Consider the following 55,302-nt stretch of genomic DNA (forward strand, 5'->3'; position numbering starts at 1 on the left):
ACCCGTCGACCATCGCCACCGCGATCCGCATCGGCAACCCCGCGTCCTGGCAGTACGCGCTGGCCGCCCGGGACGAGTCGGGCGGCTTCATCGACGAGGTGACGGACCGTGAGATCCTGCGCGCCTACCGGCTGTTGGCGGCTCAGGAGGGCGTGTTCGTCGAGCCCGCGTCCGCCGCGTCCGTCGCCGGTCTGCTGAAGGCGGCCGAGCAGGGCAAGGTCGATCCGGGCCAGCGGATCGTGTGCACCGTCACCGGCAACGGCCTCAAGGACCCCGACTGGGCCGTGGCCGGCGCCCCGCAGCCGGTGACCGTCCCGGTCGACGCGGCGACGGCGGCCGAGCGACTGGGCCTCGCCTGAGCCGTGCGACGGCCTCCGGGAACGGGTAAGACCTACGGGTAAGACCTAGAGGAAAGCCCGAGAAGGGGTGCACAAGGGGCTTACGACACGCATCGTGCGCCTCCTGTGCGCCCTATGTCGCCACAGAACCTTCCTTCGATAGGCTGTACCGAACCCGCCCGCCGCATATGCCTTCGCATCCGGCCGGGTGCCGCGCCGTCTCCGCGGCCCGGAAGCGGTCCCACGGTCCTCACGGAGTCCTCGGAGGCACCTGGGGTCACAGGGATCCCAGGGTCCTCAGATTTGTATCGAATGTCTTCGACAGTCACGCAGCTCAAGGAGAGTCATCGAGCGATGGCCGGTCCAGCCTTCCGCGCCGCCGCCGTCCGGGTGCGCGTCCCCGCCACCAGCGCCAACCTCGGCCCGGGCTTCGACGCCCTCGGCCTGTCGCTGGGGCTCTACGACGACGTGGTCGTCCGGGTGGCCGACTCCGGGCTGCACATCGACATCGCGGGCGAGGGGAGCGAGACACTCCCGCGTGACGAAAACCACCTTCTCGTACGGTCCCTGCGCACCGCCTTCGATCTGCTGGGCGGACAACCGCGCGGCCTGGAAATCGTCTGCGCCAACCGCATTCCGCACGGCCGGGGCCTGGGCTCCTCCTCTGCCGCCATCTGCGCCGGCATCGTCGCCGCTCGCGCCGTGACCATAGGCGGCGACTCCCGCCTCGACGACGCCGCGCTGCTGGAACTCGCCACTGAGATCGAGGGGCATCCCGACAACGTGGCCGCCTGTCTGCTCGGCGGGTTCACGCTCTCCTGGATGGAGGCCGGGGCCGCCCGGGCCATCAGGATGGAGCCCGCCGATTCCATCGTTCCGGTGGTTTTCGTGCCCGGTAAGCCGGTCCTGACGGAGACCGCGCGCGGACTGCTCCCGCGCACCGTGCCGCACGTCGACGCCGCCACCAACGCGGGCCGCGCCGCTCTGCTCGTGGAGGCCCTCACCCGGCGCCCCGAGCTGCTGCTGCCCGCCACCGAGGACCGGCTCCACCAGGAGTACCGGGCGCCGGCCATGCCGGAGAGCGCCGCGCTGGTGGAGCGGCTGCGGGCCGACTCAGTCCCCGCAGTGATCTCCGGCGCGGGACCGACAGTGCTGGCCCTCGCCGACGAGGACAGCGCGGACAAGGTCGCCCGTCTGGCGGGTGAGGGCTGGGCCGCGAACAGGCTGGACCTCGACGCCCAGGGAGCGGTCGTACTGCCGCTCGCGACGACCACCAGCGACATCTGACAGTGACATGTGAAAACCGGCGGAGCTCGCCGGATTTCGAGAGGGGGGAATGTTTGTTGGATCCGGTAGTGTTAATCTCAAGTCTGCACCCGACCCCACCATGGCGAGGTGCTTCACGTCCCCGTCCGGGACAGACATTCTTCCGGGAGCCTCCCAAGCCGCACTGTGTTTCGTACGACGTACGTGGGAAGTACGCCGTACGCGGGCACTGAGCGACCTGCCGGGCACGCTCCGGAACCGGTGCGACCAAGCCACGTGACACGGACACTCAGTGCCACGGCTTTCGGAAGCGCCGTCATCACATTCCTCCGCCGCCTTAGGCGGACCACCGCCCCGGCACGGTCCACACAGCAAGGACCGAAGCCGGACAGCACAACCGGTCGCCGAGCCAGACAGGCCGACGTCCGCTCCAGGGAAGGACCCTTCGTGAGCGACACCACCGATCTGATGGGCGCACGTGTCGAGGAGACCGCTGCCGCGCCCGCCACGGACGCCTCCGCGCCTGCCACCGGTGCCGGCTCCCGGCGGCGCCGCGGTACCGGCCTCGAGGGCATGGTGCTGGCCGAGTTGCAGCAGGTCGCATCCGGCCTCGGCATCAGGGGCACCGCGCGGATGCGCAAGAGCCAGCTGATCGAGGTCATCAAGGAGGCGCAGGCAGGAGGGGGCGCCCCGGCCGCGAAGGCCGCGAACGCCGCTGTCGAGGCCACCGAGACCAAGCCGAGGCGCCGGGCCACCTCCAAGGCCCGTACCGGCGACGACGCCGCTCCCGCCGCCGAGAAGAAGGCGGTAGCCGTCAAGGCAGAGGCGCCCGCCGAGAAGGCCGCGGCGCAGCAGCAGATCGAGATCCCCGGCCAGCCGGCGGGCGGCCCCACCCACGCGGCCGAGCGCGGGGGAGACGACGCTCCCGCGGAGCGCCGCCGTCGCCGTGCCACCGCCGAGGCGGGCAGCCCCGAGACGGTCACCGCCGAGGCGAAGAGCGAGCCGAAGGCCGAGACGCCCGTACAGACGCAGCCGCAGGGCGACGCCAAGGGTGGCGACGCCGGTGACGGCGAGGGCCGTCGTCGCGACCGCCGTGAGCGCGGCCGGGACCGTGACCGCCGTGGCGGCAAGGGCGACGAGCAGCAGGGCGGCCAGGGCGGCGGCCAGCAGCGTCAGGACCGCCCGGACCGCTCGGACCGGCAGGACCGTCAGCAGCAGGGCGGCGGACGGCAGGACCGCCAGGACCGCCAGCGCGACAACGTCCCGCAGGACGACGACGACTTCGAGGGCGGCCGCCGTGGCCGTCGGGGCCGTTACCGGGACCGCCGTGGCCGTCGTGGCCGCGACGAGATGACCCCCGAGCCGCAGATCAACGAGGACGATGTCCTGATCCCGGTCGCGGGCATCCTCGACATCCTCGACAACTACGCCTTCATCCGTACGTCGGGCTACCTGCCCGGTCCCAACGACGTGTACGTCTCCCTCGCCCAGGTCCGCAAGAACGGCCTGCGCAAGGGCGACCACATCACCGGTGCCGTGCGTCAGCCCAAGGAAGGCGAGCGGCGCGAGAAGTTCAACGCGCTGGTGCGGCTCGACTCCGTCAACGGCATGGCGCCCGAACACGGCCGTGGCCGCCCGGAGTTCAACAAGCTGACGCCGCTGTACCCGCAGGACCGCCTCCGTCTGGAGACGGACCCGGGCGTCCTCACCACCCGCATCATCGACCTCGTCGCGCCGATCGGTAAGGGCCAGCGCGGTCTGATCGTGGCCCCGCCGAAGACCGGCAAGACCATGATCATGCAGGCGATCGCCAACGCGATCACGCACAACAACCCCGAGTGCCACCTGATGGTCGTCCTGGTCGACGAGCGTCCGGAAGAGGTCACCGACATGCAGCGGTCGGTCAAGGGCGAGGTCATCTCCTCGACCTTCGACCGTCCGGCCGAGGACCACACCACGGTCGCCGAGCTCGCCATCGAGCGCGCCAAGCGGCTGGTGGAGCTGGGCCACGACGTCGTCGTCCTGCTCGACTCGATCACGCGTCTGGGCCGTGCGTACAACCTCGCCGCGCCCGCCTCCGGCCGCATCCTGTCCGGTGGTGTCGACTCGACCGCCCTGTACCCGCCGAAGCGCTTCTTCGGTGCGGCCCGCAACATCGAGGACGGCGGCTCGCTGACCATCCTCGCCACCGCGCTGGTGGACACCGGGTCCCGCATGGACGAGGTCATCTTCGAGGAGTTCAAGGGCACCGGCAACGCCGAGCTCAAGCTCGACCGGAAGCTCGCCGACAAGCGCATCTTCCCGGCGGTGGACGTCGACGCGTCCGGTACCCGTAAGGAAGAGATCCTTCTCGCTCCCGACGAGCTCGGGATCGTCTGGAAGCTGCGCCGGGTGCTGCACGCCCTCGACCAGCAGCAGGCGGTCGAACTGCTCCTCGACAAGATGAAGCAGACGAAGTCGAACGCCGAGTTCCTGATGCAGATCCAGAAGACGACGCCGACGCCGGGCAACGGCGACTAGTACCAGTCGTCCGTGAGTGCCACACGAGGGCCGTCCCTGTAGGGGCGGCCCTTTGTGCTGGTCGTCGGCGTATGGTCGTCGGGATCCGGCCGCCGCGTCCGGCCTTCAGCATCCGACCGTCGGCATCTGGCCGCCGACACCGTCGCCCGAGAGATCTTTGCCACAAGAAGGCACAGCGAAGGCTATTTCACGCCGTACCGCATTCTTGGCCGAAACCGCAGGTGGGCGAGGTTTGTCCCGAAGAGGGTGCTGCGCGATGTGGCTGTCGACGCACAGGACGGTCACAGTGCGTTGTGCAACCCTTTCCCGAGTTTCGCCGTCTGACAGGCGGAGCGACCATGGTGCGGTACCTGGTTCCGCGTGACCGCGCCTGACCCTGAAAGCAGGGGGTAACCGACCGGACGAGATTCGAGGAGCACATGTCCGCCGAGAGCACGCCGGAGTCCGGCATACCGGGCGAGGACGGCAGCACCGGGCGCCACCGCGCCAAGGGCAGCCGACGCAAGCCCCGCAGAAAGCGCAAGGGCGTCCTGGTCATGGCCTGGACCGCGGCGGGGATCGTCGTGCTGGGCGGCACCGGAGCCGGATACCTGTACTTCAAGCTCAACGGCAACATCAAGAGCGTGGACATCGACTCCGCCCTCGGCACCGACCGGCCCACCAAGGTCGACAACGGCTCCGAGAACATCCTCGTCCTCGGCTCGGACACCCGTTCCGGCAGCAACAAGAAGCTCGGCGGGGGCACCGACGACGGCAGCGCCCGCTCCGACACCGCGATGGTCGTACACGTCTACGAGGGCCACCGGACGGCCTCCGTGGTCTCCATCCCGCGCGACACCCTCATCGACCGCCCCGAGTGCACCGACACCAAGGGCGTCAAGCACGACGCGGCGTCCGGCGTGATGTTCAACTCCGCGTACTCCACCGGCGGTGCCGCCTGCGCGGTGAAGACCGTCGAGTCCCTCAGCGGGGTCCGTATGGACCACTACCTGGAGGTCGACTTCAGCGGCTTCCAGAAGCTCATCGACGAGCTCGGCGGGGTCCGGGTGACCACCACCAAGGCCATCAACGACCCCGACAGCCACCTCCGCCTGAAGGCCGGCACGCACCAGCTCGACGGCGAGCAGGCCCTCGGCCTGGTCCGCACCCGGCACGGCGTCGGCGACGGCTCCGACCTCGGCCGCATCCAGCTCCAGCAGGCCTTCATGAAGGCGCTGATCAACCAGGTCAAGCACATCGACCTGTTCGGCAACCCCAAGAAGCTCTACGACCTCGCCGACACCGGGACCAAGACGGTGACCGCCGACTCCGACCTCGGCTCGGTCAACAAGCTCATGTCGTTCGCCAACGGCCTCAAGGGCATCAGTTCCTCGAACATGAAGATGGTCACGATGCCGGTCCAGTACGACCCGGCGAACCGCAACCGCGTGATCGTCGAGAAGGCCAAGGCCAAGCAGGTGTGGACGGCCCTGAAGAACGACCGGGCGATCCCGAAGTCGGCCACCGAGGGCAACGCCACCGGCGACGCCGACGGCGTCGTGAGCTCGTCCTGAGCCCGCGGGAATAGATCACAGCGGCCCCCGGTTTGGGGGGATGGCGCCAGTCCTGGCAGACTGGTACGTCGGCTCCGGTTCACGCTTCCGCATCCCGCGGCTGCGACCCGGCGCCCTCCCGAAACTAGGAGACACCTTGAAGCGCGACATCCACCCCGAGTACGTCGAGACGCAGGTCAGCTGCACCTGTGGCGCGTCGTTCACCACCCGTAGCACGATCCAGAGCGGCACCATCCGTGCCGAGGTCTGCTCCGAGTGCCACCCGTTCTACACGGGCAAGCAGAAGATCCTCGACACCGGTGGCCGTGTGGCCCGCTTCGAGGCCCGCTTCGGCAAGGCTGCTGCCAAGAAGTAGCGAGCCACCAGCGCCGGTCCACGCCGCACTCCTCGGAGTGCGCCGGGACCGGCGTTTTTGGTCGCCCGCCTTCCCCTTCATCCGCAGTATCAGGAGCCCCAAGATGTTCGAGGCCGTCGAGGAACTCGTCGCCGAGCACGCCGATCTGGAGACGAAGCTCGCCGACCCGTCGGTCCACTCCGACCAGGCCAACGCGCGCAAGCTGAACAAGCGGTACGCCGAGCTCACCCCGATCGTCGCCACGTACCGCTCCTGGAAGCAGACCGGCGACGACATCGAGACCGGGCGCGAGTACGCCGCCGCCGACCCCGACTTCGCCGCCGAGGTCAAGGAGCTGGAGAAGCAGCGCGAGGAGCTGACGGAGAAGCTGCGGCTGCTCCTCGTTCCGCGCGACCCCAGCGACGACAAGGACGTCATCCTCGAGATCAAGGCGGGCGCGGGCGGCGACGAGTCGGCCCTGTTCGCCGGCGACCTGCTGCGGATGTACCTGCGGTACGCCGAGCGGGTCGGCTGGAAGACCGAGATCATCGACGCCACCGAGTCCGAGCTGGGCGGATACAAGGACGTCCAGGTCGCCGTGAAGACCAAGGGCGGCCAGGGCGCCACCGAGCCCGGGCAGGGCGTGTGGGCCCGCCTCAAGTACGAGGGCGGCGTGCACCGCGTCCAGCGGGTGCCGGCGACCGAGTCGCAGGGCCGTATCCACACCTCGGCCGCCGGCGTGCTCGTCACGCCCGAGGCCGAGGAGGTCGAGGTCGAGGTCAACCCCAACGACCTCCGTATCGACGTCTACCGCTCCTCCGGCCCCGGCGGACAGTCCGTCAACACCACCGACTCCGCGGTGCGCATCACGCACATTCCGACCGGAGTCGTCGCCTCCTGCCAGAACGAGAAGAGCCAGCTGCAGAACAAGGAGCAGGCGATGCGTATCCTGCGCTCCAGGCTGCTCGCAGCGGCGCAGGAGGAGGCGGAGAGGGAGGCCGCCGACGCCCGCCGCAGCCAGGTCCGCACCGTCGACCGCTCCGAGAAGATCCGCACGTACAACTTCCCGGAGAACCGCATCTCGGACCACCGCGTCGGCTTCAAGTCGTACAACCTGGACCAGGTCCTGGACGGCGACCTCGACGCGGTGATCCAGGCCTGCGTCGACGCGGACTCGGCCGCCAAGCTCGCAGCCGCGTAAGAGGCGTACCCACGCACGAGTACGACACGGAGGACTTGCGTGCAGCAATCATTTGGGGGGCGACCCCCAAGCCCCCGCAGCCTGCTGCTCGCTGAGGTAGCTCAGGCCACCCAGCGGCTGGCCGACGCCGGCGTGCCCTCGCCGCGCAACGACGCGGAGGAACTCGCCGCGTTCGTGCACGGCGTGAAGCGGGGCGAGCTGCACACCGTGAAGGACTCGGACTTCGACGCCCGCTACTGGGAGGTCATCGCCCGGCGCGAACAGCGCGAGCCGCTGCAGCACATCACCGGGCGGGCCTTCTTCCGCTACCTGGAACTCCAGGTCGGGCCCGGGGTGTTCGTGCCCCGTCCCGAGACCGAGTCGGTCGTCGGGTGGGCCATAGACGCCGTGCGCGCGATGGACGTCGTCGAGCCGTGCATCGTCGACCTGTGCACCGGCTCCGGCGCCATCGCGCTCGCCCTCGCCCAGGAGGTCCCGCGCTCCCGTGTGCACGCCGTGGAGCTGTCCGAGGACGCCCTCAGGTGGACCCGCAAGAACATGGAGGGATCCAGGGTGGACCTGCGGCAGGGCAACGCCCTGGACGCCTTCCCCGACCTCGACGGCCACGTCGACCTGGTGATCTCCAACCCGCCGTACATCCCGCTCACCGAATGGGAGTACGTCGCTCCCGAAGCGCGGGACTACGATCCCGAACTCTCCCTGTTCTCCGGCGAGGACGGCCTCGACCTCATCCGCGGCATCGAACGCACGGCACACCGGCTGCTGCGGCCCGGCGGCGTCGTCGTCATTGAGCACGCCGACACCCAGGGCGGCCAGGTGCCGTGGATCTTCACCGAGGAACGGGGCTGGGCCGACGCCGCCGACCACCCCGACCTCAACAACCGCCCCCGCTTCGCCACGGCCCGCAAGGCGATGCCGTGAGCAGCCCGCAGACTCTCGATACGCAGACTCCCGATCCGCAGCAGTTCGTGTACTACGTGTACTTCGTGTACGAGGAGGCCCGCTAGACATGGCACGGCGATACGACACCAACGACGCGACCGACCGCACGACCGGTCTGCGCGAGGCCGCGTCCGCCGTCCGCCGGGGCGAGCTCGTGGTACTGCCCACCGACACGGTCTACGGCATCGGCGCCGACGCGTTCTCCTCCGAAGCGGTGCACGACCTGCTGGAGGCCAAGGGCCGGGGCCGCAACATGCCCACCCCCGTCCTCATCGGCTCCCCGAACACCCTGCACGGCCTCGTCACCGACTTCTCCGAGCTGGCCTGGGAACTCGTCGACGCGTTCTGGCCGGGCGCGCTCACGCTGGTCGCCAAGCACCAGCCGTCTCTCCAGTGGGACCTGGGCGACACCCGCGGCACCGTCGCCGTCCGCATGCCCCTCCACCCCGTCGCCATCGAGCTGCTGACCGAGGTCGGCCCCATGGCGGTCTCCTCCGCCAACCTGACGGGCCACCCCGCGCCGGAGGACTGCGACGCGGCCCAGGAGATGCTCGGCGACTCGGTCTCCGTGTACCTCGACGGCGGTCCGACCCCGGGCAACGTGCCGTCCTCGATCGTCGACGTCACCCGCGAGGTGCCCCTGCTGCTGCGCGCGGGCGCGCTGTCCGCGGACGAGCTCAGGAAGGTCGTACCCGACCTCGAGGTGGCGAATTGACGGCCCCTGACGCGGGGCGTGGCATATGGAACGGTGAAGAGACGCGGACCTTCACAGGTCTCCCGCGCGACAGCTTCCGCATCCTCCACGTCAGCACCGGCAACGTGTGCCGCTCGCCGATCACCGAGCGGCTGACCCGCCATGCCCTGGCGGACCGGCTCGGCGACCCGCTGTGGGGCGGGCTGATCGTGGAGAGCGCGGGCACCTGGGGCCATGAGGGCGCGCCCATGGAGGCCAACGCGGAGACCGTGCTGGCCGACTTCGGCGCGGACGCCTCCGGTTTCACCGGCCGGGAACTGCTCGACGAGCACGTCATCATGGCCGACCTGGTCCTGACGGCGACCCGCGACCACCGCGCCCAGGTCATCTCCATGGGCCACTCGGCGGGCCTGCGCACGTTCACGCTGAAGGAGTTCACCCGCCTGGTGAAGGCGATAGACCCGGCGACCCTCCCGCCCCTGGAGGACGGCATGGTCGCCCGCGCCCGGGCCCTGGTCCGCGCGGCAGCCGCGCTACGCGGGTGGCTCCTGGCCCCCACGGCCGAGGCGGACGAGGTCTACGACCCGTACGGCGCCCCCCTGACGTTCTTCCGCTCGATCGGCGACGAGATAAACCAGGCGCTGGATCCGGTGGTGACGGCGCTGACGGGGGTGCCCGCGCGGACGTGACGGCACCCGGTGCCGCCGGCTGTGTGGAACGTCCGTCCACAGAGGTGGCCGTCGACATCGGGCGCATCTGACGCCTCGGCCCTACATTGGACGTACGTCACCGTCGACGCCCCGGAGTCCACCATGTCGGTCACCCATGCCCCTGAGAGCGCTGTGAGCGCCGACGTCCTGCGGCGGCAGGACCCCGAGCTGGCCGACATCCTGCTCGGGGAAGCCGACCGGCAGGCGACGACGCTGCAACTCGTCGCGGCCGAGAACTTCACCTCGCCGGCCGTGCTCGCCGCCCTCGGCTCGCCCCTCGCCAACAAGTACGCCGAGGGCTACCCGGGCGCCCGGCACCACGGCGGCTGCGAGATCGTGGACGTGGCCGAGCGGATCGCCGTGGAGCGGGCGAAGGCGCTGTTCGGGGCCGACCACGCCAATGTGCAGTCCCACTCCGGGTCGTCGGCCGTCCTCGCCGCGTACGCCGCGCTGCTGCGGCCCGGCGACACCGTCCTCGCCCTCGGCCTGCCCTACGGCGGCCACCTCACGCACGGCTCACCCGCCAACTTCTCCGGCCGCTGGTTCGACTTCGTCGGCTACGGCGTGGACGCGGAGACCGGGCTCATCGACCGCGACCAGGTGCGCACCCTCGCCCGTACGCACCGCCCCAAGGCCATCGTCTGCGGGTCCATCGCCTACCCCCGCCACCTCGACTACGGCTTCTTCCGCGAGGTCGCCGACGAAGTGGGCGCCTATCTCATCGCCGACGCCGCGCACCCCATCGGGCTGGTCGCCGGGGGAGCGGCGCCCAACCCGGTGCCGTACGCCGACATCGTGTGCGCCACCACCCACAAGGTGCTGCGCGGACCGCGAGGCGGCATGATCCTGTGCGGCTCGGACCTGGCGGAGCGGGTGGACCGGGCCGTCTTCCCCTTCACACAGGGCGGCGCCCAGATGCACACCATCGCCGCCAAGGCCGTCGCGTTCGGCGAGGCGGCGACGCCGGCCTTCTCGGCGTACGCCCACCAGGTCGTCGCCAACGCACGGGTGCTCGCGGCCGGACTGGCCGCCGAAGGGTTCGTCGTCACCACGGGCGGGACCGACACCCACCTGGTCACGGCCGACCCGGCGCCGCTCGGCGTCGACGGGCGCACGGCGAGGGGGCTGCTCGCGGCCGCCGGGATGGTGCTGGACTGCTGTGCGCTGCCCCACGCCGACGTCCGCGGCCTGCGCCTGGGCACGGCCGCGGTGACCACGCAGGGCATGGGAGAGGCGGAGATGGCCCGGATCGCGGTGCTGTTCGCGGCGGCACTGCGCCGGGAGCCCGGGATTCTCGACGAGGTCCGGGAACTCGCGCGCAGATTCCCGCCGTACCCCTGGACGGGAACCGTCTCCTGAATCGGAGGCGTCTGTCGAAGGGAAGGGTCCCTTGCATATGAAGGGGCTCAGGAGACGCCTGCGAAACCGTGCCAGTGAGGCCTGCGGGGTTCCTGTGAGGCTTGAACTACGGGAAGGGGCGGAGCGCGCTACCGTCTAAGCTACTGGCTCTGATCGACTCCGGAACGCCAGGGAGCAGCCCGTGCGTGAATACCTGCTGACGCTCTGCATCACGGCCGCGGTGACGTATCTGCTGACAGGGCCGGTACGGAAGTTCGCGATCGTGGCCGGAGCGGTGCCACAGGTGCGGGCCCGTGACGTGCACCGGGAGCCCACACCGCGGCTCGGCGGGATCGCGATGTTCTTCGGCCTGTGCGCGGGCCTCCTGGTCGCCGACCACCTCAGCAACCTCAGCGCGGTCTTCGACAACTCCAACGAACCGCGGGCCCTGCTCAGCGGGGCCGCCCTGATCTGGCTGCTGGGCGTGCTCGACGACAAGTTCGGGGTGGACGCGCTCATCAAGCTCGGCGGGCAGATGATCGCGGCCGGTGTGATGGTGATGCAGGGACTGACCATCCTCTGGCTGCCGGTGCCGGGCGTCGGCTCCGTGTCGATCACCCCGTGGCAGGGCAACCTCCTCACGGTCGCGCTCATCGTCATCACCATCAACGCGGTCAACTTCGTCGACGGGCTCGACGGTCTGGCGGCCGGCATGGTGTGCATCGCGTCGGGGGCGTTCTTCCTGTACGCCTACCGGCTCTGGTACGGCTACGGCATCGAGGCCGCCGCTCCCGCCACGCTGTTCTCGGCCCTGCTCATCGGCATGTGCCTGGGGTTCCTCCCGCACAACATGCATCCCGCCCGCATCTTCATGGGGGACACCGGCTCCATGCTCATCGGGCTGGTGCTGGCCGCCGGCGCGGTCTCGATCACCGGTCAGGTGGACCCGGACCGCATCGCGTTCAGCGCGGGTTCCCTGCGCAGCGCGGTTCACACGATGGTGCCGGTCTACATGCCGATCATCCTGCCGCTGACCATCATCGCGATCCCGCTGGCCGACCTGATCCTGGCGATCGTGCGCCGTACCTGGAAGGGACAGTCGCCGTTCGCCGCCGACCGCGGGCATCTGCACCACCGGCTGCTGGAGATCGGCCACTCGCACAGCCGCGCGGTGCTGATCATGTACTTCTGGTCGGCCCTGATCTCGTTCGGCACGGTGCTGTACTCCGTGCACTCGGCGTCCCAGTGGATCGTGTTCGCGGTGGTCGCGATGAGCGGCATCGGTCTGGTGCTGCTGCTCCTGCCCCGCTTCCAGCCCCGAACCCCGCGCTGGGCCGAGGGCTTCGTGCCGCCGCGCTACCGGCGTCGCCGGCCCGCTGAAGGGCCGGCCGGGGAGCCGGTCGAGGGGCCCGCGGCCGGCAGCGCGCTCAATCCCCGTGCCGACGCCCCGGCCGAGGGCCGCACGCCGGTCGCCGCCGGAGTGGCGGGTGTCAACGGGGCGACCGCCCTCGGCACCCGCTCTCGGCTCCTGGACGGACGCAAGGCCGAGACCTCGCGCTGACCGTCGCAAGGTAAGAATCTGACGAGAGCATTGCCAAGTCGTGGGGAAGCAAAGCTCCCCAATACCAGACAAGTCACCCCAGTTCCTGCACAGACGCGCACGGTCACTCTCATGTGTGACAGCGAGCACACCCACTTGGTAAAGACCACATCAAATAGTTTGTGATACGGTTCACGAGAACCCGGGGTAGAGCCGGAGGGCCGTGGTGCGACGGCCCCTCGGCGTGAGGCTCACACTCGACCCGGGACTACGCTCGTCCATGACGACACCCCTGCCCCCTGCGAAAGCGGAGTTGCCGCCATGCCGTCCAACGACGTCCGGATCCTGGCCCAGGCTGCCGTGCCCACGGTTGCCGTCGGCGCGATTGCCGCCGTCGTCAGCGGTGTGGTGGTCGGCGGCAAGGGGGCGATCGGGTCAGCTGTCGCGACCCTGATCGTGATCCTCTTCATGGGTCTCGGTCTCTACATTCTCCAGCGCACTGCCAAATCGCTTCCGCACCTCTTTCAGGCGATGGGCCTGATGCTGTACGCGGCGCAGATCCTGCTGCTGTTCGTCTTCCTCGCCGCGTTCAAGAACACCACGCTCTTCCACCCCAGGGCCTTCGCGTTCACGCTGGTCGCCGGCACCCTCGCGTGGATCGCCGCGCAGACCCGTGCGCACATGAAGTCCAAGATCCTCTACGTCGAACCCGAAAAAACGGGGCACTCGTCGTGAGGGGTAGGGCCGGGATAAAGACGTCAGAGATCTCCTGCTATCGTCCGGTGCCAACTGCGGCATCGCGGGCGCGGGCATCCGAGCTGACGCCTGCTCAATCGCGAGGCGAGATGCCCAAGAGCCGCCCTCACATCCGAACCACCAGTCCCGTGCCGAACCGCGGCCGTGCGCCGCGCCGACACAACGAGGTTGCCGTACCCATGCGTCACGCTGAAGGAGCCCGCGGTGAGTGCTGACCCGACGCAGGTGCTCGCCTTCGAGACCGATTGCCACATCTTCGACGGTTGTGGCTTCCCGGCACCCGGCCTGCACTCGTTCCTGTTCGAGCCCCTCGTGGGCGACGCGGACAGCAGCGTCTATTTCAACAAGACGATGCTGCTGGCGCTGCTCGGCTCGCTCGTCATCGTCGGCTTCTTCTGGGCTGCGTTCCGCAGGCCGCAAGTCGTCCCTGGCAAGCTCCAGATGGTGGCCGAGGCGGGCTACGACTTCATCCGCCGCGGAGTTGTGTACGAGACCATCGGAAAGAAGGAGGGCGAGAAGTACGTCCCGCTGGTCGTCTCGCTGTTCTTCTTCATCTGGATGATGAATCTCTGGGCGGTCGTCCCCCTCGCCCAGTTCCCCGTGACGTCGATCATCGCCTACCCGGCGGCGCTGGCGGCCATCGTCTACATCCTGTGGGTCTCGCTGACCTTCAAGCGGCACGGCTTCGTCGGCTTCTTCAAGAACGTGACGGGCTACGACAAGTCGCTGGGCGCGGTGCTGCCGCTGGCCATGCTCATCGAGTTCTTCTCGAACCTGCTGGTACGGCCCTTCACACATGCCGTGCGACTCTTCGCGAACATGTTCGCCGGCCACACCCTGCTGCTGCTGTTCACGATCGCCAGCTGGTACCTGCTGAACGGCATCGGCATCGCCTACGCGGGTGTCAGCTTCATCATGACGATCGTCATGACGGCCTTCGAGCTCTTCATCCAGGCACTGCAGGCGTACGTCTTCGTGCTCCTCACGTGCACGTACATCCAGGGCGCGCTCGCAGAGCACCACTGACCGCCCCGCACCAAAACCCCTGGTCGTCCGGTGGCCAACCCCCACCGGTCCGTAAAGAAAAGGAAGAACTGGCATGTCCCAGACCCTTGCCGCTGTTTCCGGCTCGCTCGGCTCCGTCGGTTACGGCCTCGCTGCCATCGGTCCCGGCGTCGGCGTCGGCATCATCTTCGGTAACGGCACCCAGGCCCTGGCCCGTCAGCCCGAGGCCGCCGGCCTGATCCGCGCCAACCAGATCCTGGGCTTCGCGTTCTGTGAGGCGCTGGCCCTGATCGGTCTGGTCATGCCGTTCGTCTACGGCAAGTGATCTGACGGATCCACGACCAGCCGACTAGACGAAAGGCAACGATATGAGCCAGCTGCTCATCGTGGCGGCCGAGGAGATGGAGAATCCCCTCGTCCCGCCGATTCCCGAGCTTGTCATCGGCCTCATCGCCTTCGTCATCGTCTTCGGCTTCCTCGCCAAGAAGCTCCTCCCGAACATCAACAAGGTTCTGGAAGAGCGCCGCGAGGCCATCGAGGGCGGTATCGAGAAGGCCGAGGCCGCGCAGACCGAGGCCCAGAGCGTGCTTGAGCAGTACAAGGCTCAGCTCGCCGAGGCCCGCCACGAGGCCGCGCGGCTGCGCCAGGAGGCGCAGGAGCAGGGCGCCACGCTCATCGCCGAGATGCGCGCGGAAGGCCAGCGGCAGCGCGAGGAGATCGTCGCCGCCGGTCACGCCCAGATCGAGGCCGACCGCAAGGCCGCCTCGTCCGCGCTGCGCCAGGACGTCGGCAAGCTCGCCACCGACCTGGCCGGCAAGCTCGTCGGCGAGTCCCTCGAGGACCACGCCCGGCAGAGCCGCGTCATCGACCGCTTCCTCGACGAGCTCGAGGAGAAGGCCGAGGCCGCGCGATGAACGGAGCGAGCCGCGATGCCCTGGCAGCCGGACGCGAGCGTCTTGACGCGCTGACGGACTCCACGTCCGTGGACGCGGCACAGCTCGCCGACGAGCTGGCCTCCGTCACCGCGCTGCTCGACCGCGAGGTGTCGCTGCGTCGGGTCCTCACCGACCCGTCGCAGGCCGGTGAGGCCAAGGCCGAGCTGGTGCAGCGCCTGCTTGGCAGTCAGGTCGGCGGTCACACCGTCGACCTGGTCTCCGGCCTGGTGCGTTCTCGCTGGTCGCGGTCGCGCGACCTGGTGGACGCGCTGGAGGAGCTGGCGAGCCTCGCCGACCTGACCGCCGCCCAGCAGGCGGGCACGCTCGACAGCGTCGAGGACGAGCTGTTCCGGTTCGGCCGGATCGTCGCCTCGAACACCGAGCTGCGCGCCGCGCTGACCGACCGCAAGGCCAACGCCTCGGCCAAGGGCGAGCTGCTGCGCAGCCTGCTCGGCGGCCGGGCGGCCGCGACGACCGAGCGTCTGGTGACGCGCCTTGTCGCCGCGCCCCGGGGACGTAGCCTGGAAGCGGGACTGGAGTCCCTGACCAAGCTCGCCGCCGACCGCAGGAACCGCATGGTGGCCGTCGTCACCTCGGCGGTTCCGCTGAGCGACCCGCAGAAGCAGCGCCTGGGTGCCGCCCTCGCGAAGCTCTACGGCCGCACCATGCACCTCAACCTCGACGTGGACCCCGCGGTCCTCGGCGGGATCCGGGTGCAGGTCGGTGACGAGGTGATCAACGGCTCCCTCGCGGACCGCATCGAGGACGCCGGCCGCCGCCTGGCGAGCTGACAGCAACTTCATAAGCAGTAAGCAGCAAGCAGTACGTGTACCTACGGCCCGGTTGGGTCGTGCAGAGGATTCACCTCGTTACGGGGGGAGTCCCCATCCCCCCAAAGTGAAACTTCGGGCCCAACAAGGAGAGCAGGGAACCCAGATGGCGGAGCTCACGATCCGGCCGGAGGAGATCCGGGACGCGCTGGAGACCTTCGTCCAGTCGTACAAGCCGGACGCGGCCTCGCGCGAGGAGGTCGGTACGGTCACCGTCGCCGGCGACGGTATCGCCAAGATCGAGGGTCTGCCCTCGGCCATGGCGAACGAACTGCTGAAGTTCGAGGACGGCTCCCTCGGTCTCGCGCTGAACCTGGAAGAGCGCGAGATCGGTGCCGTCGTACTCGGCGAGTTCAGCGGTATCGAGGAGGGGCAGCCGGTCACCCGTACCGGCGAGGTCCTCTCCGTGGCGGTCGGCGAGGGCTACCTCGGCCGCGTCGTCGACCCGCTCGGCAACCCGATCGACGGTCTCGGCGAGATCGAGACCAGCGGTCGTCGCGCCCTTGAGCTGCAGGCTCCCACGGTCATGCAGCGCAAGTCGGTGCACGAGCCGATGGAGACCGGCTACAAGGCCGTCGACGCGATGACCCCGATCGGCCGCGGTCAGCGTCAGCTGATCATCGGTGACCGCCAGACCGGCAAGACCGCCCTGGCCGTCGACACGATCATCAACCAGCGCGACAACTGGCGCACCGGCGACCCGAACAAGCAGGTCCGCTGCATCTACGTCGCCATCGGCCAGAAGGGCTCGACGATCGCGTCGGTCCGCGGCGCGCTGGAGGAGAACGGCGCGCTGGAGTACACGACCATCGTCGCCGCCCCGGCGTCCGACCCGGCCGGCTTCAAGTACCTGGCGCCGTACACCGGTTCGGCCATCGGTCAGCAGTGGATGTACGAGGGCAAGCACGTCCTCATCATCTTCGACGACCTGTCGAAGCAGGCCGACGCCTACCGTGCCGTGTCCCTGCTGCTGCGCCGCCCGCCGGGCCGTGAGGCCTACCCGGGTGACGTCTTCTACTTGCACTCCCGTCTGCTGGAGCGCTGCGCGAAGCTCTCCGACGACATGGGCGCCGGTTCGATGACCGGTCTGCCGATCGTCGAGACCAAGGCCAACGACGTCTCGGCGTTCATCCCGACCAACGTCATCTCCATCACCGACGGCCAGTGCTTCCTCGAGTCCGACCTGTTCAACGCCGGTCAGCGTCCCGCGCTGAACGTCGGTATCTCCGTCTCCCGAGTCGGTGGTTCCGCGCAGCACAGGGCGATGCGCCAGGTGTCGGGCCGGCTCCGCGTGGACCTCGCCCAGTTCCGTGAGCTTGAGGCGTTCGCCGCCTTCGGTTCCGACCTGGACGCCGCGTCGAAGGCGCAGCTGGAACGCGGTCAGCGCATGGTCGAACTGCTGAAGCAGGCGCAGTACCAGCCGATGGCCACCGAGGACCAGGTCGTCTCCATCTGGGCCGGCACCACCGGCAAGATGGACGAGGTGCCCGTCAACGACATCCGCCGCTTCGAGAAGGAGCTGCTGGAGTACCTGCACCGCAAGGAGCAGGGCCTCATGACCTCCATCAAGGAGGGCGGCAAGATGTCGGACGACACCGTGCAGGCCATCGGCGACGCGATCGCGGACTTCAAGAAGCAGTTCGAGACGTCGGACGGCAAGCTGCTCGGCGAGGACACCCCTGCCGCTGCGGGCAAGTGACGACGGAAGGGACCTGACTCATGGGAGCCCAGCTCCGGGTCTACAAGCGTCGCATCAAATCCGTCACCGCGACCAAGAAGATCACCAAGGCGATGGAGATGATCGCCGCCTCGCGCGTCGTCAAGGCGCAGCGCAAGGTGGCGGCCTCCACGCCGTACGCGACCGAGCTCACCCGCGCGGTCACGGCGGTCGGGACCGGTTCGAACACCCAGCACCCGTTGACCACGGAGGCTGAGACGGCGACCCGTTCCGCGGTGCTGCTCCTCACGAGCGACCGCGGTCTGGCCGGCGCCTTCAACTCCAACGCCATCAAGGCGGCGGAGCAGCTGACCGCTCGTCTGGAGGCGGAGGGCAAGGAGGTCGACACGTACATCGTCGGCCGCCGCGGTCTGGCCCACTACAACTTCCGTGAGCGCAAGGTCATGGAGTCGTGGTCGGGCTTCACCGACGAGCCCTCGTACGCGGACGCGAAGAAGGTCGCCGTTCCCCTGATCGAGGCCATCGAGAAGGAGACGGCGGACGGTGGAGTGGACGAACTCCACATCGTCTACACCGAGTTCGTCTCGATGATGACGCAGACGGCGATCGACAGTCGTCTGCTGCCGCTGCGCCTCGAAGAGGTCGCGGAGGAGTCGGCCGGCAAGGACGAGATCCTCCCGCTGTACGACTTCGAGCCCTCGGCGGAGGACGTCCTCGACGCCCTCCTGCCGCGCTACGTCGAGAGCCGTATCTACAACGCGCTGCTCCAGTCGGCCGCCTCCAAGCACGCGGCCACCCGCCGCGCGATGAAGTCGGCGACCGACAACGCGGGAGATCTGATCACTTCGCTCTCCCGACTTGCCAACGCGGCCCGCCAGGCCGAAATCACCCAGGAAATCAGCGAGATCGTCGGTGGCTCCGCAGCCCTGGCCGACGCGTCCGCGGGGAGTGACAGGTAATGACGACGACAGTTGAGACGGCCGTTGCCACGGGCCGCGTCGCCCGGGTCATCGGCCCGGTCGTCGACGTGGAATTCCCCGTCGACGCCATGCCGGAGATCTACAACGCCCTTCACGTCGAGGTGGCCGACCCGGCCAAGGCCGGCGAGAAGAAGACGCTGACCCTGGAGGTCGCCCAGCACCTGGGTGACGGCCTGGTCCGCACCATCTCGATGCAGCCCACCGACGGTCTGGTCCGCCAGGCCACGGTGACCGACACCGGCTCGGGCATCAGCGTCCCGGTCGGCGACTTCACCAAGGGCAAGGTGTTCAACACCCTCGGTGAGGTGCTGAACGTCGACGAGCAGTACGAGGGCGAGCGCTGGTCCATCCACCGCAAGGCCCCGGCGTTCGACCAGCTCGAGTCCAAGACCGAGATGTTCGAGACCGGCCTGAAGGTCGTCGACCTTCTCACCCCGTACGTCAAGGGCGGAAAGATCGGTCTGTTCGGTGGTGCCGGTGTCGGCAAGACCGTGCTGATCCAGGAAATGATCATGCGTGTCGCCAACCTCCACGAGGGCGTCTCCGTCTTCGCGGGCGTCGGTGAGCGCACCCGTGAGGGCAACGACCTCATCGCGGAGATGGAAGAGTCCGGCGTCCTGGACAAGACCGCGCTGGTCTTCGGCCAGATGGACGAGCCCCCGGGCACCCGTCTGCGGGTCGCCCTGGCCGGTCTGACGATGGCGGAGTACTTCCGTGACGTCCAGAAGCAGGACGTGCTGTTCTTCATCGACAACATCTTCCGCTTCACCCAGGCCGGTTCCGAGGTCTCCACGCTGCTCGGCCGTATGCCGTCCGCCGTGGGTTACCAGCCGAACCTGGCGGACGAGATGGGTCAGCTCCAGGAGCGCATCACCTCGACGCGCGGTCACTCGATCACCTCGATGCAGGCGATCTACGTCCCCGCGGACGACCTGACCGACCCGGCCCCGGCCACCACCTTCGCCCACCTCGACGCGACGACGGTGCTCTCCCGTCCGATCTCCGAGAAGGGCATCTACCCGGCCGTGGACCCGCTGGACTCCACGTCCCGCATCCTGGACCCGCGGTACATCGCGCAGGACCACTACGACGCCGCCATGCGCGTCAAGACGATCCTGCAGAAGTACAAGGACCTCCAGGACATCATCGCGATCCTCGGTATCGACGAGCTCGGCGAGGAGGACAAGCTCGTCGTCCACCGTGCCCGTCGCGTGGAGCGCTTCCTGTCCCAGAACACCCACGCCGCCAAGCAGTTCACCGGCGTCGACGGGTCGGACGTCCCGCTGGAGGAGTCGATCGCGGCGTTCAACGCGATCTGCGACGGCGACTACGACCACTTCCCGGAGCAGGCGTTCTTCATGTGCGGTGGTCTCGAGGACCTGAAGAAGAACGCGAAGGAACTGGGCGTCTCCTGACCCCCGTGTTCGTCTGAGGGGGCGGGGCACGTCCCGCCCCCTCTCCCATGCCTACTAGACTTGTAACCAACACCCGGCACACCCGCCGGGTGGTGACCCGAGGAGCCACCTTGGCTGCTGAGCTGCACGTCGCGCTGGTCGCCGCCGACCGAGAGGTCTGGTCCGGCGAGGCCACCCTGGTCGTCGCGCGCACCACGTCCGGCGACATCGGCGTCATGCCCGGTCACCAGCCGCTGCTCGGTGTGCTGGAATCGGGCCCGGTGACCATCCGTACGAGTGACGGTGGAACAGTCGTCGCCGCGGTGCACGGCGGTTTCATCTCGTTCGCCGACAACAAGCTGTCGCTGCTGGCCGAGATCGCCGAGCTGTCGGACGAGATCGACGTCCAGCGCGTGGAGCGCGAACTCGAGCGCGCGAAGGCGGAGGGCGACGCCTCCGCGGAACGTCGTGCGGACGTCCGACTGCGGGCGGCGACGGCAACGCGCTGACCCCGGCGGGCATATGACGTCACTCAGCCGCGGCAGGCACCGGAGCGATCCGGAGCCGGCCGCGGCTGAGGCAGATATAGGTGTTTTTTCCGTTCCGTTACCTATTTTCGGTACCTAGGAGACGAGGAGGTCGGTGTCGATGGTCCTCGCTCTGACTGTGTGCGGAGTCGTGGTCGCCCTTGTGGTGCTGGGGCTGTTCGTCTTCGGCCTGCGCCGCAGGCTCATCCAGCGCTCCGGGGGCACCTTCGACTGCAGCCTGCGCTGGGACGTCCCCGAGAAACCCGACACCAGCGGCAAGGGCTGGGGCTACGGCGTCGCCCGCTACAACGGCGACCGCGTCGAGTGGTACCGCATCTTCTCGTACTCCCCCCGCCCGCGCCGCGTCCTGGAACGCTCCGCGATCGAGGTGGCCGGCCGCCGGGTCCCCGAGGGGGAAGAGGAACTGGCGCTGATCTCCGACCACATCGTCCTGACCTGTCTGCACCGGGGCACGCGCCTGGAACTCGCCATGAGCGAGGACGCGCTGACCGGTTTCCTCGCGTGGCTGGAGGCAGCCCCGCCCGGACAGCGGGTGAACGTGGCGTAGCCGCATTCACCCGCTGTCGCTCAAGGGGCTTACCCCAGCCCGCTGTTGATGGCGCTCACCAGCTCACCGCCCGCGGTGTCGCCGCTGAACTCCCAGAAGAACGCGCCGCCCAGGCCCTGGCTCTTGGCCCAGCTCATCTTCCCGGCGATGGTCGACGGGGTGTCGTACGACCACCAGTTGCTGCCGCAGTACGCGTACGCCGTGCCCGCGATGGTGCCGGTGGCCGGGCACGAGTTCTTCAGGACCTTGTAGTCCTCGATTCCGGCCTCGTAGGTGCCGGGTGCCGGGCCGGTCGCCGTGCCGCCGGGGGCGGACTGGGTGACGCCGGTCCAGCCGCGGCCGTAGAAGCCGATGCCGAGCAGGAGCTTGGCGGACGGGACGCCCTTCGACTTCAGCTTGGCGATGGCGTCGGCGGAGTTGAAGCCGGCGGCCGGGATGCCGGCGTACGACGTGAGCGGCGAGTGCGGGGCGGTCGGGCCGTCCGCGTCGAAGGCGCCGAAGTAGTCGTACGTCATCACGTTGTACCAGTCGACGTAGTTCGACGCGCCGCCGTAGTCGGCCGCGTCGAGCTTGCCGCCGGAGGAGCCGTCGGCGGTGATGGCGGCGGTGACCAGGTACTTCGATCCGAATTCGGTGCGCAGGGCCTGCATCAGGTTCTTGAAGGCCGCGGCGCCGGAGGTGTCGCAGCTCAGGCCGCAGGCGTTCGGGTACTCCCAGTCGATGTCGATACCGTCGAAGACGTCGGCCCAGCGCGGGTCCTCCACGACGGCCTTGCAGGACTTGGCGAACGCGGCCGGGTTGGCGGCTGCCTGAGTGAAGCCGCCGGAGTAGGTCCAGCCGCCGAACGAGTACAGCACCTTGATGTGCGGGTACTTGGCCTTGAGCTCGCGCAGCTGGTTGAAGTTGCCGCGCAGCGGCTGGTCCCAGGTGTCGGCGGCGCCGCTGACGGACTGGTCGGCGGTGTACGCCTTGTCGTAGGCGGCGTAGGCGTCGTCGACCGTGCACTGGCCGTTCTTCACGTTGCCGAACGCGTAGTTGATGTGCGTGATCTTCGCGGCCGATCCCGAGGTCACCAGGTTCTTGACGTGGTAGTTGCGGCCGTAGACGCCCCACTCGGTGAAGTAGCCGAGCTTGACCTTGTCACCGGTCGGCGGGGGATCGGTGGTGCCGCCGGTGGTGCGTACGGCTGTCGCCGCGCCGGCCGGTCCGGTCTGGTCGGCGGTGTCGCGGGCCTGGACGGCGTAGGAGTAGTCGGTGCCGGCCTTCAGGCCGGTGTCCGTGTAGCTCGTGCCGGTGACGGTCGCGACCTTGGTGCCGTCGCGGAGCACGTCGTAGTTCTTGATGCCCTTGTCGTCCGTGGCCGCGCTCCAGGACAGCTTCACCGAGGTGTCGGTGATGTCGGAGGCGGTGGGCTTGCCGGGGGCGGAGGGGGCCGCGTCACCGGGGACCGTGCCGCCGCCGTCGCAGTCGCCGCCGTTGAGCCTGCAGTTGGACGGGGAGCCGGTGCCCGCGCCGTTGAAGCCGAAGGACACGGAGGCGCCGGGGGCGAGGGAGCCGTTCCAGGACTTGTTCCTGGCGGTCCAGTGGGTGCCGGAGGAGGTGACGTCGGCGTCCCAGGCGGAGGTGACGGACGTACCGGAGGGGAAGTCCCATTCGACGGTCCAGGAACTGAGGGCGGTGGTGCCGGTGTTCTTCACCGTCCACTTGCCCTCGAAGCCGGAGCCCCAGTCCTGGGTCTTGGCGTAGGTGGCGGTGGCGGCGGTGGCGGCGCTCGTCGCGGCCTGGGCGGGGCCTGCGAGCCCGGCCAGACCGGCTAGGGGAAGCAGCAGGCTCGCGAACCCTGCCACGGCTCTGTGTCTGAAGCGCATGCTGTGCGCCTCCTTATGGGGGAGTGTCGGGGCGTGATCTGAGCCATCAGGCCCGCAGTGTCGCGAGAATAGAAAGGTCTGGACCACAGGTCAATAGGTCTGGACCACACCCCTGTCGCGATGTCAGATCCCCAACTCCTGTGCCAGCACGGCCGCTTGCACCCGACTGCGCAGCTCCAGCTTCCCCAGCAACCGGCTGACGTGCGTCTTCACCGTCGCCTCGGCCATCTCCAGGCGGGTCGCGATGTCCGCGTTGGACAGCCCCTCGCCGAGGCAGGACAGCACCTCTCTTTCGCGGCGGGTGAGGGAGTCGAGCGCGGCGGGATCGGCCTTCGCCCCGCGCACCGGCTTCGCCGCGAACTCGGCGATCAGGCGCCGGGTGACGGCCGGGGCGATCAGCCCCTCCCCGCGGCCCACCGTGCGCACCGCCTCCACCAGGTCCCTCGCCTCGGTGTTCTTCAGCAGGAACCCGGCGGCACCGGCCCGCAGCGCCCCGAAGACGTACTCGTCCAGATCGAAGGTGGTGAGCACGAGGACGTCGGCGAGGTCCTCGGCGACGACCTGACGGGTCGCCGACACCCCGTCAAGAAGCGGCATCTGAATGTCCATCAGGACGAGATCGGGACGCAGCTCGCGGGCCAGTGCCACCGCCTGCTCGCCGTCCGCCGCCTCGCCGACCACCTCGATGTCGGGGGCGCTGCGCAGGATCAGGACGAGTCCGGCGCGGACGGCGGACTGGTCCTCGGCGACGAGGACGCGGATCATCCGGTCTTCCTTTCCGTCATGCTGTCTTCCCTTGCGTCATGCGATCCTTCTGTCCGTCAGGGGCAGCGCGGCGCGTACGGCCCAGAGCTTGCCGTCGGCCGATTCCTCGGGTCCGGCCCCGAAGGTGCCGCCCAGCAGTTCCGTCCGTTCCCGCATCCCGACGAGTCCGGCGCCCGAGCCGGGGGCACGCGGCCCGTCCCGGTCGCCGTACGGGCTGGTCACCGTGACGGTGAGCGAGTCGTCCTGGTGGGCGAGGGTCACGGTGACGCGGCCGGGCCCTGCGTGCTTGAGGGCGTTGGTGAGGGACTCCTGCACGATCCTGTACGCGGCTAACTCGACCGGCGCGGGCACCGGGCACTGAGGGGCGTCGAGGCCGGTGCCCCGGTCGGGGCCGGTATTCAGGGCGCGGCTGCCATCCATGGCGAGGCTGACGTCGAGGCCGTTGGCGCGGGCACCCTCGACGAGTGCGGGGAGTCCTTCGAGGGTCGGTGTCGCGGCCGGCTCGCTGTCGCCGTCACGCAGGATGCCGATCAGCCGCCGCATCTCGGCGAGGCCAGCCACGCTGTTCTCGCGGATGACGCCGAGCGCCTGGCGGGAGGTCGCCGGCTCGTCCAGGGAGAGCGCGGCGGTGGAGTGGATGGCGATGGCGGACAGGTGGTTGGCGACGATGTCGTGCAACTCCCGTGCCATCCGGGCGCGTTCGGCGGTGATCGCCTGGGTGCGGTCCATCTCGGCGAGCAGCGCGGTCTGTTCGGCGCGCAGCCGGGCGGCCTCGGCGGCGTCACGGTGGTCGCGGACGATCCAGCCGGTGGCCGCCGGCCCGAACGACACGATGCCGATGGCGACCCCGATCAGCAGCGCCTCGGGCACCCGCCACACCGCGAACGGCACCAGCGTCCCCGCCACCGTGAGCAGCCCGGTGATCCAGGGGATGCGGCGGGCCGAGGCGGGCGGACCGTACAGGACGGCGGCGTACACCAGGTCGGTGAACATCAGCACCGTGGCCACGTTGCCCTGGGTCACGAGGTCCGCGGTGATCGCGACCGTGCCGGTCAGCAGGGCCGCGCGCGGGGCGGTCCGGCGCGACAGCTCGCAGCCGGCCGTCACCGCCAGCGGCACCAGGACCGGCCAGGGGCCGTCGAACAGCGTGATCGGATCGCGTGAGGTCCGGACCCCCAGCCCGATGACCACCAGGAGCACCCCGCCGAGGAGCCCGCCGAGCGCGATGTACGCGTCGAAGCGGTGCGGGCGGGGCAGTCGCAGGGCCATGACTCCATCCAACACGCCCCGCCCGCCGGACGCCTGATCCCCGGGAAGGGTCCGCGGCTGCATCCTTCGATGTACCGCAGGTTCGTCACCGCCGACGACGACGCCGCTCGCCCGGCACGGAAGCCTGGAAGGTGACCGGGAGGAGCGAACCGTGGTCGTCGCGTTGATCATCGCCTGCGAGGTCGGGTTCTGGGTGCTGCTGGCCCTCGGCCTGGCTGTCCGCTACCTGCTGAAGTGGCGCCGCACGAGCGTGGCCCTGCTGCTGTGCGAGCCGGTCCTGGAGCTGGTGCTGTTCACGGTGACCGCGATCGACCTGCGAAACGGCGCCGAGCCGGGCTGGCAGCACGGTCTGGCCGCGCTCTACATCGGCTGCACGGTCGGCTACGGCCACTGCACGATCCGCTGGCTCGACGGCCACGCCGCCCACCGCCTGGGCGGGGCGCCGAGGCCGGCGGGACCCCCGCGGTACGGCATGGCGCGGGCCCGGCACGAGGGCCGGCTGTGGCTGCGTACGGTCCTGGCCGCGGCCGTGGCGTGCGCGCTGCTGCAGGGGGCGGTCCGGTACGTCGGCGACCACGGTGACGTCTCGTCCCTGCGGGCCTTCCAGTGGGTGGCGCTGCGGGCCGCCGGCATCCACGGCCTGGTCGCGCTGGGCTACCTGATCTGGCCGAAGCAGGCCCCGCCCCACGCCGCGGGGGAGCCGCGGCTCACGTCACCGAAGGAGAGCACCCGCCGATGAGCCAGGCGTCTCAGAACCTGCTGGAAGGAGCCGGCACCTTCACGGCCGGCCTGTTGCTGTGGCTGTTCACCCAAGGAGTGGAGGTCCCGGTCGTCACGTTGACGAAGGTCGGTGTGGTGATGATGTGGGTCGGCGGCGCGCTCGTCGCCCTCGGCCTGACCCGGGCGGCACGCTCCCGGTCGCGCTGACGCTCCCCGCTTCCGGTCGCCCTACCGTTCCCCGCCCGGCACCCACAGCACGTCCCCGACCTCCTTGTTCGCCGTCCGCGCCAGGATGAACAACAGGTCGGACAGGCGGTTGAGGTAGGTCGCGGTGAGCGGGTTCATCGTCTCGCCGTGGGCCTCAAGCGCTGCCCAGGTGGAGCGCTCGGCCCGCCGTACGACCGTGCAGGCCTGGTGGAGCAGGGCCGCGCCCGGGGTGCCGCCGGGGAGGATGAAGGAGCGGAGTTTCTCCAGCTGCTCGTTGAAGTGGTCGCAGTCCGCCTCCAGCTTGTCGATGTAGAACTGCTCGACCCTCAGCGGCGGGAACTCCGGCTTCTCCACCACCGGCGTCGACAGGTCCGCGCCCACGTCGAACAGGTCGTTCTGGACGCGGGTGAGGACCTTGACGATCGTCTCGTCCAGGTTGCCCAGCGCGATCGCCGTACCGATCACCGCGTTCGCCTCGTTGACGTCGGCGTACGCGGAGATCCGCAGATCGGTCTTGGCGACCCGGCTCATGTCACCGAGGTTGGTGGTGCCCGTGTCGCCGGTCTTCGTGTAGATGCGCGTCAGATTGACCATGAGGTCAGACTAATTACGCTCCGGCCGTCCGGAAGACCCGTGTGCCCACTGTCACGGACAGCGCGGCGAGCCCGACGGCCACCAGGACGCCGTACCGCATGGTGGTCGTGGTGTACGAGCCCACGTACGCGTCCCGCATCGCGTCCACCGGACGGCGGAACGGCATGAAGCGGCAGAGCGGGCCCAGGGCGATCCAGGACCCCCTGGCGGCGACCTCCGCGAGGAGAGCGGTGCCGGTTCCCACGACCGCTGCCACCCTGATGGCCGCTCAGATCTGTTGGACCCGCCAGACCGTGTTCGTCGCCGTCCGTCGTGAGATGGTGGACGGACGCAATCCGGACGAAGTATCACGAGAGGTGCTCGTGCTTCTCGGCGGCATCGAGGAGCCGTTGAGCGAGAAGGTGCTCAACTACGCCGTACGAAGCCTCCCGTGACCCGTGCTGGTGTGATGTCCGTCAGACGAGACGTGACGCGCGTTACTTAGCGGTCACAGCGCCCCTCACGAGCGCTAGGGTCCGCCCGAGAGGCATTCGTAAACAGCGTGTGAGCGCTCGTGTGCAGTCATCAAAGGGGAGTCGCACAGTGGCACGGAAGCTTGCCGTCATCGGCGCCGGCCTGATGGGTTCCGGTATCGCTCAGGTCTCCGCGCAGGCGGGCTGGGACGTCGTCCTGCGCGACGTGACCGACGAGGCGCTGAGGCGGGGCACCGACGGCATCAAGGCCTCGTACGACAAGTTCGTCGGCAAGGGCAAGCTGGAGGCGCACGACGCCGACGCCGCCCTCGCCCGGATCACCGCGACCACCGACCTGGACGCCGCCGCCGACGCGGACATCGTCGTCGAGGCGGTCTTCGAGAAGCTCGAAGTCAAGCACGAGATCTTCCGCGCCCTCGACAAGATCGTCCGTGGCGACGCCGTCCTCGCCTCCAACACCTCCGCGATCCCGATCACCAAGATCGCGGCCGTGACGGAGCGCCCGGAGCGCGTCGTCGGCACGCACTTCTTCTCGCCGGTCCCGATGATGCAGCTGTGCGAACTCGTCCGCGGCTACAAGACGAGCGACGAAACCCTCGCCACCGCGCGGGAGTTCGCCGAATCCGTCGGCAAGACCTGCATCGTCGTCAACCGGGACGTGGCCGGCTTCGTGACCACCCGGCTCATCTCGGCGCTCGTCGTCGAGGCCGCCAAGCTCTACGAGTCCGGCGTGGCCACCGCCGAGGACATCGACCTCGCCTGCAAACTGGGCTTCGGGCACGCGATGGGTCCGCTCGCCACGGCGGACCTGACCGGCGTCGACATCCTGCTGCACGCCACCGGCAACATCTACACCGAGTCGCAGGACGAGAAGTTCGCCCCGCCGGAGCTGATGCGCCGGATGGTGGATGCCGGTGACATCGGACGCAAGAGCGGGCAGGGCTTCTACAAGCACTGAGAAAGCACTGACAAGCACTGACAAGCACTGACACCTCCGGAACCGCACACGCCCCTGGTGCTTCACACGCCCGGGTGAATTCGGTATCGGTTCGCTTACGGACGGCAACCTCTGAGGGTCGAACAGCGTCAGAAGTTGCATCACCTGGCACACAGCAAGGCAACACATTCGCGGAGCACGGCACGCAGGCACAGGGGAGCGCATATGTACATCAGGGGCGACCACGCCGAGCTGGTCGTCGGGGGCCGCCTCGACGTCCGCAGCGCGGCGGACGCCCGTACGGTCCTGCACTCGGCCGTCGACGACGGAGTCGGCGATCTGGTACTGGACCTGTCCGAGCTGGACTCCTGGGACGCCACCGGACTCGGGGTGATCATGGGGGCGCACCGACGGGCCGGCCGCTGCGGCCGGCGCCTGGTCCTGCGCGACGTACCGCCGCAGATGCAGCGCCTGCTCGTCGCCACCAGGCTGCACCGCATCCTGGCGATCGAGGGCGGCATCGGGGTGGAGTCCCTGCCTCGGGTGTGACCCCCGGCACGGGTGGGGGCCGACGGGCGGAGGCTATCCTTCCGGTTGTACGAGGAAACGTACGACGCGCGCAATCCTCATGAGACTGTGATGTCTCGGACGGCGCGGTACCCCGGGCTGTCGTAGATACTGTGCGAAGGTTTAGGGTTCGGTCGCCCGCCGGCAGAAAACCCTCGAGCGGGCCCGGACCAGAAGCGACAGCGCGGTGTGCAACAGGCCGGGAGGGGCCGGAGCTGGCACACGACGCTTTTGGGGGGCTTGAACCTATGGACCCGAACAACCGGGAACCCGAGGAGTACGGCCACGACGCTGACGGTGACGGTGCTGCGCCGCGCCCGCGTCCGCCCAGGGACTCCCTCACACCCGACTTCGCCTCGCACGCGCCGGCACTGGCCCGCACGGTGCAACTCGTCACGGGCGACTACCTGCTCACCGTCAATCCCGTCGATGGCAGCGAGATAGAGCTCTGCCCGCCCGGAGAACGCCCCGGCCGGCTCGAGAAGCTCAGCACCGCCGAACGCGCCGAGGTGGCCCGCGCCGCCAGACCGCCGGTCCCACCCGGCCTGCCCCGGCCCGAACTGCCGCTCCTGGCCCGCCAGGACGAACGCGAACGCCTGGTACGGCTGCTCGCCCGCGGGCGCTCCGTCCGGCTCACCGGCCCGGCCGGTTCCGGCCGCACCAGCCTCCTCGACGTCGTCGCCGAGGACTGCGCGGACCTCGCACCCGACGGCGTCATCCGCCTCAGCGGCTTCCGCCGCACCGCGAGCGACCTGCTGTACGACCTCTTCTACGCCGTCCACAACGCGCCCCTGCACCGCCCGGACCAGGACGAACTGCTCGGCCATGTCCGGGAGATCGGCGCGGTCGTCGTCCTCGACGACATCGAGTTCGGCGGGGCCGCCCTCGACGACCTGCTGGGCGCCACACCCGAGTGCGCCTTCCTCATCGCGGCCACGCCCGACGTGCCGGCCCCGTCCGCCGATTCCGTCCTCGAAGAGGTCTTCCTCAGCGGCCTGGAACGCGCCGACGGAGTGGCAGTCCTGGAACGCGCGGTCGGCCGGACGCTCACCGAGGAGGAGTCCAACTGGGCAGGCGACCTCTGGTTCGAGTCCGAGGGGCTGCCGCTGCGCTTCGTCCAGGCCGGAGCCCTGCTGCGGCAGCGCGACCGGCTCCGCGCGGGCGCCGATGCCGTCGACGAGTTCGGAGTCTTCGCGGACGCCTTCCCGGCCGACGCACCCGACGTACCCGTCGACCCGGACGAGACCGAGAACGTCCCGCTGCCCTCACTCGGCGAGGCCGCCGCGCCCGCCCCGCTGCTCGCCGCCCGGCTCAGCGAATCGGCGCGCGCCACCCTGCGGTTCGCCGTCGCCCTCGGCGGAGAGGTGCCCCACCAGGCGCATCTGCCCGCCCTCGTCGGCGACACCCACGCGGACGCCGCGCTCGGCGAACTGGCCGACTGCGGACTGGTCTCCCCGGTCGGCTCCCGCTACCGGCTCGGCGCCGGCGTCCAGGCCCAGCTGGAGTCCGCCGGATACGGCGACGAGGCCGAGGCCCGCGCCCTCACCGCCGCCCAGCACTACACCTGGTGGGCCGGACACCCCTCGGTCACTCCGGAGCGGGTGTGCGCCGAGGCGGACGCCCTGCTCGCCGCCCTCACCGCCCTCCTCCCGACGACGACTCCGCCCGCCGAGGACGAGGAGAGCCCCGGGGTGCGGCTGGCCCGCACGGCGGCACCGGCGTTCGCCGCGGGCGGTCACTGGAGCGCCTGGGAACGGGCGCTGCGCTCCGGCGCGGAGGCCTCCCGGCTCGCCGGAGAGGTCGCCGAACAGGCCTACTTCCACCACGAACTCGGCATCCTCGCACTGTGCGGCGGACAGCTCGGCCGGGCCCGTTCCGAACTGGAGGCCTCCATCGGCCTGCGCGGCGCCCTCGCCGACAAGCGCGGCACCGTCGCCGGCCGCCGCGCCCTCGCCCTAGTCGCCGACCGCTCCGGCGACACCCCCGGCCTGGCCCTGCTGCCCGACCTCGGCGCCAGAGCGGGGGAGGAGGTGCCCGACGCGCGGTCCGAGGAGTCCCAGTCGCCCCCGGGCGGCGTCCCGGCTGCGTTCCCCGCGGTCCCCGCGCTCCAACCGCCCTCGGACAGCGGCACGCTGGTCACCTACCGCTCGCCGTCCGCCGCGTCCGCCTCCTCCCGGCCCACCGGGCCGACTTCGTCGACGCACAAGGCGCGCGGCGGCCTCAGGGGCCTGGCCCGGCGCAATCTCGTGGCGGCGGGCGCGGGCGCGCTGCTGGCGGCCGTACTGGGCACGGTGGTGACGCTCGGCGCCACTTCCGACAACGACGCCAAACCCCCGTCCAACCAGGTGGGCCCCAACCCGTCCGCCAGCCAAGGCGTGGACGACGGCAGCCTGAGCGCCGACGAACCGAAGAACGACGACGGCAAGAACAATCCCAGCACGGTGACCAGCCGGCCGACCGACCCGGGCCCCGACGGCACGCTCGGTACGTCCGACGACCCGACGCCGACGGACCAGGCGAGGCCGTCCGACGAGCCGAGCGGGACGAAACGGCCGAGCAGCGGCCCGTCGCACGGCCCGTCCAAGCCGCCCGCGTCTTCGAAGCCGCCGTCCTCGTCCAAGCCGCCCACGTCCACGTCGAAGCCGCCGACGGATCCCCCGACCAATCCCACCGACCCGCCGACCGACACCCCCACGGATACTCCGACCGACTCGCCCACGAACCCGACGCCGACCTCCCCGGAGACCTCCAACTCGGCCAGCGGCCCGGCGTCCTCCAGCGCCCCCGTGCAGACCAGCAGCTCGGCGAGCGCCCCGCAGAGCAGCGAGGCGGGCTCACCGAGCGGTTCGGCGCCGGTGATCTGACGTACCGTCCCGTCACGGCACAGCGCACAAGGGCCCGGTCCGAGTGAACGGACCGGGCCCTTCTCGTCGTAGCGGACTGACGTTTTGGTGCGGTGACGGTATGGCGGGTGACCGTCAGAACAACCGCAGCTTGTCGTCCTCGATGCCGCGCAGAGCGTTGTAGTCGAGGACCGTGCAGCCGATGCCGCGGTCGGTGGCGAGGACGCGGGCCTGGGGCTTGATCTCCTGGGCCGCGAAGATGCCGCGGACCGGGGCCAGATGGGGATCGCGGTTCAACAGGTCCAGGTAGCGCGTGAGTTGCTCCACGCCGTCGATCTCGCCGCGCCGCTTGATCTCCACCGCGACGGTCTGCCCGTCCGCGTCCCGGCACAGGATGTCGACCGGTCCGATGGCCGTCATGTACTCGCGGCGGATGAGCGTGTAGCCCTCGCCGAGGGTCTCGATGCGGTCGGCCAGGAGTTCCTGGAGGTGTGCTTCCACGCCGTCCTTGATCAGGCCGGGGTCCACACCGAGTTCGTGCGAGGAGTCGTGGAGCACTTCCTCCATCGTGATGATGAGCTTCTCGCCCGCCTTGTTGATGACGGTCCAGACGCCTTCATCGTCGCCGGAACCCTCCTTCAGCGTGCAGGGCGGCGACATCCAGTTCAGGGGCTTGTAGGCCCGGTCGTCCGCGTGGATCGAGACGCTGCCGTCCGCTTTCACCAGGATCAGACGGGGGGCCGAGGGCAGGTGGGCGGTGAGCCGGCCCGCGTAGTCGACGGAGCATCGGGCAATGACGAGACGCATGGTCGGCAACGCTACTCGACGGGCGCGGGTACACGCGATCCGGCCCGTTATAGACCTGTTCGGTTGTGGCCGATTGTGTGCCCAATGAGGCCTGGCTATGTACGCATTCTCCTGGTGCCGTCACCGCCGGGTGCTTACCGTAGTAAACGGGAGGTCGCGAGTCGTGTACGCAGCGTGTTTGAGTCCCGAACTCCCTTTATCTGTCCGGCAACCCCTGTGACCCGGGGGTGCGAGAGGAGAACCCATGTCGCTCGACGTCTCACCGGCCCTACTGGAACAGGCCGAGCGAGGCGAGGTCGACGAAGCCGCCTTCGTCGACTGCGTCCGGACCTCCCTGCCCTACGCATGGGAGATGATCAGCTCCCTGGTGGCCCAGCTGAAGGTCGACGGCGGACCGTTCGCCGACAACCAGACGCCTCCGCCGGACGAGCAGGCACGCGGTCAGCTGCTGCGTGCGCTTGCGAGTGACGCGATACGCGGCGCGCTGCAACGGCACTTCGGGGTCCGACTGGCCTTCCAGAACTGCCATCGGGTGGCCGTCTTCCCGTTGGACTCCTCCGTCGACGAGACGCTGGCACGCTTCACCTCGGTGCGCAACCAGCTGTTGAACCAGTCCCCGGAGCTCAGGGACTGCTGACGCAGTCAGCCGTCGGCTTGCCGCTCCGTACGCGGGAGGTGCATTCGTACCGGAGCGGCAAGCTCCCTGCCGCACAGGCGAGTCGGCGGAGGGGCCGACCGAACGAGACGGTGCGGCCGCACGAGCCGGTCACACCGCACGAGCCGGTTCAGCCGGAAAAGCCGGTTCAGCCGCACGAGCCGGTTCAGCCGCACGAGCCGGTTCAAGCGAGCTGCGGGATGACTTCGCCGCCGAGCCGCCGTACGTTCTCCTCCGTCGCCGCCAGATCTCCCGAGCCCTCGACGAGCAGGGCGAACCGGGAGACGCCGGTCCGCTCGCTGGTCGCCGCGAGCCGGTCGGCACACAGCCGCGTGGTGCCCACCGGGTGAAGCCCGCAGAGCAGTTCGGTGTACGCCAGTGGGTCCCGCATCCCGCGCTCGCGGCCGTCGACCGTGACATGGGCGCCGAGCCCCTGCTTCAGCCAGCCCGGCATCGCCTTCGTCAGCGTCTCCACCGCGTCCTGGCGCCGGTCCGCGATCTGGCAGACGCCCGCCGAGACATGGGCCGCGCCGAGGACCTGCTCCGGCGGATGCCCGCAGGCGCGCGCGTGCCGGCGCCACAGGGCGACCATCTCGGCCTTCTCCTCGTCCCCCACATGCATGCCGAGCAGCATCGGCAGTCCGCGCTCGGCGGCCAGCCGTACGCTCGCCGGCGAGGTGCACGCGACGATCACCTCGGGCCCCGCGGTGTCGGTCAGCGCCTCCGACGGGCGGGGGACGACGGGCACCTCGCGGAAGGTGAACCGCTCGCCCGAGGCCGCGACCGCCGGTTCCCGCAGCCAGCGCACCAGCAGATCGAGTGATTCCGGGAACCCCGACTCGTAGGCCTCCAGTCCCGCGCCGAACACCTCCAGGTCGACCCACGGACCGCCGCGCCCCACGCCCAGCGAGAAGCGGCCGCCGCTCGTCAGGTGCAGCAGTGCGGCCTGTTCGCCGAGGGACACGGGGTGCGCGGTGGGCAGAACACTGACGGCCGTGCCGACCCTCAGACGGCGGGTGCGGCCCAGCAGGAACGCGGCCAGAGTGACCGCCGACGGGCAGGTGCCGTACGGCACGAAGTGGTGCTCGGCCAGCCATACCGCGTCCAGCCCGGCCTCCTCGGCCACCTCGGCCGAGCGGACCGCGCGATGCAGCGCCTCCCCCTGGCCCTGCCCCGGGAACTGGGCCGCCAACACGAAACTACCTACGTGCATTGCTCTTCCTGCTTCCTTGGCTCCGACACGGAGCTCCCCCACCCGGCATAACCGTCTGACACGTGCCGAGGACACGGCCTGGTGAAGAGATTTGCGGATTGTCTGCAGAATGGGTCCCCGGCACAGGGGACTTGTGCGGGTTGGTTCCCCACGCCTACCCCGGTCGGTGACGCGTAGGCTGGACGCGAGCCCTGCATCCTGTATAGCCCCGTGAGGTGTCCTGTGTCCCCGCGTCGCAACCGACCCAAGGGATCCGGCTCGTCCGGCCCCAGCGCCGAGGACGACCGGTCCGGCCGTTACGGCGGCTGGCAGAACGCGGAGGACTGGCGGGGCGAGCAGTGGAGCGTACGGCACGTGGCCGGGGCGAGCGCGCAGGGCAAGACGTACCGCTGCCCGGGCTGCGAGCAGCTCATCCCGGACGGTGTCCCGCATGTGGTGGCCTGGCCGGAGCACTCGGGCGTCGACGAGCGCCGGCACTGGCACAAGGCGTGCTGGAACGCGAAGGACCGCCGCACCACGCGGGTGCAGCGGTCCCGTAACGCGCCGAGATTCTAGGAACCCCGGGTTCTCCCAAGAGCTACACGTCCCGCTTCTCCAGCAGCGCGTAGGCGCCGGCGAACGCGGCGGCCGTCACTCCGACGGCGATCCACAGCGGGTCCCAGCCGGACGGGCCGGAGTCGGTGAGGGAGTTGGAGTAGAAGACGCTGAGCTGGTTCGGGATGGAGTACTCGAACAGGGCCTGGCGCAGGCCTTCCAGCGACTGCGAGAACATGAACAGCGCGATGACCAGCGGGGCCAGCACCAGACCGATCATGATGGTGATCGCGCCCGCCGAGTGCCGGATGATCGAGCCGATGACCAGCGAGAGCAGCCCGAGCAGCGCGATGTACAGCGAGATGCCGACCGTACCCTTCAGCCACTCCCCACCGGTCGGCTCCCTGGCGCCGTCCAGCAGGGCGACGTCCGCGAGGGCGACCACGACGGCCGAGGCCAGCGTGACCACGAAGGCGACCACGAAGAACACGATCGCCTTCGCCGCGAAGACCCGGCCGCGGGAGGGGCAGGCGACCATCGTGGTGCGGATCATGCCGGTGCCGTACTCGGAGGCCGTGGTCAGCACGCCGAGCGTGATGATGCACATGCTGCCGAGCAGCAGCCCGAAGACCCCGAACGACAGTGGGTTCTCGCCCTCCAGCGCGCCCTCGCCGGAGTTGGCGGCGACCAGCGCGCCGGCCCCCAGTCCGATGCCGACGACGAGCAGGACGAAGACTCCGAGCGTCCACATCGTGGAGCGCACCGACTTGATCTTCGTCCACTCGGAGGCGATCGCGTGCCCGAGGTGCGTGCGCACCACCGGGATCGGCGACGTGTAGCCGGGATACGACGGTTCGGGCGCCTCCTGCCAGGTGGGGGCGGCCTGCGGCATCGGGGGCTGCGGGGTGCTCATCGGGCGTCCTCGGGCTTGGTCAGGTCGGAGGAAGGGGCGGAGGCGGGTGCGGAGGGCTGCGGGGCCGCGGGCGTCGGCTGCGCGTACGGGTTGGGTGACCCGCCCGCGACGGGGGCGGCACCGGGCACGGGTGCCGGAGCGCCGTACGGACCGGCGGCCGGCTGCCCGGGCGCACCGGCGAACTGCTGTCCGCCCGCGAACGGCTGTCCCCCCTGCTGGGGCGGCGGCGGTGCGTACCAGCCCGGCTGGCCCTGCCCCGGCACCGGCATCGGCGGCTGTGCGCCCGGCGGCAGCGGCTGCATGAGCCCCGCCTTCTGGTCGATGGTCGAGCGGTAGTCGACAGCGCCTTGCGTCATCCGCATGTACGCCTCCTCGAGCGAGGCCTGATGCGGCGACAGCTCCCACAGACGTACGTCGGAGTCGTGCGCGATGTCGCTGATGCGGGGGAGGGGCAGTCCCGTCACGCGGAGCGCACCGTCCTGTTCCGGCAGCACGTGGCCGCCCGCCTCGGTGAGCGCGGACGACAGCTTCTCGCGCAGCTGCGGCTCGGTGTCGGGCGTCCGTACGCGCGCGAAGTCCGCCGAGTTCGCCGAGATGAAGTCCTTGATGCTCATGTCGGCGAGCAGCTGCCCGCGCCCGATGACGATCAGGTGGTCCGCGGTCACCGCCATCTCGCTCATCAGGTGGGAGGAGACGAAGACGGTCCGGCCCTCCGCGGCGAGCGCCTTCATCAGGTTGCGCACCCAGAGGATCCCCTCGGGGTCGAGGCCGTTGACCGGCTCGTCGAACAGCAGCACCTGCGGGTCGCCGAGCAGCGCGGCGGCGATGCCGAGCCGCTGCCCCATGCCGAGCGAGAAGCCCTTGGACCGCTTCCTCGCCACGTCCTGCAGGCCGACCACGCCCAGCACCTCGTCGACCCGGCGGGCCGGGATGCCGGAGAGCTGGGCCAGGCACAGCAGGTGGTTGCGGGCGGCCCGGCCGCCGTGCACGGCCTTCGCGTCCAGCAGGGCGCCGACCTGGCGGGGCGCGTTGGGCAGCCTGCGGTACGGGTAGCCGCCGATCGTCACCTGCCCCGAGGTGGGGTTGTCCAGGCCCAGGATCATCCGCATCGTCGTCGACTTGCCGGAGCCGTTGGGCCCCAGGAAGCCGGTGACGGTACCGGGCCGCACCTGGAAGGAAAGGTTGTACACAGCGGTCTTGTCGCCGTAGCGCTTGGTCAGGCCGACTGCCTCGATCATGCTCCGCACCCATCGCAAGGTTCAGGACAGCGGGGCACACGCCCCCGTAAGGGTTAGGAGCTTATCGGGGCGCTGACGGTTCCGCTCAAATGAAAGCAAAGCACGGAGTCGGAGCCCGAGACCGGAATCCGGAGTCCGAAGCCGGAGCCGGAAGCCGGAGCCGGAAGCCCGAGCCGGAAGCCCGAGCCGGAAGCCCGGAGCTCCGGCCCGCAGCGTCAGGCGTCTCTCTTCTTGAGCAGGACGTATCCTCCGACGAGCGCGGCCAGCACCCACAGCGCCATGATCCCGAGGCCGCCCCAGGGGCCGTAGGGAGTGTCGTCGTCGATCGGGGTGACCACCTGCATGATCTTGCTGCCGGCCTGGTCGGGCAGGAAGCGGCCGATCTTCTTCGTCGCCGAGACGTTCCCCAGGATGTTGGAGATCAGGAAGAAGAACGGCATCAGGATGCCCAGTGACAGCATCGGCGAGCGCAGCATCGCGGCGACGCCCATCGAGAACATCGCGATGAGGGTCATGTAGATCCCGCCGCCGATCACCGCCCGCAGCACGCCGGTGTCGCCGATCGACGCCTTGTGCTCGCCGAGCATCGCCTGCCCGAGGAAGAAGGTGACGAAGCTGGTGAAGAGGCCCACCGCGAGGGCGAGACCGGTGGCCACCGCGATCTTGCTGGCCAGGAAGGTCGCGCGCTGCGGTACGGCGGCCAGCGAGGTGCGGATCATGCCGGTGCTGTACTCGTTCGACACGACGAGCACCCCGAACACGATCATCGCGAGCTGACCGAGGCTCATGCCCGCGAAGCTGATGAACGTCGGGTCGAAGGAGAGCCGGTCGTTGCGGCTCATGCGGTCGAAGTCGTTCTTCGACAGTGCCGAGATCAGCATGCCGAGCGCGATGGTGACGACCACGGCCAGCGAGAGCGTCCACACCGTGGACGCCACCGACCGGATCTTGGTCCATTCGGACCGGACGACCTGGATCGCCGCCATGCTCAGTTCCCCTTCCAGCCGTCGCCCCACGCCTGCTGCGGTACCGGGGGCGCGTCGGAGTGTGCGTGGTACTCGACCGACTCCGCGGTCAGCCGCATGAACGCCTCCTCCAGGGAGGCCTGCTGCGGGCTCAGCTCGTGCAGCACGATGTGATGCTGCGCGGCCAGCTCGCCGATGTACTCCGACTTGCTGCCGTCGACCTCCAGCGAACCGTTGCCGCTCTCCACGACGGTGACCCCCACCTCGTGCAGGACGTCGAGCAGCCGCTCGCGCTGCGGGGTGCGGATGCGCACGTACGACCGCGAGTTCTGCGCGATGAAGTCGGCCATGGAGGTGTCCGCGAGCAGCCTTCCCTGCCCGATGACGACGAGGTGGTCGGCGGTCAGCGCCATCTCGCTCATCAGGTGCGAGGACACGAAGACCGTACGGCCCTGCGCGGCCAGCGACTTCATCAGGTTGCGGATCCAGTGGATGCCCTCGGGGTCGAGCCCGTTGACCGGCTCGTCGAACATCAGGATCCGCGGGTCGCCCAGCAGCGCGCCGGCGATGCCGAGCCGCTGCCCCATGCCGAGCGAGAAGCCCTTGGCCTTCTTCTTCGCGACCGCTGTCAGGCCCACGGTGTCCAGCACCTCGTGCACCCGTTTGTCCGGGATGCCGTTGCTCTGTGCGAGGCACAGCAGGTGGTGGTAGGCGCTGCGCCCGCCGTGCATGGCCTTGGCGTCCAGCAGGGCGCCGATGTACGTCAGCGGGTCCTTGAGCTGGTCGTAGTGCTTGCCGTCGATGCGTACGTCCCCGGCGGTGGGACGGTCGAGGCCGAGCATCATGCGCATGGTCGTCGACTTCCCGGCACCGTTCGGTCCGAGGAAGCCCGTCACGATGCCCGGTCTGACGGCGAAGGTCAGGTTGTTGACCGCCACTTTCTCGCCGTACCGCTTGGTCAGCCCCTCGAGCTCGATCATGCCGACCACGCTAGGACGCGTGCCGGACGGATGCCACCCGGACGGGCAAACGGAGACCGACGAAGACGTCAACAACCGCACCGGCATGCCGAAGGCCCACGCCCCAGGAAGGGGGACGCGGGCCCTCGGTCATCACTGCTCAGGACTTCTCACACACGTACCGGACTGCTTACCGGGACTGCTGAGCCGGCACACCACGGGAGATCGGCTCGTCCTCGGCCGGCGAACCGGCCGCGGCCACCGCGGCGCCGGTGAGCGTGGCGAGCATCTCGCGCACGTTCGTCAGCTGGGCGTTGATGGAGTCGCGGCGGTTGGTGAGAGCCGCCAGCTCCCGCTCGGACTCCGAACGGATGCGGTCCGCCTTGGCGTTCGCGTCGGCCACGATGTCCTCGGCCTGGCGCTGCGCCGTCTCCACGGTCTGGCGGGCGCGACGCTCGGCGTCCGTGCGCAGCTTCTCCGCCTCCAGACGCAGCTGCTCCGCGCGGTGCTCGATCTCCGCGAGACGCTTCTCCGCCTTCTGCTGACGGGACGCCAGGTCGCGCTCGGACTGCTCGCGGCGCTTGGCCAGGTTCGTCTCGAAGTCGGCGGCGGCCTGCGCGGCCTTGGCGCGGGTCTCCTCGAAGAGGGCGTCGGCCTCCTCGCGCTTCTGCTGCGCGTCCTTCTGGGCCTCCGAGCGCAGCTGCGAGGCGTCACTCTTGGCCTTCTCGATGACCCGGACGCCCTCGTCCTCGGCCTTAGCCTTGCGCTCCGCGGCGAACGATTCCGCGTCGTTGCGTACCTGCTGGGCCGCCGACTCGGCCAGTTCGCGGTGCTGCTCGGCAGCGCGCCGTGCCTCCTCGCGCAGATCCTTGGCCTCTTCCTCGGCGAGGCGGAGGATCTTCTCGACCCGCGCGCCGAGGCCGGCGTACGACGGCTCGGCGTCGGTCACCTGAGCCTGGGCGTTCTGCGTCTCGAGGTGGAGCTCCTCGATGCGCTTTTCCAGAGCTGTGATACGGGCGAGAGCGCTGTCACGATCGGAGGCGAGCTTGGAGATCCGTTCGTCCACCTGAGCGCGGTCGTACCCACGCCGCACAAGCTCGAAGCCGTAGGGGGAAGTGTCGCTCATGGGGTTCCTGTCGAATGAGACCGGTGAGGTGATAGGGGGAATCCTAGGGGCGAAAGCGGTGTGTCATCGAGCGGATGCACGTTTGATACGGAGATTGAGACCCCTTTTGGGTGGCTGACCGTCGGACGACTTGCCAAAGAGTTGGTCAAAGGCCTCAGAAGGCACCGGATCCGGTCTCGGTTCTAGTCGCCGAAGGGCCCTCGGCGCTACCCGTCCGGCGTCTTGCCACCCGAACGGGGGGCGCCGACCGCGGCACCCGCCTTGACGCCGTCCTTGCCCGCTCCCGGTGTCTCGAAGGACTCCAGCGCCTCCAGGACGTCCTGGACACGGGAGATCTCGGCGTTGATGTCCTCGCGCCGGCGCACCAGGATCTCCAGCTCGCGCTTGCCCTCCTCGACCGTGCGCTTCGCCTCGCGGATCGCCTCGGCCTTGAGCTCCTCGGCCTCCCGGATCAGCGTGGCCTTCTTCTGCTCGGCCTCCTTGAGGAGCCCCTCCGCCTTCTTGACGGCGGCGATCCGCACCTTGCCGGCCTCGGAGTTCGCCTCCGACACCAGCTCCTTGGCCTTCGCCTGGGCCTTCTGCAACTGCTCCTCGGAGGCCTTGATCAGCGCGTCGCAGCGGTCGCCGGTCGACTTCATCGTCTCGGCGGCCTCGCGGCGGGCCCGCTCGTGCAGCTCCTCGATCTCGCCCGTGATGCGCTCGCGCAGCTCCTCCGCCCGCTCCCTGATCGCGGTGGCGTCCCGGCGCGCGCCGACGAGCAGCTCGTCCGCGTCGGTACGGGCCTTCTCCACCCGCGCGTTGCCCTCGACCGTCGCCTCGGACACCAGCCGGTCGGCCTCGGTGCGGGCCGCGCCCACCATGGTGTCGGCCTGCGCCTCCGCGTCCGCGGTGGTCTTCTGCGCCTGCTGCTGCGCCTCGGTGAGCAGCTTGTCGGCCTCGGCGGTGGTCTCCGAGATGAGCGTGTCGACCTGCTCGGCCGCCTCGGAGCGCCGCTTGTTGGCCGCCTTGCGGGCCTCGTCGAGAGTGCGCTCGGCCTCCTCGCGCGCGGAGTTGACGAGCCGTTCGGCCTCCTGGGCCGCCTCCGTCCGGACCTGCTCGGACTCGCCGCGGATGCGCTCGGCGTGCCGCTGGGCCGCCCCGACCGTCTCGGCGGCCTCGGCCCGCAGCCGCTCCGCCTCACCGGTGGCCTCGCCGACCAGCTGCTCGGCCTGGGCGCGTGCCTCGGACCTGACCCGCTCGGCCTCCGCGACCGTCTCGGAGCGCAGCCGCTCCGCCTCGGCGACGGTGTCCTGGCGCAGCCGGTCGGTGTCCTGGAGGGTCTCGGTGGTGAGCCGCTCGGCCTCGTTGCGCGCCTCGGTGATGAGGGTGTCGGCCTGCGTCGCCGCGTCCGAGCGGATGCGGTTGGCGTCCTCGCGGGCGTCCGCCCGGGTGCGCGCGGCGGCCTGGTCGGCCTCGGCGATGGTGTCCGACGCCTGCGTCCGTACCCGCTGGGCGTGCTCGGCCGCGTCGGAGCGCAGCCGCTCCGACTCCGCGATCGCCTCCGACACCGTGCGCTCCGCGAGCGCCTTGGCGGCCTCGGTCTCCTCGCTCGCCTCCCGCCGTACGCGGGAGGCGTCCTCACTGGCCCGCTCGCGCTCGGCGTAGGCGTCGGCGCGGACCCGGTCCGCCTCCTCCTGGGCCTCCCGGCGCATCCGGTCCGCCACGTGCTCGGCGGCGCTGCGCAGCCCGGCGATCTCCTCCTGGGCCTGCTCGTGCAGCCCGGCGACCGAGTCCCGTACCTGCTGGGCGTGCTGTTCGGCGGCCGACACCATCTCGGTGGCCCGCCGGTCCGCCTCCTCGACCAGGCGTACCGCCTCGGCCTGCGCGTCCTCCACGCGCCTGCGCGCCGACGCCAGCAGTTCCTCGCTCTGCTCGCGGGCCCGCTCACGCTCCTGGTCGGCCTCCTGGCGGGCCGCGCCAAGGTACTCCTCGGCCTCGCGGCGGCGCCGGTTGGCCTCCTCCTGGGCGGCGGCCAGCGTCTCCGTGGCCTCCGTCGCCAGCCGCTCGGCGGCGGCCTGCGCCTCGGCCCGTACCCGGTCGGCGCTGTCCTGCGCCTCCGACTTCAGCCGCTCGGCCTCGGCCGCCGCCTCCGACCGCAGGCGTACGGCGATGGCCTCGCCCTCCGCGCGGGACGCGGACGCGTCCGAGGCGGCCTCGTCGCGCAGCCGCTCCGCCTCGGTCTCGGCCTGCTGCTGGAGCGTACGGATCCGCTCGGCGGCCTCGGTGCGCAGCCGGTCGCTCTCCTCGGCGGCCTCGCGGCGGATCCGGGTGGCCTCCTCGCGGGCCTCGCTGAGCGCCTGCTCGGCGGCGGCGAGCCGTTCCTCGGCCTGCGTGTGCAGCCGGGTCAGTTCCTCGGCGGCCTCCGCGCGGCGGGCCTCCATGGCCCGCTCGGTCTCCTCGCGCAGCTCGACCGCGGACCGCTCGGCGGCGGCGGTGATCTCCTCGGACAGTTCGACGGCCTCGGCGCGCTGCCGCTCGGCCTCGTTGCGGGTGCGCTCCAGGGTCTCCTCGGCCTGCCGGCGCAGCGTCGTCGCCCGCTCGATGGCCTCGGTGCGGACCTTCTCGCTGTCCGTGGTGGCCTTCTGGCGCAGCTCGTCCGCGCCCTGCCTGGCCTTCGACAGCAGTTCCTCGGCGGTCTTGGCCGCCTCCTCGATCTGCTGGACGGCCTCCCTGCGGGCCTCCGCGCGGAGCTTCTCGCCCTCGGCGACCGCGTCGGAGCGCAGCTGCTCGGCCTCGCCGCGCAGCCGGCGGGCCTCCTCCTGCAGCTCGACCGTCTTGGCGCGGTACTCCTTGGTGTCGTCCTTCGCGGCGCCCTTGAGCTGCTCGGCGATGTCGTGCGCCTCGGCGCGCAGCCGGTCCGCCTCGGTCTCCGCCTCCCGGCGGATCCGCTCGGCCTCCTCGGAGGCCGCCTTGGTGGTGTTACGGGCGTCCTCCTGGGCCTTGTTGAGGACGTCCTCCGCGGTCTTGGCCGCCTTGGACAGCTGGGTCGCGCTCTCCTCGGCGGTGAGCGTGCGGGCCTTCTCGGCGGCCTCGGCCAGCAGCTTCTCGGCCTCGGCACGGGCGTCCGCGACGAGCTGCTCGGCGTCCGCCTTGGTGGCCTCGGCCTCCTTGGTGGCCTCGGTGACCAGCCGGGCGACCTGCTCCTTCGCCGTACGGGTGCGCTGCTCGTTGGCGGACTCCGCGCCGGCGAGCGCCTTCTCCGCGGCCGTCTTGGCCTCGGCGACCAGCTTCTCCGCCTCGGCGCGCGCCTCCCGCAGGGCCGTGTCGGCCTCCTGGATGCGCTGCTCGGCGGTGCGGCTCAGCTCCAGCGCCTCACGGCGGGCCGCCTCCGACTCGGTGGTGGTGGAGGTACGCAGCTGTTCGGCGTGCTCGGTGGCCTCCTGGGCCTGCGTGGAGGCGGCGTTCAGCAGCCGTTCGGCGTCCGTGCGGGCGCGGCGCAGCAGCTGCTCGGCCTCGGCACGGGCCGACTCCGCCTCGCTCTGCAGCCGCTGGCGGGCCTCGGCGGTCACCCGCTCGGCCTCCGCCCGGGCCGCCGCCATGGCCTGTTCGGCCTCGGCGCGGGACTCGTCGAGGAGCCGGCGGGCCTGCTGCTCCGTCCGGGCGCGCAGCTGCTCCGCCCAGGCCACGTTCTCGTTGACGTGCGACTCGACGGTCTGCCGGCGCTCCGCCAGCTCCTGGTCCAGCTGCTGGCGGCGGGTGACCGCCTCCTGGTGCAGCTCCGCCTGGAGACGGGCGGCCTGCTCGGCGTGCTCCTGGAGGATGCGCTGGGTCTGCGCCCGGGCCTGGCTCAGCTCGCGCTCGGCCTCCTGGCGCAGCTGGTCGGCCTGCATCTGGGCGTTGCGCAGCAGCTGCTCGGCCTGGTAGCCGAGGTCGCCGCCGTCGAAGCTGGGCCGGGACATGATGGTGCGCCGCGCCTCGTGCAACTTGGCGCGCAGCACCTCGACCTGGTAGCCGAGGTCCTCGGCGTGCTGGATCGCCTTTTCCCGCTCGGTCTTCAGCCGCTTCATCTCGGCTTCGAAACGAGTGAGGTGATCGACGTCAGCCGCCGGTTCCCGCTCCTGGCTCTCGTAGCCCCGCACTGCGCGGTCCCATCCGTCCCCTGGTCGCAAGTCTCTCCGTACGAGCCCTGTCCGTCCGCCGGACGGGGCTCCCGGGGAATGGTGTCAGATCAACGGCGGAGCATGGGCTGCTGCCCCGACGCTCGTCCCCCGAAACCCGGACCCCGGCCAGGTCCCGCCGTCACGACAGGACCCTGGTCGCCCTGGTTGGGAGCGGCGACCGCCCCCAACCCTACCGGCCCATATGTACGAGGGTCAGTGCTCAGGTGACTCAACAGGCGCGGATGTGACCAGTTCTGTCAGTACGCCGTGGCAATCCTTTGGATGCAGGAACGTGATCCGTGACCCCATGGAGCCGCGTCGCGGCTCTTCGTACAGAACCCGTACGCCCTTCTCCTTGATGTCGGCGGCCTCGGCGTCCACGTCCGCCGTACCGAAGGCGATGTGGTGGACGCCCTCCCCGTTCTTCGCGAGCCACTTCGCGACGGTGGAGTCCTCCCGCGTCGGCTCCAGGAGCTGCAGGTAGGAAGCCCCGCCGTCGGACGTATCGTTGATCTTGAGCATGGCCTCGCGCACGCCCTGCTCCTCGTTGACCTCGGAGTGGAACACCTCGAAGCCGTACGTGGCCCGGTAGAACTCGACGGTCGCGTCGAGGTCGTGGCAGGCGATCCCGATGTGGTCGATTCGCGTCAGCATGGTGCTAGTGCAACTCTCCCCGGGTGGTTACGCAACGTGCGCGCGATCACACCGGCAGCCGGATGACGGCGTCACTACCGCTCAGTACATTCGAAGTAAACCCTCGTTCACTCCTCGGCCTGTGCAGGCCGGTAAGGGGATCGCACCTCATGACTGGATCGAACAGCACGACCTCGGTGATCGTCGCGGGCGCCCGCACGCCCATGGGACGGTTGCTGGGCTCGCTCAAGTCCTTCTCCGGAGCCGACCTGGGCGGCTTCGCGATCAAGGCCGCCCTCGACCGTGCGGGGATCGGTGGCGACCAGGTGCAGTACGTGATCATGGGCCAGGTGCTCCAGGCCGGGGCGGGGCAGATCCCGGCACGCCAGGCCGCGGTCAAGGCCGGCATCCCGATGAGCGTCCCGGCGCTCACCGTCAACAAGGTGTGCCTGTCCGGCCTCGACGCCATCGCGCTGGCCGACCAGTTGATCCGCGCGGGTGAATTCGACGTGATCGTCGCGGGCGGCCAGGAGTCCATGACCAACGCCCCGCACCTGCTCCCGAAGTCCCGTGAGGGCTTCAAGTACGGCGCGATCGAGATGCTCGACGCCATGGCGTACGACGGCCTCACCGACGCCTTCGAGAACATCGCCATGGGCGAGTCCACGGAGAAGCACAACACCCGCCTCGGCATCCAGCGCCCCGAGCAGGACGAGTTCGCCGCCCTGTCCCACCAGCGTGCCGCCGCCGCCCAGAAGAACGGCCTGTTCGACGCCGAGATCACCCCGGTGGAGATCCCGCAGCGCAAGGGCGACCCGGTCGTCTTCGGCAAGGACGAGGGCATCCGCGCCGAGACCACGGCCGAGTCCCTGGGCAAGCTGCGCCCGGCGTTCACCAAGGACGGCACGATCACGGCGGGCTCGGCCTCGCAGATCTCCGACGGTGCCGCCGCGGTCGTCGTGATGAGCAAGGCGAAGGCGCAGGAGCTCGGCCTGGAGTGGATCGCGGAGATCGGCGCCCACGGCAATGTGGCGGGCCCGGACAACTCTCTGCAGTCCCAGCCGTCGAACGCCATCGCGCACGCCCTGAAGAAGGAGGGCCTGGAGGTCTCCGACCTCGACCTGATCGAGATCAACGAGGCCTTCGCGGCGGTCGCGGTGCAGTCAATGAAGGACCTCGGGGTGTCCACCGAACGGGTGAATGTCAACGGTGGTGCCATCGCTCTCGGCCACCCGATCGGCATGTCCGGCGCCCGTCTCGTCCTGCACCTGGCGCTGGAGCTCCAGCGACGCGGCGGCGGCGTGGGCGCGGCGGCGCTGTGCGGTGGCGGCGGTCAGGGTGACGCGCTGATCGTGCGGGTACCGAAGGCCTGAGACCTTCTCGTGCCCCTGGTGCCTCTCGTGTTCGTCTCACTGATCTGAACGGAGCTGTGATGCAGGACGTCTCCTCACTGGTCGCCCAGGCCAGGGAAGGCCGGCCCCGGGCCGTGGCACGGCTGATCTCCCTGGTGGAGGGGGCGTCCCCACAGCTCAGGGAGGTCATGGCGACACTGGCCCCACTGACCGGCGGGGCGTACGTGGTGGGGCTGACGGGTTCGCCGGGCGTGGGCAAGTCCACCTCGACCTCCGCCCTGGTGACCGCGTACCGCAAGCAGGGCAAGCGGGTCGGCGTCCTGGCCGTCGACCCGTCCTCCCCGTTCTCCGGCGGCGCGCTCCTGGGCGACCGGGTCCGCATGTCCGAGCACGTGTCCGACCCGGGCGTCTACATCCGCTCCATGGCCACCCGCGGCCACCTGGGCGGCCTGGCCTGGGCCGCGCCGCAGGCGATCCGTGTCCTGGACGCGGCGGGCTGCGACGTGATCCTGGTGGAAACGGTCGGCGTGGGCCAGTCGGAGGTCGAGATCGCCTCGCAGGCGGACACCAGCGTGGTCCTGCTGGCCCCGGGCATGGGCGACGGCATCCAGGCCGCCAAGGCGGGGATCCTGGAGATCGGCGACGTGTACGTCGTCAACAAGGCCGACCGCGACGGCGCCGACGCGACCGCCCGCGAGCTCAACCACATGCTCGGCCTCGGCGAGTCCCGCGGCCCCGGCGACTGGCGCCCGCCCATCGTCAAGACGGTCGCCGCGCGGGGCGAGGGCATCGAGGAGGTCGTCGAGGCGCTGGAGAAGCACCGGGCGTGGATGGAGGAGCGGGGGGTCCTGGCGGAACGCCGCAAGGCCCGCGCTGCCCGCGAGGTGGAGACGATCGCGGTCACGGCCCTGCGCGAGCGGATAGCGGACCTGCACGGCGACCGGCGCCTGAGCGCGCTGGCGGAGCGGATCGTCGCGGGCGAGCTGGACCCGTACCGGGCGGCGGACGAGCTGGTGGCGGGGCTGACGGAGGGGTCCGCCTAGGCGCCGGGTGACCGGGGGCCGGCCAGAGGCGTGGTGGTCGACTCCGGGACCCGCTGGTACGTCGACCGGCATGTTCCTCCTCTTTGCGTAGGGGCCGTCCAGGCCCGCGACGGACAGGCGGCAGTCGGCCGCCGGTCGTCGCGGAGATCCGGTGTCCCCTCGTCGCCCCCGGTTGAGGAACCTCTCGCATGTCCGTGCCCTCTTCGCGGCCCTTCGGTGCCGCGCGGCCCTCCGTAGCCCCCTGAGGTCCCTCAGGGGGCTACGGACGGTCGGGACGGCGTCAGTCGTCGTCCGAGTGGTCCGCGGTGACCTTGCCGGTCTTCAGGTCGACCAGCCAGTCCTGCTCCGCCCCGTTGGACGCGCGGGTCTCCGCCTCCCAGGCCTTGGACTGGCCGTCCTCGTCCAGGTCCACCGACGTCACCTTGCCCTTGGCGGCGGCGGCCTTCGCGGCCTCCGTCGCCGACGTGGACGCGCCCTTCAGGGCGGCCCGCACCTGGGCGGTGTCGTCCTCGTGCTCGGCGTGGGAGGAGAGGACCTTTCCGGTGCCGGGGTCGATCCGGACGCTGTGCCAGGCGTTGTTCTTGGCGAGTACGTCGACCTCCCAGGCCACGGACCCGTCGTCATCGTCGTCGAGGTCGGCGGAGACGGCGGTGCCCGGCGTCTGCCGCAGGGCGGCGGAGATCGCGTCGGCGGCCGTCACCTTGGCGGACGCCGCCTGCCTGGCGTCGTCGTCCTGTCCGTCGTCGTCCCCGTCGTTCAGTCCGTCGTCGTCCTGCCGTACGCCACTGTCCCGCGCGTCGTCGTCCGCCGTCCGCACGTTCGACGCCCGCGTGGCCGCGGCCCCGTCGTCGCCGGAGACCGCCAGGGCCGTGGCCGTACCGCTTCCGACCAGGGCCGCGGCGGCGACGGTGGCGATGACGATGTTGCGCTTCATGAGGGATTCCTCCCGAGTTGGTCGTCTTGTTGCGTTCCGACGAGAACCAACCTCTCTGACGGGCCCTGAAGCCCGCCTGAAGCCCCCTGAAGTGATCTTCAGCTTCCCTTTGCGAACCTTTAAGGCATGCGCCCGCCCGTCACCCACCACCACCCTGCTCGAGACGCTTCGCGTCGCCCCTTTCGATTCTTGATCGTGGAGGACGAGAAGCGGCTGGCCCTGTCGCTCGCCAAGGGCCTGACCGCCGAGGGGTACGCCGTGGACGTCGTCCATGACGGACGGGAGGGCCTGCACCGGGCCACCGAGGGGACGTACGACCTCGTGATCCTCGACATCATGCTGCCCGGCCTCAACGGCTACCGCGTCTGCGCCGCCCTGCGCGCCGCCGGGCACGAGGTGCCGATCCTGATGCTCACCGCCAAGGACGGCGAGTACGACGAGGCGGAGGGCCTCGACACGGGCGCCGACGACTACCTCACCAAGCCGTTCTCGTACGTCGTCCTCGTCGCCCGGGTCAAAGCCCTGCTGCGTCGCGGCGGGCAAGGCGGCGCCGGGACGTCGCCCGTGCGCGTCCACGGCGATCTCAAGGTCGACACCGCCGCCCACCGGGTGTTCCTCGCCGGGGACGAGGTGACCCTCACCGCGAAGGAGTTCGCCGTACTGGAGCAGCTGGTGCGGCGGCCCGGCGAGGTGGTGTCCAAAGCCGAGATCCTGGAGCACGTCTGGGACTTCGCGTACGAAGGGGATCCCAACATCGTCGAGGTGTACGTCAGCACCCTCAGGCGCAAGCTGCGTGCCGGGCTCATCCGGACGGTCCGCGGCGCCGGCTACCGGCTGGAGGCGCAGCAGCCATGAGACGCCTGCTCGGTTCCGTACGGGCCCGGGCGACCCTGGCCGCCTCCCTCGTCGTCGCGGTGGCGCTGGTCGCCGCCGGGGCGGCCGTGCTGCTGTCCCTGCGCTCCAACCTGATCGGCCATGCCGGTACGGACGCGGAACAGGCCGCGCGGACGGTCGCCTCCGAGCTGGCCCTGGGGAAGAGGGCAGACCGGTTGTCCCCGGACGGCGACGACGGTCCTGTGCAGGTCGTCGACGAGAACGGCACGCTGCTCGCCGTCAGCGAGCACCTGGAGCGGATCGACGGTACGGGCACGTCGGACGTACGGCCGCAGAAGCCGAAAGCTACGGATGCCGGCGACGAGGACGACGACTCCGACGACGACGGTGACGCCCTGGAACCCGGCGAGATCGACGACTCCACCACGTTCCGCAACGGCTCCGCGACCATCGACCAGGACACCGCCGACTACCGCTTCGCCGCCGTCAAGGTGGAGACCGACCAGCAGGGCACGCTCACCGTCTACGCGGGCGCCCCGCTCTCCGCCGAACAGGGCGCCGTGAGCACCGCGCTGACGGTCATGCTGATCGGCTTCCCGCTGCTGCTCGCCGTCGTCGCCACCGTGACCTGGCTGGTCACCCGGCGTGCCCTGCGACCGGTCGAGGGCATCCGGGGCCAGATGGCCGCGATCACCGCCTCCGAGGACCTCGCGCGCCGCGTCCCGGTCCCGGACACGCACGACGAGGTGGCCCGCCTCGCCCGCACCACCAACGAGACGCTGGCCGCGCTGGAGGCCTCCGTGGAGCGCCAGCGCCGGTTCGTCGCCGACGCCTCCCACGAGCTGCGCAGCCCGATCGCCAGCCTCCGCACCCAGCTCGAAGTGGGCGCCGCCCACCCGGAGTTGCTGGACGTGGCGGGAGCGGTCGAGGACACCGTACGGCTGCAGCGCCTCGCCGCCGACCTGCTGCTGCTCGCCCGGCTGGACGCGGGGGAGAAGCCGGCGGCCGCGGCGCGGTTCGACCTCGCCGCGCTGGCGCGGGAGGAGGCCGACAGGCGGCCGGGCGTGAGTGTGGAGGCGGCCGGGGCCGTCGAGGTGGCAGGGTCGCCGGGGCAGCTGGGGCGGTTGCTCACCAACCTGCTCGACAACGCGGGGCGCCATGCCCGGTCGGCCGTTCGGGTGAGGGTGCGGCGGGCGGGGGAGTGGGTCGTGGCGGAGGTCGCCGACGACGGGGACGGGGTGCCCGAGGCGGACCGGGAACGGATATTCGAGCGGTTCGTCCGGCTCGACGACGCCCGCAGCCGGGACGACGGAGGCGCCGGGCTCGGCCTCGCCATCGCCCGGGACGTCGCCGTACGGCACGGCGGCACACTCACGGTGCGTGACGCGCCGGCAGGCGGAGCCCTGTTCGAGCTCCGCCTGCCGATCAGCTAGCGCACGTCGGGGTCACGGGCGTCCCCGCTGCCCGCGGAGGTGTTCCGCGATGGGCTTCAGGGCCTTGTCGAGTTCCGTCATGGCCTCGGGGTCCAGCAGATCGATGAAGTGCCGCCGCACGGACGCCACATGATGGGGCGCGACCTTCTTCATCGTCTCCATGCCGTGCTCGGTGAGGACCGCGTACAGACCCCGGCGGTCCGACTCGCAGTTCTCGCGCCGGACGAGATCCGCGTTCTCCATCCGCGTGATCTGGTGCGAGAGGCGGCTCTTGGACTGGAGGGTGGCCGACGCGAGGTCGCTCATCCGCATCCGTACGTCCTCCGACTCGGAGAGATTCACCAGGATCTCGTAGTCGTTCATTGTCAGGCCGAACGGCTGCAGGTCCTTCTCGAGTTGGTACGTCAACAGCCTGTTGACCTCCAGGTGGGTGCGCCAGGCGCACTGCTCCGCATCGGTCAGCCAGCGTGTGGCCGTCTCGGTCTCCATGAATGAAGTCTACCTAAAAGGTTGAAAGGCGAACTAGTGAGGGTGGTGTGACGTCGACGCGCACACGTTCGACGTCACACTCCGCAGACTACCGCTCACAGCCCGAAGCGACGCTGGAGGTCCCCCAGCTGTCCGGGAAGGCGCGGTACCCCCGGCTGCTGTCCCGGGCCCATCGGACCACCGCCCCCGCCGGGCACTCCGGCCTGCTGCGGAACCGCCCCCGTGGCCTGCTCGGCCATGAGCGTCTCCGACGACTGGAGCAGGACCGTGCCGGCCCCGACGAACTCGAACTGGTGCTCCTCCCCGGAGGCCCCACCGATGCCCGTCATCGCACGTAGACCGCCCATCAGGCCGGTCATGTACCCGTGGTCGTAGTGATGGCACGGCGAGGGGCAGTCGGCCCATCCGACAAGCGCTTGCGGGTCCACCCGGATCGGGGGCTCCATGAACACCACCGCCCCGTTGGACGCGGCCACGAACTTTCCGGTTCCGATGAGTGTCAGGAAACCCGGCACGATCGACTGCTTGAGGGCCAGACTTGGCTGAAAAGCGAGCAAGTTGCCCGAGCGAATGGTCAGGTTGCCGTTCTCGAGGTCGTAGGAGTTGACGTCGAAGGCCCGGTCGGCCAGCAGCATCTTGCCCGAGCCCTCCGCCACGACCCAGTCGGCGGCGTGCAGAGGCGAATGGAAGGACGTACGGACAAGGCGGTCCAGTCGGCCGTGCCCGATGCCGTTGAACTCCATCTGGCCGTAGTAGGCGATCATCTTCCCCTTCTGCAGGAACCACTGGCTCCCCTTGAGCTCCACGCAGAAGGTGTAGTTGTTGACGTTGTCGTCGACCGGCAGGGTCATGGGGTCGTAGACCGTCGGGCCGCCGCCCGGAGCCCCGTACATGCTCACAGCTTCTCCTCCGAGGCCTGGACGTACACCGCGCCGTTGCCGCTGAGCTCCAGTTGGAACGCCTCACCGGAGCCGCGGCCCACCATGTCCCGCCAGCCCAGCGCGGTGGACAGCTTGTTGCGTACGTCGCCGTGGTGGGCGACGTACGCCTGCGGGTCGACATGGACCGGGCGCTGCGGGGTGATCGGGACCTCGATGACCCCGCCGTGTGCCATCACCGCCACCGCGCCGTGTCCGCGCAGCGTGGTCGTGAACAGGCCCTGGCCGGTGACCTGGCCGCGGACCATGCCCATGACGCCGCCCTGGGAGCCCATGAACATCGTGCCCTGCTCCAGCGTGCCCTCGAAGGCGAGCAGCCGGTCCGCCTCCACGTAGAGCGTGTCGCCGGTCATGTTGATCACCTGGACGTGGTGGCCGCCGTGCCCGAACAGCACGGTGCCGCTGCCCTCGACGGTCATCAGCGGCGTCGCCTCGTTCGCCACCCGCCGCCCGAGCATCGACATGACGCCGCCCTGACCGCCCTGGATGTTGGGGGTGAAGGACACCTCGCCCTTGTAGGCGAGCATCGCGCCCCGCTGACTGAACAGCCGCTGCCCCGGCATGACGGTCGCCTCGACCATCTTGGAGTTGATCTCACGCAAGGCCATGTCACACGTCCCCCGCGATCGTGTTCCGCTCGCTCGGCTGGACGTACACCAGGCCGTCCCCCTCGAAGCGGATCTGGAAGGCCTCGCCGCCGCCCTCGCCCATGAACGTGCGGAACGTCACACCGGACTGGAAGGACTGGCGCAGGTTGCCCTGGTGGGCGATGTACGCGCCCGGGTCGACGGTCAGCGGATACTGCGCGCTGACCCGCAGCACGACCGCCGGCCCGTCCGACATGATCGCGGCCTGGCCGTGCCCCTCGATCGTCGTCGTGAACAGCCCGTTGCCCTGCGAGGCCCCGCGCACCCCCGTGAACGACGTGCCCGTCCGCAGGCCCGAGTCGGTCGCGAGCAGGTTGCTCGACTCCACGTAAAGCTTGTCGCCCTGGAGGGCGACGAGGTTGATCTCCGAGGCCCGGTCCGCGAACCAGCAGGTCCCGTGCCCCTTCACCTCCATCAGTGTCATCTGCTCGCCGGTGATCCGCCGGGTCACCATCCCCCGGATGCCCTCACCGCCGCCGCTGAGCTTCTTGAAGTCCATTTGACCGTCGTACGCGACCATCGAGCCGTTCTTCGCCTTCACGGCGTCCCCGGTCATGTCGACGGCGAGCACCTTGCTGCCTTGAAGTCGGAACATCGCCACGGAGCGAAGGTAGCCGTCGGGAGCCTCCGCGGACAGGGCCTGCAGGTGGAGGCGAACCCTGATCGCACCCCTAAGGGGTTCGTTGCTCGGTCCCCAGGGGGTCCTCACTCGTCTCCGGCAGCCGTTTGCCACAATGGGCGAACGTTTGTGCTCGCGTTCACAAGGCACCGACCGCAGACCGTCCGACGTCTCTCCCACCGAATCTCCCACCGAAGGTGACCCGTGGACATCAAGACCGCCACCGCCCTCCGCCGCCTCCGCCTGGTCTCCGCCCCCGAGGCCGTCTCCTTCCTCCTCCTGCTGGTCTGCTCGGTGCTCAAGCGCACCACGGACTTCAACGCGGTCCCCGTGATGGGCATGATCCACGGCGTCCTCTTCATCCTGTACGTGATCTTCTGGGCGGACGCCTGGAACCGCGCGAAGTGGCCGCTGAAGACCGGCGCCCTCTACTTCGTCCTGTCGGTGCTGCCCACCGGCGGCTTCTTCGCCGAGCGCAAGCTGCGCCGCGAGGCCGAGGACGCGGTGATCGCCTCCCGCGCCCGCCAGGCGAAGGAAGGGGTCGTCGGCGCATGATCGTCGCCTTCTCCGTGACGCCGCTGGGAGTCGGCGAGGACGTGGGGGAGTACGTCGCCGACGCCGTCCGCGTGGTCCGCGAGTCGGGCCTGCCCAACCGCACCGACGCGATGTTCACCTCGATCGAGGGCGAGTGGGACGAGGTCATGGACGTCGTCAAGCGCGCCGTGGCCGCCGTGGAGGCCCGGGCACCGCGCGTGTCCCTGGTCCTCAAGGCGGACATCCGCCCCGGGGTGACGGACGGTCTCACCTCCAAGGTGGAGACGGTGGAGACATATCTGGCGCGGCCGGCGGAGTAGAGCCGTGCCCGGCCGTTTCCCCCAGTGCCGGGGGCCGAAAGACGAGACGGGGCTGACCGGCATGTGACCGGCCGGTAAGGTCAAAGACGTGCCGAAGCCGCTCAGTCTTCCCTTCGATCCCATCGCGCGCGCCGACGAACTCTGGAAGCAGCGCTGGGGAAACGTGCCGTCCATGGCCGCGATCACCTCGATCATGCGCGCGCACCAGATCCTGCTCGCCGAGGTCGACGCGGTGGTCAAGCCGTACGGACTGACGTTCGCGCGCTACGAGGCGCTCGTGCTGCTCACCTTCTCCAAGGCCGGCGAGCTGACCATGTCCAAGATCGGCGAGCGGCTCATGGTGCACCCCACGTCCGTGACGAACACGGTCGACCGGCTGGTGAAGTCGGGTCTCGTGGCCCGGAAGCCCAACCCCAACGACGGCCGCGGCACCCTCGCCGTCATCACCGACAAGGGGCGCGAGGTCGTCGAGGCGGCCACCCGCGACCTGATGGCGATGGACTTCGGACTCGGGGTGTACGACGCCGAGGAGTGCGGCGAGATCTTCGCGATGCTCAGGCCGCTGCGGGTGTCGGCGCACGACTTCGCAGGGGACTGAACCGGGTCGCCGAGTCGGAGGGCTGACCGGGGCGCTGACCCGGGGCAAGATCTCCCGGAGTGCGTGGTTACGCTCGTACGCATGAAAAAGAGCGTGCTGACCCGCTACCGCGTCATGGCCTACGTCACCGGTGTGCTGCTGGTCCTGCTGACCCTCGGTGTGATCGCCAAGTACCTGCTCGACATGGACGGCGCCGACAGCTTCACCCGCGTCGTGGGCATCGCGCACGGCTGGCTGTACGTCGTCTACCTGGTCTTCGCCTTCGACCTGGGCTCGAAGGCGAAGTGGCCGGTCCAGAAGCAGATCTGGGTGCTGCTGGCGGGGACCATCCCCACGGCCGCCTTCTTCGTGGAGCGCAAGGTCACGCGTGAGCTGGAGGCGCGGATCGCCGAGGACGCGCCGGTGGCCGCCAAGGCGTAACCGGTGGGCGCGCAGGCGTAGCGCTGTCCGGCTCCACCGCCGTATTCGGATCCGGTCGTATTCCGCCGTACGGGGCACGTACGGCGGTGTGCCGTCGACAGTTACTAGGACGTCCTAGTAAATTTGAGGGCATGGACGCTGACGCGATCGAAGAGGGCCGCCGACGCTGGCAGGCCCGGTACGACGCCGCACGCAAGCGTGAGGCGGACTTCACCACGCTCTCCGGTGACCCGGTCGAGCCGGTGTACGGCCCACGCCCGGGCGACCGGTACGAGGGCTTCGAACGGATCGGGTGGCCGGGGGAGTACCCCTTCACCCGGGGTCTGTACGCGACCGGCTACCGGGGGCGTACCTGGACCATCCGGCAGTTCGCCGGGTTCGGCAACGCCGAGCAGACCAACGAGCGCTACAAGATGATCCTCGCCAACGGCGGGGGCGGACTGTCCGTGGCCTTCGACATGCCGACCCTCATGGGGCGCGACTCCGACGACCCGCGCTCGCTGGGCGAGGTCGGGCACTGCGGGGTCGCCATCGACTCGGCCGCCGACATGGAGGTCCTGTTCAAGGACATCCCGCTGGGCGAGGTGACCACGTCCATGACCATCAG

56 protein-coding genes and 1 pseudogene (2 of these 57 running past the window's edge) are annotated in these 55,302 nt (G+C 70.0%); 38 read left to right on the plus strand and 19 right to left on the minus strand.

Going from position 1 to position 55,302, the window contains the following annotated elements:
- From thrC to ACIBK3_RS10165, 21 genes are all read left to right on the plus strand, one after another.
- On the plus strand, positions 1 to 359 hold the end of the coding sequence (thrC, locus tag ACIBK3_RS10065) for a threonine synthase (protein WP_399363751.1). Its footprint begins 700 nt before the window's first position; only the last 359 of its 1,059 coding nucleotides appear in the window; its start codon lies beyond the left edge, outside the window; it ends in the stop codon at positions 357 to 359.
- 333 nt (positions 360 to 692) lie between these two features.
- On the plus strand, positions 693 to 1,625 hold the full coding sequence (thrB, locus tag ACIBK3_RS10070; protein WP_399363753.1) for a homoserine kinase: 933 nt from the start codon (positions 693 to 695) through the stop codon (positions 1,623 to 1,625).
- A 426-nt stretch (positions 1,626 to 2,051) separates the two neighbouring features.
- Positions 2,052 to 4,124 (plus strand): transcription termination factor Rho, encoded by a 2,073-nt coding sequence (gene rho, locus ACIBK3_RS10075; RefSeq protein ID WP_399363755.1) that lies wholly within the window; start codon positions 2,052 to 2,054, stop codon positions 4,122 to 4,124.
- Between the two features lie 419 nt (positions 4,125 to 4,543).
- A complete protein-coding gene (locus ACIBK3_RS10080; protein ID WP_399363757.1) occupies positions 4,544 to 5,677 on the plus strand; it encodes an LCP family protein in 1,134 nt (377 codons plus the stop codon).
- Between the two features lie 136 nt (positions 5,678 to 5,813).
- The gene (rpmE, locus tag ACIBK3_RS10085; protein WP_037721438.1) at positions 5,814 to 6,032 is read left to right on the plus strand and encodes a 50S ribosomal protein L31; all 219 of its coding nucleotides are present in this window, start codon (positions 5,814 to 5,816) and stop codon (positions 6,030 to 6,032) included.
- Between the two features lie 103 nt (positions 6,033 to 6,135).
- Positions 6,136 to 7,212, plus strand: coding sequence for a peptide chain release factor 1 (gene prfA, locus ACIBK3_RS10090; RefSeq protein WP_399363759.1), 1,077 nt, complete (start codon positions 6,136 to 6,138; stop codon positions 7,210 to 7,212).
- Positions 7,213 to 7,293: 81 nt separating this feature from the next.
- Positions 7,294 to 8,133, plus strand: coding sequence for a peptide chain release factor N(5)-glutamine methyltransferase (prmC, locus tag ACIBK3_RS10095; protein ID WP_399364004.1), 840 nt, complete (start codon positions 7,294 to 7,296; stop codon positions 8,131 to 8,133).
- Between the two features lie 88 nt (positions 8,134 to 8,221).
- The gene (locus ACIBK3_RS10100) at positions 8,222 to 8,869 is read left to right on the plus strand and encodes an L-threonylcarbamoyladenylate synthase (RefSeq protein ID WP_030929107.1); all 648 of its coding nucleotides are present in this window, start codon (positions 8,222 to 8,224) and stop codon (positions 8,867 to 8,869) included.
- Positions 8,866 to 9,537 carry a protein-tyrosine-phosphatase gene (locus ACIBK3_RS10105; RefSeq protein WP_399363761.1) on the plus strand — a complete coding sequence of 224 codons (672 nt, stop codon included), beginning with the start codon at positions 8,866 to 8,868 and terminating at the stop codon, positions 9,535 to 9,537. Before ACIBK3_RS10100 ends, ACIBK3_RS10105 begins: the two co-directional genes overlap by 4 nt.
- 123 nt (positions 9,538 to 9,660) lie before the next feature.
- Positions 9,661 to 10,917, plus strand: a complete 1,257-nt coding sequence (gene glyA / locus ACIBK3_RS10110; RefSeq protein WP_399363763.1) for a serine hydroxymethyltransferase — start codon at positions 9,661 to 9,663, stop codon at positions 10,915 to 10,917.
- Positions 10,918 to 11,098: 181 nt separating this feature from the next.
- Positions 11,099 to 12,457, plus strand: coding sequence for an MraY family glycosyltransferase (locus ACIBK3_RS10115; RefSeq protein ID WP_399363765.1), 1,359 nt, complete (start codon positions 11,099 to 11,101; stop codon positions 12,455 to 12,457).
- Positions 12,458 to 12,757: 300 nt separating this feature from the next.
- Complete coding sequence (locus ACIBK3_RS10120) at positions 12,758 to 13,171, plus strand: hypothetical protein (RefSeq protein WP_399363767.1); 414 nt, start codon at positions 12,758 to 12,760, stop codon at positions 13,169 to 13,171.
- Between the two features lie 225 nt (positions 13,172 to 13,396).
- A complete protein-coding gene (gene atpB / locus ACIBK3_RS10125) occupies positions 13,397 to 14,218 on the plus strand; it encodes a F0F1 ATP synthase subunit A (RefSeq protein ID WP_399363769.1) in 822 nt (273 codons plus the stop codon).
- 73 nt (positions 14,219 to 14,291) lie between these two features.
- Entirely contained in the window at positions 14,292 to 14,522 is a 231-nt protein-coding gene (gene atpE, locus ACIBK3_RS10130; protein WP_030672351.1) for an ATP synthase F0 subunit C, read from the plus strand.
- Positions 14,523 to 14,565: 43 nt separating this feature from the next.
- Entirely contained in the window at positions 14,566 to 15,111 is a 546-nt protein-coding gene (locus tag ACIBK3_RS10135) for a F0F1 ATP synthase subunit B (RefSeq protein WP_399363771.1), read from the plus strand.
- Positions 15,108 to 15,923: a F0F1 ATP synthase subunit delta gene (locus ACIBK3_RS10140; RefSeq protein WP_399363773.1), complete on the plus strand. Its 816-nt coding sequence runs from the start codon at positions 15,108 to 15,110 to the stop codon at positions 15,921 to 15,923. The genes ACIBK3_RS10135 and ACIBK3_RS10140 overlap by 4 nt, the downstream gene beginning before the upstream one ends.
- Positions 15,924 to 16,068: 145 nt before the next feature.
- On the plus strand, positions 16,069 to 17,661 hold the full coding sequence (atpA, locus tag ACIBK3_RS10145; RefSeq protein WP_399363775.1) for a F0F1 ATP synthase subunit alpha: 1,593 nt from the start codon (positions 16,069 to 16,071) through the stop codon (positions 17,659 to 17,661).
- 20 nt (positions 17,662 to 17,681) lie between these two features.
- The gene (locus ACIBK3_RS10150) at positions 17,682 to 18,599 is read left to right on the plus strand and encodes a F0F1 ATP synthase subunit gamma (RefSeq protein WP_399363777.1); all 918 of its coding nucleotides are present in this window, start codon (positions 17,682 to 17,684) and stop codon (positions 18,597 to 18,599) included.
- On the plus strand, positions 18,599 to 20,035 hold the full coding sequence (gene atpD, locus ACIBK3_RS10155) for a F0F1 ATP synthase subunit beta (RefSeq protein WP_399363779.1): 1,437 nt from the start codon (positions 18,599 to 18,601) through the stop codon (positions 20,033 to 20,035). Before ACIBK3_RS10150 ends, atpD begins: the two co-directional genes overlap by 1 nt.
- Before the next feature lie 110 nt (positions 20,036 to 20,145).
- Positions 20,146 to 20,523, plus strand: coding sequence for a F0F1 ATP synthase subunit epsilon (locus ACIBK3_RS10160; protein WP_030929143.1), 378 nt, complete (start codon positions 20,146 to 20,148; stop codon positions 20,521 to 20,523).
- Between the two features lie 139 nt (positions 20,524 to 20,662).
- On the plus strand, positions 20,663 to 21,109 hold the full coding sequence (locus tag ACIBK3_RS10165; protein WP_399363781.1) for a DUF2550 domain-containing protein: 447 nt from the start codon (positions 20,663 to 20,665) through the stop codon (positions 21,107 to 21,109).
- A 29-nt stretch (positions 21,110 to 21,138) separates the two neighbouring features.
- Here the strand turns inward: ACIBK3_RS10165 and ACIBK3_RS10170 are convergent, their stop codons facing one another.
- The 3 genes from ACIBK3_RS10170 to ACIBK3_RS10180 form a co-directional block, all read right to left on the minus strand.
- On the minus strand, positions 21,139 to 22,977 hold the full coding sequence (locus ACIBK3_RS10170) for a glycosyl hydrolase family 18 protein (RefSeq protein WP_399363783.1): 1,839 nt from the start codon (positions 22,975 to 22,977) through the stop codon (positions 21,139 to 21,141).
- Positions 22,978 to 23,100: 123 nt separating this feature from the next.
- Positions 23,101 to 23,742, minus strand: a complete 642-nt coding sequence (locus ACIBK3_RS10175; RefSeq protein ID WP_399363785.1) for a response regulator — start codon at positions 23,740 to 23,742, stop codon at positions 23,101 to 23,103.
- 36 nt (positions 23,743 to 23,778) lie between these two features.
- Positions 23,779 to 25,011: a sensor histidine kinase gene (locus ACIBK3_RS10180; protein ID WP_399363787.1), complete on the minus strand. Its 1,233-nt coding sequence runs from the start codon at positions 25,009 to 25,011 to the stop codon at positions 23,779 to 23,781.
- 151 nt (positions 25,012 to 25,162) lie between these two features.
- Here ACIBK3_RS10180 and ACIBK3_RS10185 point away from each other — a divergent pair, with 151 nt between their 5' ends.
- A complete protein-coding gene (locus ACIBK3_RS10185; RefSeq protein ID WP_399363790.1) occupies positions 25,163 to 25,750 on the plus strand; it encodes a hypothetical protein in 588 nt (195 codons plus the stop codon).
- Entirely contained in the window at positions 25,747 to 25,938 is a 192-nt protein-coding gene (locus ACIBK3_RS10190; RefSeq protein WP_399363792.1) for a DUF5708 family protein, read from the plus strand. Before ACIBK3_RS10185 ends, ACIBK3_RS10190 begins: the two co-directional genes overlap by 4 nt.
- 21 nt (positions 25,939 to 25,959) lie before the next feature.
- Here ACIBK3_RS10190 and ACIBK3_RS10195 read toward each other — a convergent pair whose 3' ends face one another.
- Together ACIBK3_RS10195 and ACIBK3_RS10200 are read right to left on the minus strand one after the other, a co-directional pair.
- Positions 25,960 to 26,532 (minus strand): cob(I)yrinic acid a,c-diamide adenosyltransferase, encoded by a 573-nt coding sequence (locus tag ACIBK3_RS10195; RefSeq protein ID WP_399363794.1) that lies wholly within the window; start codon positions 26,530 to 26,532, stop codon positions 25,960 to 25,962.
- A 13-nt stretch (positions 26,533 to 26,545) separates the two neighbouring features.
- Positions 26,546 to 26,725, minus strand: a pseudogene (locus ACIBK3_RS10200) (ABC transporter permease); the annotation flags it as partial.
- Positions 26,726 to 26,762: 37 nt separating this feature from the next.
- Here ACIBK3_RS10200 and ACIBK3_RS10205 point away from each other — a divergent pair.
- From ACIBK3_RS10205 to ACIBK3_RS10220, 4 genes are all read left to right on the plus strand, one after another.
- Complete coding sequence (locus ACIBK3_RS10205) at positions 26,763 to 26,966, plus strand: hypothetical protein (protein ID WP_399363796.1); 204 nt, start codon at positions 26,763 to 26,765, stop codon at positions 26,964 to 26,966.
- 148 nt (positions 26,967 to 27,114) lie between these two features.
- A complete protein-coding gene (locus ACIBK3_RS10210) occupies positions 27,115 to 27,963 on the plus strand; it encodes a 3-hydroxyacyl-CoA dehydrogenase family protein (protein ID WP_399363798.1) in 849 nt (282 codons plus the stop codon).
- 204 nt (positions 27,964 to 28,167) lie between these two features.
- A complete protein-coding gene (locus ACIBK3_RS10215) occupies positions 28,168 to 28,491 on the plus strand; it encodes an STAS domain-containing protein (RefSeq protein ID WP_031040714.1) in 324 nt (107 codons plus the stop codon).
- A gap of 266 nt (positions 28,492 to 28,757) precedes the next feature.
- Complete coding sequence (locus ACIBK3_RS10220; RefSeq protein ID WP_399363800.1) at positions 28,758 to 31,373, plus strand: ATP-binding protein; 2,616 nt, start codon at positions 28,758 to 28,760, stop codon at positions 31,371 to 31,373.
- A gap of 114 nt (positions 31,374 to 31,487) precedes the next feature.
- Here ACIBK3_RS10220 and nucS read toward each other — a convergent pair whose 3' ends face one another.
- Complete coding sequence (gene nucS, locus ACIBK3_RS10225; RefSeq protein ID WP_399363802.1) at positions 31,488 to 32,159, minus strand: endonuclease NucS; 672 nt, start codon at positions 32,157 to 32,159, stop codon at positions 31,488 to 31,490.
- Positions 32,160 to 32,403: 244 nt separating this feature from the next.
- On the opposite strand from nucS, the gene ACIBK3_RS10230 reads away from it, so the two are divergent.
- Entirely contained in the window at positions 32,404 to 32,796 is a 393-nt protein-coding gene (locus tag ACIBK3_RS10230) for an SCO5389 family protein (protein WP_365262075.1), read from the plus strand.
- Positions 32,797 to 32,998: 202 nt separating this feature from the next.
- Here ACIBK3_RS10230 and ACIBK3_RS10235 read toward each other — a convergent pair whose 3' ends face one another.
- Positions 32,999 to 34,027 (minus strand): LLM class flavin-dependent oxidoreductase, encoded by a 1,029-nt coding sequence (locus ACIBK3_RS10235; RefSeq protein ID WP_399363804.1) that lies wholly within the window; start codon positions 34,025 to 34,027, stop codon positions 32,999 to 33,001.
- 222 nt (positions 34,028 to 34,249) lie between these two features.
- On the opposite strand from ACIBK3_RS10235, the gene ACIBK3_RS10240 reads away from it, so the two are divergent.
- On the plus strand, positions 34,250 to 34,582 hold the full coding sequence (locus tag ACIBK3_RS10240) for an ATP/GTP-binding protein (protein ID WP_399363806.1): 333 nt from the start codon (positions 34,250 to 34,252) through the stop codon (positions 34,580 to 34,582).
- A gap of 22 nt (positions 34,583 to 34,604) precedes the next feature.
- Here ACIBK3_RS10240 and ACIBK3_RS10245 read toward each other — a convergent pair whose 3' ends face one another.
- The 7 genes from ACIBK3_RS10245 to mce form a co-directional block, all read right to left on the minus strand.
- On the minus strand, positions 34,605 to 35,474 hold the full coding sequence (locus tag ACIBK3_RS10245; protein ID WP_399363808.1) for an ABC transporter permease: 870 nt from the start codon (positions 35,472 to 35,474) through the stop codon (positions 34,605 to 34,607).
- On the minus strand, positions 35,471 to 36,712 hold the full coding sequence (locus ACIBK3_RS10250; RefSeq protein WP_399363810.1) for an ABC transporter ATP-binding protein: 1,242 nt from the start codon (positions 36,710 to 36,712) through the stop codon (positions 35,471 to 35,473). Before ACIBK3_RS10250 ends, ACIBK3_RS10245 begins: the two co-directional genes overlap by 4 nt.
- A 215-nt stretch (positions 36,713 to 36,927) precedes the next feature.
- Positions 36,928 to 37,698 (minus strand): ABC transporter permease, encoded by a 771-nt coding sequence (locus ACIBK3_RS10255; protein ID WP_399363812.1) that lies wholly within the window; start codon positions 37,696 to 37,698, stop codon positions 36,928 to 36,930.
- Between the two features lie 2 nt (positions 37,699 to 37,700).
- Positions 37,701 to 38,657, minus strand: coding sequence for an ABC transporter ATP-binding protein (locus ACIBK3_RS10260; protein ID WP_399363814.1), 957 nt, complete (start codon positions 38,655 to 38,657; stop codon positions 37,701 to 37,703).
- Positions 38,658 to 38,826: 169 nt separating this feature from the next.
- Positions 38,827 to 39,762: a cellulose-binding protein gene (locus ACIBK3_RS10265; protein ID WP_399363816.1), complete on the minus strand. Its 936-nt coding sequence runs from the start codon at positions 39,760 to 39,762 to the stop codon at positions 38,827 to 38,829.
- A gap of 206 nt (positions 39,763 to 39,968) precedes the next feature.
- Complete coding sequence (gene scy, locus ACIBK3_RS10270) at positions 39,969 to 43,880, minus strand: polarized growth protein Scy (RefSeq protein WP_399363818.1); 3,912 nt, start codon at positions 43,878 to 43,880, stop codon at positions 39,969 to 39,971.
- A 234-nt stretch (positions 43,881 to 44,114) separates the two neighbouring features.
- Positions 44,115 to 44,555 (minus strand): methylmalonyl-CoA epimerase, encoded by a 441-nt coding sequence (mce, locus tag ACIBK3_RS10275; protein ID WP_030929201.1) that lies wholly within the window; start codon positions 44,553 to 44,555, stop codon positions 44,115 to 44,117.
- Between the two features lie 149 nt (positions 44,556 to 44,704).
- Here mce and ACIBK3_RS10280 point away from each other — a divergent pair, with 149 nt between their 5' ends.
- Positions 44,705 to 45,907, plus strand: coding sequence for an acetyl-CoA C-acetyltransferase (locus ACIBK3_RS10280; protein WP_399363820.1), 1,203 nt, complete (start codon positions 44,705 to 44,707; stop codon positions 45,905 to 45,907).
- A 59-nt stretch (positions 45,908 to 45,966) separates the two neighbouring features.
- Entirely contained in the window at positions 45,967 to 46,929 is a 963-nt protein-coding gene (gene meaB / locus ACIBK3_RS10285) for a methylmalonyl Co-A mutase-associated GTPase MeaB (RefSeq protein ID WP_399363822.1), read from the plus strand.
- 280 nt (positions 46,930 to 47,209) lie between these two features.
- Here the strand turns inward: meaB and ACIBK3_RS10290 are convergent, their stop codons facing one another.
- A complete protein-coding gene (locus ACIBK3_RS10290; protein ID WP_399363824.1) occupies positions 47,210 to 47,863 on the minus strand; it encodes a PepSY domain-containing protein in 654 nt (217 codons plus the stop codon).
- Positions 47,864 to 47,989: 126 nt separating this feature from the next.
- On the opposite strand from ACIBK3_RS10290, the gene ACIBK3_RS10295 reads away from it, so the two are divergent.
- Entirely contained in the window at positions 47,990 to 48,718 is a 729-nt protein-coding gene (locus tag ACIBK3_RS10295) for a response regulator transcription factor (RefSeq protein WP_399363826.1), read from the plus strand.
- Positions 48,715 to 50,130 (plus strand): sensor histidine kinase, encoded by a 1,416-nt coding sequence (locus ACIBK3_RS10300; RefSeq protein WP_399363828.1) that lies wholly within the window; start codon positions 48,715 to 48,717, stop codon positions 50,128 to 50,130. The genes ACIBK3_RS10295 and ACIBK3_RS10300 overlap by 4 nt, the downstream gene beginning before the upstream one ends.
- 12 nt (positions 50,131 to 50,142) lie before the next feature.
- On the opposite strand, the gene ACIBK3_RS10305 is transcribed toward ACIBK3_RS10300, so the two are convergent.
- The 4 genes from ACIBK3_RS10305 to ACIBK3_RS10320 all read right to left on the minus strand — a co-directional run bounded on the left by ACIBK3_RS10305 (position 50,143) and on the right by ACIBK3_RS10320 (position 52,799).
- Positions 50,143 to 50,619, minus strand: coding sequence for a MarR family winged helix-turn-helix transcriptional regulator (locus ACIBK3_RS10305; RefSeq protein ID WP_399363830.1), 477 nt, complete (start codon positions 50,617 to 50,619; stop codon positions 50,143 to 50,145).
- 95 nt (positions 50,620 to 50,714) lie between these two features.
- Positions 50,715 to 51,512 carry an AIM24 family protein gene (locus ACIBK3_RS10310; protein ID WP_399364006.1) on the minus strand — a complete coding sequence of 266 codons (798 nt, stop codon included), beginning with the start codon at positions 51,510 to 51,512 and terminating at the stop codon, positions 50,715 to 50,717.
- 2 nt (positions 51,513 to 51,514) lie between these two features.
- Positions 51,515 to 52,165: an AIM24 family protein gene (locus ACIBK3_RS10315; RefSeq protein WP_399363832.1), complete on the minus strand. Its 651-nt coding sequence runs from the start codon at positions 52,163 to 52,165 to the stop codon at positions 51,515 to 51,517.
- A gap of 1 nt (position 52,166) precedes the next feature.
- Positions 52,167 to 52,799: an AIM24 family protein gene (locus ACIBK3_RS10320; RefSeq protein ID WP_388346224.1), complete on the minus strand. Its 633-nt coding sequence runs from the start codon at positions 52,797 to 52,799 to the stop codon at positions 52,167 to 52,169.
- Positions 52,800 to 53,027: 228 nt separating this feature from the next.
- Between ACIBK3_RS10320 and ACIBK3_RS10325 the strand changes: the two genes are divergently transcribed.
- From ACIBK3_RS10325 to ACIBK3_RS10345, 5 genes are all read left to right on the plus strand, one after another.
- The gene (locus tag ACIBK3_RS10325; protein WP_399363834.1) at positions 53,028 to 53,378 is read left to right on the plus strand and encodes a DUF3817 domain-containing protein; all 351 of its coding nucleotides are present in this window, start codon (positions 53,028 to 53,030) and stop codon (positions 53,376 to 53,378) included.
- Positions 53,375 to 53,677, plus strand: a complete 303-nt coding sequence (locus ACIBK3_RS10330) for an MTH1187 family thiamine-binding protein (RefSeq protein WP_399363836.1) — start codon at positions 53,375 to 53,377, stop codon at positions 53,675 to 53,677. The genes ACIBK3_RS10325 and ACIBK3_RS10330 overlap by 4 nt, the downstream gene beginning before the upstream one ends.
- 88 nt (positions 53,678 to 53,765) lie before the next feature.
- Complete coding sequence (locus ACIBK3_RS10335) at positions 53,766 to 54,275, plus strand: MarR family winged helix-turn-helix transcriptional regulator (RefSeq protein WP_399363838.1); 510 nt, start codon at positions 53,766 to 53,768, stop codon at positions 54,273 to 54,275.
- Between the two features lie 81 nt (positions 54,276 to 54,356).
- A complete protein-coding gene (locus tag ACIBK3_RS10340; RefSeq protein ID WP_399363840.1) occupies positions 54,357 to 54,695 on the plus strand; it encodes a DUF3817 domain-containing protein in 339 nt (112 codons plus the stop codon).
- Between the two features lie 131 nt (positions 54,696 to 54,826).
- Positions 54,827 to 55,302, plus strand: the 5' portion of a protein-coding gene (locus ACIBK3_RS10345) for a methylmalonyl-CoA mutase (protein ID WP_399363842.1). It continues 1,225 nt past the right edge of the window; the window shows 476 of its 1,701 coding nt (coding positions 1-476); its start codon is at positions 54,827 to 54,829; the stop codon falls past the right edge of the window.

It is taken from the genome of Streptomyces sp. NPDC050287 (assembly GCF_044459385.1).
GTDB lineage: Bacteria > Actinomycetota > Actinomycetes > Streptomycetales > Streptomycetaceae > Streptomyces.

What these genes read in the sequence shown, in the direction of transcription:
- thrB (WP_399363753.1), top strand. Translation starts at nt 693, where the DNA reads ATGGCCGGTCCAGCCTTCCGCGCCGCCGCCGTCCGGGTGCGCGTCCCC.
- ACIBK3_RS10080 (WP_399363757.1), top strand. Translation starts at nt 4,544, where the DNA reads ATGTCCGCCGAGAGCACGCCGGAGTCCGGCATACCGGGCGAGGACGGC.
- prfA (WP_399363759.1), top strand. Translation starts at nt 6,136, where the DNA reads ATGTTCGAGGCCGTCGAGGAACTCGTCGCCGAGCACGCCGATCTGGAG.
- ACIBK3_RS10100 (WP_030929107.1), top strand. Translation starts at nt 8,222, where the DNA reads ATGGCACGGCGATACGACACCAACGACGCGACCGACCGCACGACCGGT.
- glyA (WP_399363763.1), top strand. Translation starts at nt 9,661, where the DNA reads ATGTCGGTCACCCATGCCCCTGAGAGCGCTGTGAGCGCCGACGTCCTG.
- ACIBK3_RS10120 (WP_399363767.1), top strand. Translation starts at nt 12,758, where the DNA reads ATGCCGTCCAACGACGTCCGGATCCTGGCCCAGGCTGCCGTGCCCACG.
- atpE (WP_030672351.1), top strand. Translation starts at nt 14,292, where the DNA reads ATGTCCCAGACCCTTGCCGCTGTTTCCGGCTCGCTCGGCTCCGTCGGT.
- ACIBK3_RS10135 (WP_399363771.1), top strand. Translation starts at nt 14,566, where the DNA reads ATGAGCCAGCTGCTCATCGTGGCGGCCGAGGAGATGGAGAATCCCCTC.
- ACIBK3_RS10140 (WP_399363773.1), top strand. Translation starts at nt 15,108, where the DNA reads ATGAACGGAGCGAGCCGCGATGCCCTGGCAGCCGGACGCGAGCGTCTT.
- atpA (WP_399363775.1), top strand. Translation starts at nt 16,069, where the DNA reads ATGGCGGAGCTCACGATCCGGCCGGAGGAGATCCGGGACGCGCTGGAG.
- ACIBK3_RS10150 (WP_399363777.1), top strand. Translation starts at nt 17,682, where the DNA reads ATGGGAGCCCAGCTCCGGGTCTACAAGCGTCGCATCAAATCCGTCACC.
- atpD (WP_399363779.1), top strand. Translation starts at nt 18,599, where the DNA reads ATGACGACGACAGTTGAGACGGCCGTTGCCACGGGCCGCGTCGCCCGG.
- ACIBK3_RS10165 (WP_399363781.1), top strand. Translation starts at nt 20,663, where the DNA reads ATGGTCCTCGCTCTGACTGTGTGCGGAGTCGTGGTCGCCCTTGTGGTG.
- ACIBK3_RS10170 (WP_399363783.1), bottom strand. Translation starts at nt 22,977, where the DNA reads ATGCGCTTCAGACACAGAGCCGTGGCAGGGTTCGCGAGCCTGCTGCTT.
- ACIBK3_RS10175 (WP_399363785.1), bottom strand. Translation starts at nt 23,742, where the DNA reads ATGATCCGCGTCCTCGTCGCCGAGGACCAGTCCGCCGTCCGCGCCGGA.
- ACIBK3_RS10180 (WP_399363787.1), bottom strand. Translation starts at nt 25,011, where the DNA reads ATGGCCCTGCGACTGCCCCGCCCGCACCGCTTCGACGCGTACATCGCG.
- ACIBK3_RS10190 (WP_399363792.1), top strand. Translation starts at nt 25,747, where the DNA reads ATGAGCCAGGCGTCTCAGAACCTGCTGGAAGGAGCCGGCACCTTCACG.
- ACIBK3_RS10195 (WP_399363794.1), bottom strand. Translation starts at nt 26,532, where the DNA reads ATGGTCAATCTGACGCGCATCTACACGAAGACCGGCGACACGGGCACC.
- ACIBK3_RS10215 (WP_031040714.1), top strand. Translation starts at nt 28,168, where the DNA reads ATGTACATCAGGGGCGACCACGCCGAGCTGGTCGTCGGGGGCCGCCTC.
- ACIBK3_RS10220 (WP_399363800.1), top strand. Translation starts at nt 28,758, where the DNA reads ATGGACCCGAACAACCGGGAACCCGAGGAGTACGGCCACGACGCTGAC.
- nucS (WP_399363802.1), bottom strand. Translation starts at nt 32,159, where the DNA reads ATGCGTCTCGTCATTGCCCGATGCTCCGTCGACTACGCGGGCCGGCTC.
- ACIBK3_RS10230 (WP_365262075.1), top strand. Translation starts at nt 32,404, where the DNA reads ATGTCGCTCGACGTCTCACCGGCCCTACTGGAACAGGCCGAGCGAGGC.
- ACIBK3_RS10235 (WP_399363804.1), bottom strand. Translation starts at nt 34,027, where the DNA reads ATGCACGTAGGTAGTTTCGTGTTGGCGGCCCAGTTCCCGGGGCAGGGC.
- ACIBK3_RS10245 (WP_399363808.1), bottom strand. Translation starts at nt 35,474, where the DNA reads ATGAGCACCCCGCAGCCCCCGATGCCGCAGGCCGCCCCCACCTGGCAG.
- ACIBK3_RS10250 (WP_399363810.1), bottom strand. Translation starts at nt 36,712, where the DNA reads ATGATCGAGGCAGTCGGCCTGACCAAGCGCTACGGCGACAAGACCGCT.
- ACIBK3_RS10255 (WP_399363812.1), bottom strand. Translation starts at nt 37,698, where the DNA reads ATGGCGGCGATCCAGGTCGTCCGGTCCGAATGGACCAAGATCCGGTCG.
- ACIBK3_RS10260 (WP_399363814.1), bottom strand. Translation starts at nt 38,657, where the DNA reads ATGATCGAGCTCGAGGGGCTGACCAAGCGGTACGGCGAGAAAGTGGCG.
- ACIBK3_RS10265 (WP_399363816.1), bottom strand. Translation starts at nt 39,762, where the DNA reads ATGAGCGACACTTCCCCCTACGGCTTCGAGCTTGTGCGGCGTGGGTAC.
- mce (WP_030929201.1), bottom strand. Translation starts at nt 44,555, where the DNA reads ATGCTGACGCGAATCGACCACATCGGGATCGCCTGCCACGACCTCGAC.
- ACIBK3_RS10280 (WP_399363820.1), top strand. Translation starts at nt 44,705, where the DNA reads ATGACTGGATCGAACAGCACGACCTCGGTGATCGTCGCGGGCGCCCGC.
- meaB (WP_399363822.1), top strand. Translation starts at nt 45,967, where the DNA reads ATGCAGGACGTCTCCTCACTGGTCGCCCAGGCCAGGGAAGGCCGGCCC.
- ACIBK3_RS10290 (WP_399363824.1), bottom strand. Translation starts at nt 47,863, where the DNA reads ATGAAGCGCAACATCGTCATCGCCACCGTCGCCGCCGCGGCCCTGGTC.
- ACIBK3_RS10295 (WP_399363826.1), top strand. Translation starts at nt 47,990, where the DNA reads ATGCGCCCGCCCGTCACCCACCACCACCCTGCTCGAGACGCTTCGCGT.
- ACIBK3_RS10300 (WP_399363828.1), top strand. Translation starts at nt 48,715, where the DNA reads ATGAGACGCCTGCTCGGTTCCGTACGGGCCCGGGCGACCCTGGCCGCC.
- ACIBK3_RS10305 (WP_399363830.1), bottom strand. Translation starts at nt 50,619, where the DNA reads ATGGAGACCGAGACGGCCACACGCTGGCTGACCGATGCGGAGCAGTGC.
- ACIBK3_RS10310 (WP_399364006.1), bottom strand. Translation starts at nt 51,512, where the DNA reads ATGTACGGGGCTCCGGGCGGCGGCCCGACGGTCTACGACCCCATGACC.
- ACIBK3_RS10315 (WP_399363832.1), bottom strand. Translation starts at nt 52,165, where the DNA reads ATGGCCTTGCGTGAGATCAACTCCAAGATGGTCGAGGCGACCGTCATG.
- ACIBK3_RS10320 (WP_388346224.1), bottom strand. Translation starts at nt 52,799, where the DNA reads ATGTTCCGACTTCAAGGCAGCAAGGTGCTCGCCGTCGACATGACCGGG.
- ACIBK3_RS10330 (WP_399363836.1), top strand. Translation starts at nt 53,375, where the DNA reads ATGATCGTCGCCTTCTCCGTGACGCCGCTGGGAGTCGGCGAGGACGTG.
- ACIBK3_RS10340 (WP_399363840.1), top strand. Translation starts at nt 54,357, where the DNA reads ATGAAAAAGAGCGTGCTGACCCGCTACCGCGTCATGGCCTACGTCACC.